The organism is Enterobacter cloacae complex sp. ECL414 (assembly GCF_021869685.1).
In the GTDB taxonomy this organism is placed as follows: Bacteria; Pseudomonadota; Gammaproteobacteria; order Enterobacterales; family Enterobacteriaceae; genus Enterobacter; species Enterobacter kobei.
Window position 1 is genome coordinate 1 of the sequence record NZ_CP091482.1, and the last position, 57,671, is coordinate 57,671.

Sequence of the window (57,671 nt, forward strand, 5' to 3'; positions counted from 1 at the left end):
ATGATTAAAAACAACGAGTTAATCCATCCTTTTGACGTAACCAGTAATGAATCAGGTAAGACTTATCAACTGACGCCTAACTCGTCCAAGTCGGTTCAGCCCGTGGCCCTGCTGAGATTGAGTGTATTTACCCCTGTCGGCACAAAAGAAAACCGCGACCGAAACTTTGAAGTTGATGCCTCTGATGAGCTTTCGTGTATGGAAATTGCAAGATCGGAGGGTTATGACGACATCAAGATAACTGGTGTCAAACTATCTATGTCTACCGACTTTAAGTGCTGGCTCGGGATCATCATGGCTTTCAGTAAATATGGTTTTACTTCCGAGAAGATTAGCCTGACTTTTAACGAGTTTGCGAAGATGTGTGGTATCAGTTCAACAAACATCAACAAACGAACTCGTGCGCGCTTTAAAGAGTCATTAATGAACCTTGCATCGGTAGTGCTTGCCTTCTCAGACTCTCGTAGTGGTCGGTTCACAGTAACGCATCTGGTGCAGAAGGCTATGATTGATCCAAAAAGCGATACTGTTGAGCTGGTTGGGGATCCTTCTATGTGGGAACTGTATCGTTACGACCATAAGACATTGTTAAGCCTTCAGGTTCTATACATTTTGGCTAAAAAAGAAGCTGCGCAATCTCTCTATATTTATTTTGAAGCAATGCCAGCTGGTACGTTGTTCGTTAATATGAAACGGTTGAGGGAAAGGTTGCTTCTTACAACCCCTATTCGTACGCAAAACCAGATAATTCGTAAAGCAATGCGGGAACTTGAATCTATCGGATATCTCGATTATCAAGAAGTTAAGAAAGGTCGCGACATACAATTTCAGATCTTCAAAAGAAGCCCTAAGCTGGCCCTTGCCAAACAAGGTTGAAAGCTATCTGGTATGCACTGGTTATAACCTGCTGAAAAATAAGTTATTTATCAGTGCTATGCTTAGTGCTTCTTTTACTACTGGTCTTACATCTCGGCTTAATGTGCAAAAAAGTAACTTTTCAAACGAACTCCTGACTATTCATCTGTATGCCTTTCTGACTCAAGCGTACATGCTAGCCCATTCATTAAATGCCGTTGAGCAAGATGGTTTCGTGCGCACTCTATTCACGTGAATGCCTTTTGTGGATTACGCCTCTTACATTCATACAAATGCTTTTGATGTCGGTATCCCAAAAATTCATTCATTGAAATGCTTTTGTTTGCCACTGTATCCCGAGCATAGCTATGCAGTGGTATAAAAAGGCATTTTGGTGAATGGCATTAGGTCGAATGACACACAGTTCAGCTTTGTTAAGAGCGAGAATGGTCCAAGACATCTATGACATTGGGCATCAGAAGGACTATGTGCTTGATATGAGATCAAAAAAATATCAGAAGCATCACAACTCCAATGGCATTCAAAGAAATGCCTTTGTTTTGTTAGTACACCAAACAACCCAAAATTCATGCAGTTATATCAAAGACTCATTCGCAAAAGGACTCAGCCAGAAAGCATTTGCTTAAATAGCATTGGCCAAAAGCATTCGAATGAATGATGTTCGTATGGACAAGACAAAGTCCCACTCACGCCCAGAGGTGTAAAAGGCATTTAGATGAATGACGCACCGGCCCGAGGATTGTATGTAGTTTCTCCAACTGATAGTTGCCGAACCAGGGAGCACAGTGATATGCGGCCTTCTCAGAATCAAGAGATAGATAATAAGGGAACAAAAAAGATTAGATATGAAGCTTAGTTACCTGCCCGATATCTAGTTAGAGCTTTTCAAACCATCAAAAGTGACTTTTATGCTTGAGGAGTCTCATCAGCTTCAGGATTGAGCTTAACGTAATCTTACCCCCTCCCCTCTTTCAAACTTTTACTAAGCGTTCACTGGTACCTTTCAAAGATTATGCTTTAGGCCCTTTGCTTAAAAATTCACCAATCGCTAAACGTTAAAAAAAGGGGGTTTATGCGAACGGAAGGATCGGAATAAAAAAGTATTATTCATTCGCGTTTACGTGAACTCAAATCTACACGGAGTAATTATGGAACTTTCTTTAAATATTGGCCTTAGTGAAAAGAAATCTAACACGGCTGCACTTTTTAAAACAAAAAGCGCAAAAGTGATTTTGTTTGTTCTGCTGACCGTGCTTTTTTGCGGTCTGGCATATGCGGGTTCAGATGATGGGGCACTGGGAGATATTTGGTCATACATGAGTGAAAGTATGACTGGAGCTCCGGGCAAAATTCTGGCAGCCGCGATGTTGATCTCAAGCGTATATTTCTCTGTCCTTAAGCCTAACCCGGGCCTGGCACTGGTTTCATTATTCATGATGCTGGTAATGGCCAACGGCGAGAAAATTATCAGCACCTTTATGGATGCTGGCGTACCGCTGTAATTTATTGTTAATCATGCATGAGGGGGTTCATCCCCCTCTCTGGATTTTTAATGAGTAAGCAGAACGACGTTCCTCAGCATACCTATAGATTCCCTTTCAGGATCAACATGCCTCTACTGATTTTGTTTTGGGATGCCAAAAAATTAGGGCTTGCATTCATTCTGGTTGCATTTGGGAATATCTTCGAATGCTTCGGGTTTTCTGTTGTAGCAGCGGTTGTGTATTGGATTGCGTATAACAAAGCAGCTGAGTCAGGAATAAGAGGATTGCTAAAACACAAACTCTGGTGGCTCGGTTTTTTGCCAGGTAAAGCAGTTTTTAGTAGCCGTTATTTCAACGATCCATTTATCAGAGATTTGTATTCTTGATGGAGCTATGAATGAAAATGCTAAGTGGCATTAACATCCCTTTTTTCAAAAAATCTAAAAAGGATGAAAACGGTGATCTTGAACAGTCATACGTAAAGAAAGATGAAAGTGCTAAGGGACGTTTTTTGGACATTAAAAAACGATTTAGCCCACAAGCTGAAGCGTCAGGTGCTGGAATTACATACAGCGCCCTGATTAATCGTGATACAAAACTTATCCGCATTAATACTGTTTCAATAGCCGTCATTGGGTTATTGGTTGCAAAGATTCTTTTTTTCACTGACCCAGTGACGATTGTTACCCCTCCAAACATGAATGAAGAGATCACGGTTGTTGGTAACAAAGCATCGGAATCTTATAAAACACAATGGGCTCTCTTTTTTAGTACCCTTTTAGGGAATATTAATCCAACTAATATTTCCTTTGTGACGGCCTATGTCCTCGATGCCCTTTCACCTGAACTACAGGCTAAAACGAGTGAGTCTTTACAGGAGCAGATAAATATCATGCAGGCTCGTGGTGTTGAGCAGACCTTTAAGCCTAATGATATTTACTTTGATCCAAAAAATGACATGGTCTATGTCTGGGGTACCAAAACGACTCGACTTGTAAATGTTCCGGACAAAACTGAATCATCGAAATGGACTTATGAATGGGTTCTCGGGATGAAAAATGGTCGCCCAAGAATTGCATATGTAAATCAATATTCCGGAACACCGAATATTAAAAAAATTACGATAAACGGCAAAGAGCAACTGGCAACGCTGGATAATCCGCCACCGTCTACAGGTAACAAGTGATGATTAAAAAAAAGGGCTTAGGCTTCAACGCAATTACAGCATTGATCATGCTCACGACTTCGAACTGCGTAATCGCTGAAGAATACCAATTGCCAGCAACAATTAATAACCCGGTTGTAATGCCAGTTGGTGCTGACGGATTTCAGAATGGAGCTGCAAAAGCCATTATTCCGGGTCAAGCTGGTTCTGAACAGTCAGGTGCACAAACAAACCTTAGTGAAGCCGGTAATGCGCAGGGACAAAAACCTACAACTGATCTCCCTACCGTGCAACTTTCCCCAGCCAGCAATGCTTCGCCTGCGGTAAGCGCTATTACTGGAGCATTATCAAATAATCCTAGTCTCCCCGGATTTGACGCACAGACCCGATCTGGTGCAATTGATAGCTATGGGAGACCAACAGGTACCTCTTCCCAGCAGAATGCAACCAATGCGACCGCCACGTCAAAAGCCGATGAACTTTATGTCGAAGCTCGTAACCGATATAAAGAAGTTCAGCGTGTAAATGTGCCGCCTGGTGGGAATGTGGTACTGCCAGTTTCACGAGGACTTCAAAACAGAATATCGACCAGCTTCAAGAATGCTTCTGTCAGTACTTCTACCCCTGCTGAAGAGGCAAGCATATTTGTTAATGGTGGCGATGTCTTTATTTCAACTAATACCGATAAACCAATCGGGATTATGTTGTCTGAAGATCAGGTACCTGAATCGACCTATAACCTGACCCTGGTACCGCTTGATGTTCCCGGTGCGATGATTTCAGTTACTACATCTTTAAGCCCATCTATGCAAGCCAAACGTGAAACCTCATTGGATAAGCAAAACTATGAGGAAATGTTGGCCCGCTCCCAGTCAGAAGAACTGGCTCCAACGGATCCAAAACAAGACGATCATAAACAAAGAATCATTGATTTATTGACTCCTGTGGCTCTTGGTGAGGTCCCTTCAGGATTCAGTTTACAACAGGACCGACTTTCTCGTATTCCTGCGCCAGAGCAGTCACCATGTAACTTTAATATGTATGCAAAGCTCGGTCAGAGACTGGTTGGCTCACGTGAACTTATTGATGTAATTCTTGTGAAAAACGATAAACCATACGGTCAAATCGTTGCTGATCAGCAGTGTATGGCAGAAGGCGTTATTGCAAGTGCTTTATTTGATAAAGCATACCTGCAACCGGGAGAAGAAACAGAGCTTTACATAGTCCGGGATAAATTGTTCAAGGAACGCGAGGCCCGGGTTACAACCAGACCAAGTCTAATCAGAAAATAATATGGGAAAAGTTACTTTGCCTGCTCTGCTTGGGGCCACCGTGATTGGTTTTGTCGTATTTGCTTTAACCAGCTTTTACTACAGGTCAGAATATATACCAAAAAGGAGTGTATTAATCGTTCCGGACGCACCCATTAGTATCGAAGATGGCAGTAACGCTTTTCCCGTTCAGACAGTAATAATGAACGATCCAACTCTTATTGATAAATTTGTAGGAGAGGGCAATATTAATGAGGAGAATGCTTTTGACTATCACAAAAGTAACGTTTTGGAACCTAATTACAAACATGAAATATCTAGAACGAGCCAGATAGATAAAGCTGAAATGAATCATCCATCTGTTCGTGAAAACTGGGCCAGAGCAGGTGAACCCTATATCGTTCCTCAGATGTCTGACAGCGAACGAAATCTAAAAATTAAACGATTCCAGAAACCTACAAGTGGAGCTAATCATGGACATTAAAAAGGCCTGGGAAAATAAGACCGTCAGACTTTCTGTTATTGGCGCTCTGCTGGTAGTGATTGTTTATATTATTAGCCAGTCTATTTTTTCCACACCAGTTAAGAAAGAAAAGAAAACACAGAAAAAAGACATGCAGACCAATTTGTTGTTAGATGATTCGCAAATGAACAAATTGAGTAATGAAGAAAGCCAGAAAGTATATAAAGAAATGGTTAAGCAAAACCGACTTGACCAAAATGCGGCGAAAGAGGACCGCGAAAAAGCAGAAAAAGCCCAACAGGAAACTAAAGCCCAAGTTGCAAGTTTAACTTCTCAACTTCAGCAGCTGTCTCAGCAAATTAATGATATGCAGACAAATCGAAACGGCAATCGTAACTTGGATGCTGGTAGTTCGCGTAAAACGATTAATGAGCAGGCACCGGCAGCTCCTTATCAGCTTAATGCTAATGCGCCGATTAATGGCGTAAACCCTAATTACGCTTCTATCACACCTACGCGTAATAGCCCAATGAGAACAATCACACAAAGTTCCATTAAGACTAATGGTACCGATGGTGTCATTCAGGTTATGCCCGTGTCTGAAAACAGAATCAAGGAAGGCAGAGAGGTCATTGCAGGAGATAAAGCGCCAACTCGGACTGTACGAGGTGATGGTACTGCGCCAGTTGATAGCAAAGCGCGGCATGCTGCCCGAAAAGATGAAATGTTTCTTCCGGCAACATCTATTATCACTGGTGTTCTGATTACCGGGCTTGAAGCGCCTACAAGCCTTTCTTCCAAATCAGAACCAATGCCAGTAACGATGCGTATTAAAAAAGATGTCATCATGCCCAATAATTTCACCATGGATTTGCGTGACTGTAACCTTCTGGGTTCAGCTGTTGGTGATCTGGCGTCACAGCGTGCTTACATACGTGCCACTTCTATCTCTTGTGTTAATTCAAAAGGGAAAGCTTTTGACGTAAAACTGGAAGCATATGCTGTAAGTGAAAATGACGGAAAAAATGGGATCCGAGGCACGCTTATCAGCCGAAATGGTAACGCAATTGCAGGAGCTGCATTTGCCGGTGGACTTTCTTCACTTGCCGGTAGCTTAAGTCCCAGTAAGGTATCTTCACTTAACATCGACCCTAATTCACAGGCTCAGTATCAGTCCCCTAATTTTGGTGCACTTGGGGCATTAGCCGGGGCTGGTGCAGCTCAAGGTGGTCTTAATCGACTCGTCGATTACTACACCGCAATTGCAGAACAACAGTGGCCAATCGTAGAAATTAGCCCTGGCCGAGCTATTACATTTGTCGTTCAGACCGGAACTACAATTCCAACGAATCTGACCAGTCGCTGAGGTTTAAATGGATAGTTTAGAAAAAAAAGAATCGCCTGAATCAGCTGGACCTGAAATCACTAAAAAAATGGTGCGAGAAAGGACAACAAAAAAAATTACCTTCGAAATTGATATTGAAAAAATATTGAAGTATTTATTTTTCTTCGCCTTTGCCGTATTGGTCATTATTTATGGTTATAAAGGCTTTATGAATGTTTACGATTACTTCAATAAACAATCCCAGCCTTCGTACAAGATTGCAGTGCTTGACATGCCTGAATTACGTAAGGAATTTTTCAAGCATCACGGAGGCCGTACTGCTGACAATGATAGATCTCAATTCGAAGAATATTTCAGAACATTAATGAAGATCTACCGTGACCGTGGCTATTTAATTATTGATGCAACGCTTGCCGTTACTGTACCGGATAGTGTTGAAATCGTCACTTATATGGAACTTGAAGATAGCTCTGAAGCGGTACAATCAAGTTCTTATAATGCAAAGAAGTAGAGGGCACCCAATAGTGAAAAAGTTACTTTTCCCTTTAATGGCGGCTTTCGCCATTATGGCGAATACGGTCACTTATGCTTCAGAGCAGGTCCTAACTAATAGTGATGCTGCTGCGTTAATGGCAAAGGCAAAGGAAGGTGGCGTTTCACCCAGTCAGATCTCGGGTGTGTTATCAAAAATGAAAGGATATAAACCTAAGGATGCCATATACATTCCTTCTGGTGGGCTATACCTCTTTCAGGACGAACGTTCGCAGCTAATGGCAGTAACGACCGATGGCCGATACTCCCTTACTGGGGGAAGCCTTGTTGATGTAATTAAACGTAAACCTGTTCTGACTGTAGAAGAAATCAGGAATTCCTATTTTATTAGTCTTGATGAGGCCCCCTTCCCTCTGGAAACTGTAGCGTCCATTCCTCTGGGAAATTCAAAGCTTAAAAGACAAGCAGCCATTTTCATAACACTTGATTGTGACGGTTGCATGGAACTTGTTAAGAAATTCTATGCAGATCGGGACAAGTATCGGATAGATATTGTTTTAGTTCCCTCACCCGGTGAGCCAAAAGAAGAGCTTAGAAGGCTCTGGTGTAGTAAAGAAAAAGGAAAAATAAACAACCTCGATATTCTTCGTTGGCTAATGGGAAGCAAATCCGACATTGAAAAAAGATTGCTCTCTCAAAAAGAAGCAGAAGAATGTCCGGCGGAACCTTTGGTAGCGTCATTGATGCTCGCAGGAATTTATAAATTGCAGGGTGTACCTTCAGTTGTCAGACAGGATGGTTTGGCTGGTAATGGCATTCCAAAAGATTTCGACTACTGGTTGAACCAAAGCGTTGAACCTCTCTTAAAAAATCCATTTGAGACAAATTAAGGCTAGTTTATGAACATCAAAAGATTGGTACTCAGTGCTCTGGTTGTAGGTACATCCTCATATCTTACGGGGTGCTCCATCGGTAGTTCCGAATCCGAATGTCCAGGCATTGAAAAGGGCGTTATCTGTAAAGGTCCTCGCGAAGTTATGGAGTTAACTAATAATCGAGATGATCTGTCTGCACTGGCGGGGGAAGAGTCGGAATCGGGAAAGGAGAAATCGGCTGTCAATGACAGCCGTTATCCAACTGAAATTAGCCCTCCAGGGGAAGTCAAATATCCACAGTCTACTACCCTTAAAAATCAGCCTGTGGCTTATTCAAAAACCGAAATTAAGCCAGTTGGTCAGTTACCTGTCATGTACGATAAAACTTTAAAAATGGGTGCCCCTACTTCATCCATTGGACCACGGCCTATTTCTGGTGTACCGGTTAATTCAAACGTAAGGATGACTAGCAGTTATAGCACTGCCTCTTCAACTGGTAACCCTTTCGTTCATCCGGCTGCGGAAGTCGTTAAACAAACAAGCTATCCGGTTTCTGCTGGAAATGCCCCACGCTACGTTGCACCTAATTCTGATATCAGCCCTGGTAAGGATATGTACTCTCTTTACAATGGCCAGCCCGTTAACCCGACTCTCAACCCTGGGCAGATCCAGCAATACCGTTCGCAAGGTTATAAACAAGCTGTAGTGGCTCCTGAACCACTTGCTGTTCTGCAACAGGGGAAAGTAATGAGAATTACTTTTGCACCTTATACCGATGATAACGATGCGCTTAATCTTCCCGGCTACGTTTATGTCAACGTAAAACCGCAAACATGGATTGCTGGCAAGAATTCGACCTCAAACCCAGCTCGCATAGTTCCTTTAGAAGTACAGGATGCGGCCCGGGAAAATATGCAGCAGCAACAAAAAGCAACTAAAGCTGTCTCTTCGAACGGCATTGTTAGACAACTGTAAGGTCAAATATGGAAGCTATCAATAATTACAATAGCGGTTTAAATCGCCATCAATTAGGTGGGTTTATCCCTGTTTACGATCAATTAGCAGGGACTCACTATTTTTTGATTGATGGCAACAGATTAGGGTTTATGTTTATCTGTAATCCATCCCCTGGAGTTTTTGATAATCAGCAAGATGTTCTTGCTGAAATGTTCAAAATGGATTTCCCTACAGATACTGTCTGTCAAATATCTCTGACTGCATTGCCAGACCTGACTTTACAGCTTAGTGCTTGGTCAGCTGTGCGAGGTGGGCGTATGACTGGGAACGATAAGCTTAAAGCAGATCTGCTTAATGGTTATCAGTTGGACTACTACGACAGAAGTATGCATAAGCCTTTAAAACCTGATCATGATAACCTTATGTTGAGGGATTTTCAGGTATGGATCTCGCTATCGATTCCTTTACAGTCTGCCCTTCCTACCGAGCTGGAACATTCGCGTATCGATTCACTTTACTCTGAACTTGTAAGTAAGTTAATTACGATTGGATTGCATCCGTTTAAGGTCGATGCAGAAAACTGGCTCTATTGTATAGATAAGGTCGTAAACCCCGGAAAGAACTCCCGGTGGGCTGAAGGTTTCATAGACGTTAACACTATGAAAAGGCTTAATGAACAAGTTAACGTTCCCGGCCGTAAGTATACAGTCACAGAAAATCATTTCTCATCAGTCACACAAAGTGACGACGAATCTGAGCATCGTTACTTCAAACAACTTTCCGTTGTAAAGTTTCCTGAATACGTCAATTTCGGTTGTATGTATGAGTTAGTAGTTAACTGGATGCATGGACGTAAGACAATTTTCAGCCCATTTATGATCACTCAGACTGTTCAGTTTGCCGATCCGCTCAAGTTGTCAAAAGAAAACGTCCGCTACAAAGCAATCACTAATAAACAGGCAAGTATACCTTCAGTTGTCACATTCTGCCCTCGCCTGCGGGATATGGATAATGACTACATGGCCGTAACTCGCGAGCTTGAGGATGGCGCAAAGCTTTTAAGAGGGTATCTTACTTTCACTGTTATGGGTAGTAATGCCAATTCTGTGCAGACAGCAGCTAACGATCTCAAATCCTTTTACCTCGAAAGCCGGGTCAAAGTAGCAGATGATTCCTTTATCGTTTTCCCGTCATTTATGTCATGTCTGCCAATGTGCAATGACCCAAAGACAATTTTCGACCTTGACCGTTCCGAAGTAGTGAGCAACACCGGAGCGGCTCATATGACACCGATCTTTGGGCCCTGGAAAGGTAATACAGATAGACCAGTACTGAGTTTAGTTTCTCGTGAAGGTCAACTCATGGGACTTGATATTTTCAAGACTTCTGCAAGCTATAACATGGTTATTGGTGCAACGTCAGGTGCAGGGAAGTCATTCTGGACAGCATATCTAATCAATAACTATCTTGGAGCTGGACCGCGATCTAATAACCTCGTTCATTATCGCTCAACATTTAAGCATTTTTTAGAAAACGAATACCCAGATGATGATCCTGACGGTGCTCAAGTATTTGTTGTGGACGTGGGCCGTTCTTACCAGGGGATTGCGGAACAATATACAAACAGTCAATTTATTGATTTCGGTAAAACCCCTGACTTCACCCTAAATCCCTTTGCCTTCCTAACTGACATCACTGTTAACGACGATGTATTTAACGAAGCACCTGAATTTACCGGTGAATCAACTTCAAACGATGCAGAAAAAGACAAAGTTGCTCAGACCATAATGGTTTTGAATCAGCTAAAAATTATGGCTTCAGAGAAAGGCCTTATCGATGATTATCAACAATCAGTGATGCTTCAGCTTATTGCAGAAGAGTACCAAGAATCCAGAAAATCAGGTCGGACCGGTTCAATAACCGGCTTTGCTCTGCGTTGCAAGAAGCATGAAGACAAACGTATAAAGGATATTGGGGAGCAACTCGGAGCATGGTGCGAAGGTGGAATTTATGGGCACCGGTTTACCGATACGTTGCCTCCAATCAACTTCGACAGCAGATTTATTGTTTTGGAACTGGAGGAGCTAAAAGGCACCCCCCACCTTCAGACAGTTGTATTAATGTCTATCATTCAGGCTGCTCAGCATGCAATGTTCATCAAAAAAGATGGGCGTCGTCGCTTGTTCATCCTTGATGAAGCATGGGAGTACATTCGTCCTGATAATTCATCAGGTGCCGGAAATCAATCAAACCAATTCTTCTCTTCCTTCCTCGAAGCGGCATGGCGTAGGTTCAGGAAAACAAACTGCGCTGGCATCTGTATCACACAGTCGTTTGAAGATTATTTTACTTCTTCTGTTGGCCGGGCCCTGACTGCTAACTCGCCTTGGAAGATAATCATGAAACAAGAAAAAGAAAGCATTGAAGCAATGAAGGCTAATAAATATTTTTCTACTTCAGATGCAGAATATGAACGTATGAAAAATATTCGTACAGTCAAAAAGGTGTTTTCAGAGATGTTAGTCAGGTTCGAAAACTTCCAAGAGATCTGTCGGTTATACGTAGACCGGAAAATGGAGCTTTGTTTTACTACGGATAGTGCTGACAGGAGTAAATTATGGGAAATTCAAAGCCGCGAGAATTGTAGCTATGGCGAGGCAATAGAAATTCTCTATGCTCAAGAAGTAGCAGCGGGTTTGGCCGCGTAGAGTAAATATCTTCAAGCAAAAATAATTAAACCAGATGTCTCATAAGAATCTGGTTTTTTATTGTATGCCTTAAGTAAACAAATGAGGTTGTGACTTAATGAGTTCATCACTGTGCTGCAAATTTTGGTTTTATAATTAATGTGGTGTAAAAACAGTGACATAAATACAAATCGCAGTTAGGTTGTGTACGCATTAAGTAAACAAAATTTATAACTTCAATACTGACATTATAAGATGAAAATCACGTAAATTACATTTTTGTTTACCAAAGGTAATCAAAGTAGCGCGGCATTATTAGTGAAAACAGATCACTGGTGTCATTTTGCATACAAAACTTAATATCCTTTAATCATTCTTCTAAAAGTTTATTATTAACGGTTTGGTTTCTGAAAATTTATCCAATTTGCTCACCGAAGACTTTTAACTTATTTAACCCCCTTTATCGCCAAACTGTGATTTTCTAATGTTAGTCTACAGTTCTAGGGCCCTTGCTCCCATGATGCGAATCCTGCCACCTAATAAAGATTAACGCCTCATTCCTGTATGCCGGTCTTACGACGCCAGTGCACGGACTATTTTTGGTCATCACAAGGACAGGCGGGAGATTTAATCAGGGCGTGGTGTTGCTGAGCAGCAGCTGCGGCACTGTAAGCCGAAGGCGGAATTAACTCCTTTATCACCATCTGGGGACGTCATTATGGGTAGCCCTTTTAACTTACTCAGGACCATTAAGCTAAAATTCCGGATAGCGATTGACGTAAGATTTAGGCTAAGCAGGTAAAGTGATCCCCGCTCCCGGGGTGACAACTTTATACAAAAGGCCGAGCGGAAGATTGTCCTTAGGGAATATTTCTTTAACACAGCACGGGCACTTACTCACGCTGCCGGATTTAACCCCCTTAATCGCCAAACTGGGGTTCTGTCCTCATGCTGGCCTTCAGTTCTGGGCGGGGTTGCTATCACTTGCTCCCTAATGCGAGATGTACCTGCTGATACAGATTAACGTCATATTCCTGCGTGCCGGTCTGCCGACACCAGTGCACGGGCTTTTTTCGGTCATCACATTACCGGGCAGGAGATTTTATCAGGACGTGGTGTGACTGAGCAGCAGCTGGGGCACTGTCATCCGCTTGCAGATTTAACCCCCTTAATCGCCAAACTGGCGTTCAGTCCTGATAGTGTCCTTCCGTCCTGGGTAGGGTTGCTAACACTGGCTCCCTTAATACGAAATGCGCCTGCTGATAAAGATTAAAGTCACATCACTGCATACCGGTTTGCCGACTCCGGTGCATGGCCTTTTCCGATAATCACAAGGACGGACGGGTGATTATATCTGTGCATAGTATGTCTGAGCAGCATCAGAAGGCACTGTCAGCCACTGGCAGATTTAACCCCCTTAATCGCCAAACTGGCGTTCAGTCCTGATAGTGTCCTTCCGTCCTGGGCAGGGTTGCTAACACTTGCTCCCTTAATACGAAATGCGCCTGCTGATAAAGATTAAAGTCACATCACTGCATACCGGTCTGCCGACTCCGGTGCATGGCCTTTTCCGATAATCACAAGGACGGACGGGTGATTATATCTGTGCATAGTATGTCTGAGCAGCATCAGAAGGCACTGTCAGCCGCTGGCAGATTTAACCCCCTTAATCGCCAAACTGGGATCAGTCCTGATAGTGTCCTTCCGTCCTGGAGAGGGTTGCTAACACTTGTTCCCATGATACGAAATGCGCCAGCTGATACAGATTAACGTCTCATTGCCCATGCCGGTCTGCCGACACCGGTGCATGGCCTTTTCCGATATTCGCAAGCACAGATGCTTGATTTTTTCAGGGTGTAATATACCTGAGCAGCATCTGAAGGCACTTTCAGTCGCTGTCAGATTTAACACCCTTAATCGCCAATCTGGGATTTTATGATGTTAACCTCCAGTTCAAGACCCTTGCTCCCATGATGCGAACCTTGCCACCTGATAAAGATTTACGCCTCATTCCTGTATGCAGGTCTTACGACTCTAGTGCACGGACAATTTTCGGTCATAACAAGACCTGGCGGAAGATTTAATCAGGCGTGGTGTGACTGAGCAGAAGCTGGGGCAATGTCAGCCGCTGGCAGAAAAAAACCTTATTCGCCATCTCAAACCGTCATTATGGGTAGTCCTTTTAACTTTCTCAGGACCATTAAGCTTAAACTCCGTTTAGAGAATGACGTAAGATTTAGGCTAAGCAGGTTAAGTGATCCCTCTCCCGGGTTGAACACTATATTCATCGTACGAGCGGAAGATTGTCCTTCGGGAAATATTTCTTAAACACCGCTCGGGATCTTATTGCCACTGGCGGATTTAACCCCCTTAATCGCCATACTGGGGTTCTGTCCTGATGCTGGCCTTCAGTTCTGGGCTTGGGTTGCTATCGCTTGCTCCCATAATGCGAAATGTGCCTCCTGATACAGATTAACGTCATATTCCTGCGTGCCGGTCTGCCGACACCAGTGCACGGGCTTTTTTCGGTCATCACATTTCCGGGCAGGAGATTCTATCAGGGCGTGGTGTGACTGAGCAGCAACTGGGGCACTGTCAGCAGCTTGCAGATTTAACACCCTTAATCGCCAAACTGGGATTCTGTTCTGATGTTGACCTTCCGTTCTGGGCGGGCTTTGGTTTACTAACACTTACTTCCATAATACGAAATGTGCTTGATGATGCAGATTAAATTCACATTACTGCATACCGGTCTGCCGACACCGGTGCATGGGCGATTTCCGACGATCTCAAGAACATATGGGAGATTATATCAGGGAGAGTAGTATGCCTGAGCAGCATCTGAAGGCACTGTCAGCCGCTGTGAGATTTAACCCCCTTAATCGCCAAACTGGGGTTCTGTCCTCATGCTGGCCTTCAGTTCCGGGCTGGGTTGCTATCACTTGCTCACATAATGCGAAATGTACCTGCTGATACAGATTAACGTCATATTCCTATATGCCAGTCTGCCGACATCAGTGCTTGGGCTATTTTCGGTCAAAACAAGACCTGGCGAGAGATTTAATCAAGCGTGGTGTGACTGAGCAGCAGCTGGGGGCACTGTCATCCGCTTGCAAATTTAACCCCCTTAATCGCCAAACTTGGGTTCAGTCCTGATGTTGGCATTCCGTTCTGGGCGGCGTTGCTATCACTTGCTCCCATTATGCGAAAAGTGCCTGCTGATACAGATTAACGTCATATTCATGCATGCCGGTCTGCCGACACCAGTGCACGGGTTTTTTTCGGTCATTACAATACCGGGCAGGGGATTAAATCAGGGCGTGGTGTGACTGAGCAGCAGCTGGGACACTGTCAGCCGCTGGCAGATTTAACCCCCTTAATCTCCACACTGGGGTTGCCTCCTTAAGTTGGGTTTCATTTCGGGGTGAGGTTGCTAACTCTGCTCCCATAATTCGTAGTGTGCCTCCTCAAGAGATTAACACCTCATATCTTTAGACTGGACTGACGACAACGGTTCACAGTTAGGAAACGTATATCAGCACACCGGTGAGATAGATTTTAGGGTCTAAGCAAGAAATAGGGTAGGCGTGAAGATTCATTAATGGAGCTCTTAACTTCAAAGCGTAGAGAAGGAGACAAGAATCGTGGTTTAAACAGGTTGTGCATTAGGTATGGACTAGAGAGTCTGAGCTCACATCTGCAAGTTAAGCTCACAAAAAATCATAAAAAAGTAAACAAACATTAGCTTAAGATTGAAACTAAGGATAGAATTGTACGCATAACAAGGAAATGGACGCATTATACGTAAAGTTTACATATATGCGTAAAAGTCGGTTTTCAGTGCAAAAAGGTCATAACCATGAATTTACTTGAAAAGATCGCCCTCGTTGGTCAGCGCATGAAAAGCGAGCAGATTTCTCTAAAGGAATCTCTGATGGCTTCATCAAGAGTATCTGTTTCTGATGATAGTGTTGATGGTGTTGATAGACTGATCTATAACCACTGTTTGAATAAAAAAAATCTCTCTGATTTTTTTGGGAAGTCACGAGTAACGTTCAATAAAATACTTTCGGACTTAGAAGAAAAAGAACTTGTTGGTGCACCTATTTATCAAAACAAAAATCATCTTTACACCCGCTGGGATGTTCAAAAAATAATGGATGCCCTGGGTTATCCCAAGTACCGCGATCATTACTTTAGCAGAGCTATTGTTACTCAGAATCATAAAGGCGGTACAGGGAAAAGCACTACATCTGTAGCTTTAGCAGTAGCAGCTGCTTTAGATCTACAACTCAATGCACGTGTATTAATGATCGAATGGGACCCACAAGGTTCGATTGGAAGCAGCATGATTCAAAGTGTCTCAGAAGATGATGTCTTCCTTACAGCAATTGATGCAATCCTTGGAATTTATGAAGAAAATTCTGAGTATAAAAAATATTTAGATTCAGGATTCTCTGAAGAAGAAATCATCACTAATATGCCTTTTTCAACGCATCTGCCAAACTTGGACGTAATAACGGCTTTTCCGACAGATGCTCGTTTTAAAGATAAATACTGGCAATGTTCTAGAGAAGAACGTACGTCTTTGTTACTACGTTTCAAGGAAGTTATCTTACCGGTACTGAAGCAGAACTATGATTTGATTATTATAGACACTCCACCTGAAGATTCACCTTTGATCTGGGCTGCTGACGAAGCGGCCGATGGGATTCTTGTCGCAGTGTCACCACGTGAATATGATTACGCCTCTACTACAGACTTCATGCTTACAATAAGTGAAAGGTTTAAACAATCACCAAGTAAGGGCGACAATTTAAAATGGTTCAAAGTTCTTGCTGTCAATGTAGATGACAAAAGTCCATATGAAAGAATAGTTTTGGATAAATTAATCAGAACTGTTCAGGACCTTTTGATGTCCGCTAACATAAAAAATTCTGAAGCATTTAAGGCAGCTGCTTCCAAAGGGCGTACAGTGCTTGATATCAAAAAATCAGAGGAACTTTGTTCCGCAAAGCAGCTTGATGTCGCAGAAGAATCTGTATTACAGGTATATCAGCAATTTATAAATGAAATAAAAAGTTTTTCAGCTAAGCAAGGAGTTAACGCATGAGCGATGAGCAACATATCGGGAATGATAAATCTCGATATTTAAACGCACCAAAGCGGACAGAAGTCGGTCACCGTTCAGGTCTTGCGGGTTTGAAAACAGCACCTCGCATAAAAAAGTTATTCACTCTTCATAAGGGCCGGAGACTTGAAGCGGAACATGTGATTGTTCCAGCCCAGAGAGTGGAGAAGGAGACCTTAGTCCATCCAGCGAACCCACGAAATCAAGAAGCCCTTACAGATTATTCTGTTAGAGATATTCTTAAGCAGATTGAAGAAAGAGGGGTCGATACCGAAGGGATCGCTGTAAAAAGAGATGGGGTTTATTTATTAATAGAAGGAAGTCGCAGACGTTTCTGCTGTATAAAGGCAGAAAAGGATCTCCCCCTGTGGGTTCTTCCGGATGAACTAACCGAAGATGATATAAATTCAATTATATCCGCAGCACAAACATCTCGAAAATTTTCATATAGAGAAGTTGGGTTTCAATTTATCAAAAAAATGGAAGAAAAAGGATTTTCTACTAATGAAGAACTCGCAGCATATCTTGGGATTAGTCATGTATCGGTAGCCAAAAGAATCCAGGCGGCCCGTATTGACGAAACATTGATCTCTTTATTCCCGGATTATGAAGGAATCCCGAACTCCTATTATAGTCGCTTGTCTCGTTTACAGAAATATGTGCAAAAAAATCTATTTCCTTTAGATGAAGTAATAGATAATGTTAAAGAGGAAACAAAAGATTTAGACATTGGAGATCTCCAGGTTGCTCAAAAAGTTGTAATGGAAAAAATCACACAATCTGTGGAAAGTGTTTGTGAAAAAACTTATTCCACAAAATGGGAAACAAGTGATCTTATTACTTTTGATAACAAAGATAAGTATGCAAGAATCAGTAAAAACAATACTGGTAGAAAAATTCGCTTTGAATTCAATAGGATAAATGCGGGTTTTATTAAGGAACTAGAGGAGTTCATAAAAGAAAAATTAAAAGTATCAGAATAAATATTGAACTGCATCTTTATGATGCAGTTCATATGATTTATATTTTTAATTTCTTGTTATATTAATATGGGGTGTGCGCAGGTTCAGACATATAAGGTCTTAGTTCTATATGAACAGAAGCGCCATTCCCATCATTTACTACGTTTAAAGGTGCTTTTCCCGGCAATGACATAGTTGCAACGTCAGGTCCAGAAACAGCAAAATTATTTTCTGCTGAAGGCATTACTGTAAAAATCTTTATAGCAACATTTTCATGTCTAAATAATGAAATCCCAAAAGTAGAACCAGCTTCGGTATTGCTCACGTCCACAACCACAGGGGTTTTTCCTAGATATTCATTAGTTAGTATGTTTTTTACTAATGCCCCTTCCGGGACAGTATAGATACGGTATGGATATGCTAAAGCCGTGTGACAAAAACATATTAAAATAACAATTAATGTTTGTTTCATAGATTATCCTCATTCAAAAATAAAAGATATAACTCTTGAAAATCGTGGTTAGTAATTAGGTCCGCTTTTCCGGGAAAATCGTAACTAACAGAAAATAAAAGCGAAAGCGAATCTTTTCCTTTTGCTTTGGGAGAGATTCTGCTAAAAGCACGGTTAATAAACATAAGTTGATCTTCATTGTTGAAGCAAAGTCCAAGCATTCCAACCGTAGGAACTACGAATGTGCTTACGCTGCCTGGGGGCAAAAGTTGCTTACTACGGGCATTGTAAGCACAACGACTACCACCTAGCGTTAGGCCTGAAAGCTCAATAAAACTTCTGGTTCCATTCTTGGCGACAAGCCAAACATCAGTTCCTGAACTTTCGACACGTAAAGTAACTTTTCCGTCAGTAAAGGCCTCACTTTTATTGTATAGAATAGGGTCAAAACCAACTGTCGGGAGTTCTTCGATTTTACTTTCTACTGACTGACAACCAGTCAGTAATGCAAACAATAAAAGTGTGATAACTTTAATCATCCCGCTTCCTTAGATTGTTTTTGGCGCTCGTTATAAAAGATAATGATTCACCGGGGTAGAGAATTGTTTCTTTCGTCCAATAACCATAACCACCGAGGATATTTTTTCTTTTCTCAATATAAACGGGTTCAGAAAATACTAAATGTTGATATTTAGGAAGAGATAAGATTTCATATTTTCCTTGTCCAACTAAGAGGTAATTCTTCTCTTTAGGATTGATGGTTACTGGATTACCAACACTTTGAGGTATGTTAAGTTTTTTTATATTTAGGTCAGAATAGTCAGGAACGGACACTTGATCATTAGACGTATTTCCGGGAAGAGTAAACCCTTTACCCTGATCCGGTCCAAAGATGGCAATTATATCTTTGTTGTTTCTTGTGATCGAAACGATAGCCTGAAGGGGCGTATTAGCAAGGTCATTTATAAACGATATAGTTAGACTTGATTTTGGCTCGACCCAAACAATGCTTTTTCCGGATGTGCCTTCGCTTAATGCAATTTTTTCATTTAGTAAGATTTTATTTTTGGCAATGATATTATACTCAAGTTTTGGTATCACAATAAAAAGTGATTCTTTATTTGAAACATTCATGATTTCTAAGAAATTGGTTTTGGTCATGCTGGTCTTTAGAACAGGCCTATATTTACCATTTATAAACCACCTTCCGTTTATAAGCTCCGCTTTAGCAGATATAAGTGAATCACTTTTCTGTGCGGCAGAAGAAAAAGCATCTTTTCTATGCTCTTTCTCTTGATGTGGTGCAGCTGCTGCGTGAAGATGCAAAAGTAATGTTGAAATTGAGATAATCTTCCAATTTATCTTCATCTTGTTACCTCAATGTTGTTTTCAATCGAATCGAGTTCTAAAGGATAGGTTTTAAGTGAATAAAACTTGTTTGTTGTTTGTATTAGCTGATGACACAATAAAACTGGATTGTTCTTCATGATTATTTCTACTAATGTAAGTGCTGGTGAGTCAGTTTGCGGTATACCCGGAGCAACTATTACCTGGTCTTCTAATTTTGACATATAGAGTGATCCAGTATTTATATGCAAACAATTACCGATCAGTACTGGAAGATTGTTTTGAGTACGACCATGGGCTTTTCGAATGCTGTTTACAGGATTCCTACCTAGGACCATAAGGTTGACGTCATTTATCATCATTGGTATTACGGCATGGTCCATACCGAATAGAAACTGGCTCTGAAAAATATTCACATTGGCATAGTTGAATGCTTGAAGCGCATTATAAGTATCAGTGAATGATGTGCGGATAGGGGCGTAATCAGAAGGGCAAACCCCAATTTTTATATCGCCTTTTAGTAAAATCTGCATCATCGTACCAAGCTGGGTATTAAGAAGTTTTTTTACCTCTTCCTCTAAATAGTAACGATTCACAGCTTTATGCCACTTTCCGCCCATTACACACCATCTCTCATTGAGGTATGTGCTGGGGTAAAATGTTCTCCGGTCTTTGTTTAATGGTAACAATTTTTTTAACATTTCTTCTCCGGCTCCGGCAGCTGAGAAATGCCTCACAAAACGTCCATCGAAAAAGCCACTGTTTATCGCCTTCATCAATTCTATGGGTTCCGGCCCATAGTCAAACAAATTTCCAGTAGAGAAAATTACTATCTCTTCTTCTGGCTTTGTAACTGATTGGATCAAGTTGCACAGCGCAGAGTAATGTCCATGAGGATCTGCCAGAAAGAAAATCCTTCCGGAGAAGTTTGTAAGGTCTATAGTTTGGACGTGCTCAGCTGCCATAAATTCCTCTACGTATGTTTACATCGATGATACGGTATTTCGAACTATGATTTTTTTACAAAAAGGCGTCATTTTGGATTCTAAGCCTAAGGACCTTTGTTACTTACAGGTAAAGGCCCCAGTCCTGGCTCTCAAACAGTTCATACTTAGGATGCAAAGTAACTTTCTGATTATAATTGGCTCCTTTATAAACATGGTTAATACATGAATACAGGAAATTTAACGGTAAGGTATTTAAAATGGAAGGATGCTGAAATAACATAGACTTACGTATTTTTTTAATAGTGTTAATGTTGATAATAGGTCACCATTAATGTATAAAGTTAATATCTAATATGGTCCTATTAATAAAAGAGAGTTTTTATGGCTGAACTATTAAAATCTGAAAGTCCTGTTTCACCATCAGTGCAGGATATCACTGAAGCTTTAAAAATCGTTGTCGATGATGGAAGTAAAGCTGCAAAACTGGTTTGTCTTAATGAAAGAAACGAATTAGTTCCCTTGCTTACACAAAATAGTTTTGTTCCAGATTTCCGTGTTCGCCATGAGGGTCTCAATCCTTTTAACTATCTTATTGATGGGCTGGAAAGGTTTTCGCATCACAGCGAATCTAGTAACTCACTGGAATCGACTGATGTATCTCACCAATACGATGAAATTAGCCGGTTAAATGTTCACCATGCACTTCATGCTTCTGGTTTAGTTCCTCAGGATGTTCACCTCTTTGTTACTTTACCACTTAGCCAGTTCTATACTGCTTTAGGGGAAACGAATATTGAAAATATTCAGAGAAAAAAAGATAATCTGATGAAACCAGTAGAGCGTTATCTTGACGGTAAACGCTATTCTTTTAACGTTTTGTCTGTGACTGTTTTCCCTGAATCTTTACCAGCTGTGACCCGGGCAGATGAAATTGAGGATATTGCTTCATTTGAATCAAGTTTGGTAATTGATCTTGGTGGTACTACTCTTGATGTTGCAAGTATTACTGGGCAATTAGAACAGATTTCGAAAGTAAAAGGTTTTGACCGTATTGGTTGTTCTATTGTTTACGATGAGATCAGCAGGTATCTTGAATCTGAGAAACTGAATACGAGTAATGCTTACATTCATCATCTTGTTGATAATCGTCATGATAAATCAGCTTTGAAGGTTGCAGAGGACAAGCGTGACGGTGTTTTTGATGCGGTAAACTCTGCGGTACAGAAGTTGCAAAGTAAAGTAATCAGAGCGGTTACACAAGTCGAAGAGAGGCCTCATAATGTTTTCCTTGTTGGGGGAGGTTCATATCTCATCGAAACAGCTATTCGTAAACATTTTGAAACGGCTAAAGTTATCATGGTAGACAATCCGCAGTTCGCATTATCTTTGGCAATTGCTGATACTATTTATTCAGAATAATGAGCTAGAACATGGCTAAATACCCTATCTCAAATAAGGCAGATAACGACCGGATTCAGATCCGGTCTTTCTGGATATCCGAAAGAAAAGCACCCTATGTTTATAGTTTCTTGAAAAAAACAGAACTTTGTCATAGGGGTGACCAACTGGATTTAATTAGGTCGGCTATTAGTACCGGGTTGGTATTAAATAATTTATTTCCTGACTTGGCAAATTTTATAAATGGTTTAAACGAAAGATTAACACTTGCAGATCTTAATAGGTTTCTGAATGATGGAAATACTATAGATACTGAACCTAAGCCTCCTATTAATGTATTGCTAGAGAATGTCTTAGATCAAAAGTTTAAGGAGTATTTAACACCTCTACAATTAGATAATTCAAAGCAGGATTCTGTTTCTGTAAAAGAAACCTTCCTTGTACAAAAGGAACATGCCTGCTTTGGTGTGAAGATTGAAAATGAGGGAAGCGATACCTCTATACCATCTGAAAGCCCACTTTCTTCAGGTGCATCCAAAATTTCAAAAGAAAAGTCCATTTCCTCTGTGGTGCCAGTGCTAGAAAAAGTATCGGATGAAAATCAAACCGCCTCCATAAGCATAAAATCTAAAGCTAAGGCAAACAAGCGACTAGCGACTTTGGCAAGATAGGGCTTTGTTGAATAAATCAGATTTCGGGTAAGTCTCCCCCGTAGCGGGTTGTGTTTTCAGGCAATACGCACGCTTTCAGGCATACCTGCTTTCGTCATTTTGTTCAGCGCTCGTACCAGGGCCATAGCCTCCGCAACCTGACCATCGTAGTCACGCAGCGTCAGTGAACCCCCGAACAGCTGTTTTACCCGGTACATCGCCGTTTCCGCTATCGAGCGACGATTGTAATCTGTTGTCCATTTCCACCGCGCATTACTCCCGGTCATTCGCTGATTAGCCACTGCACGGTTACGGTCTGCATATTCACCGGGCCAGTAACCCGCACCTTTTCGGGGAGGGATAAGCGCGCTGATTTTCTTACGCCGCAGTTCATCGTGACATAGCCGGGTATCGTAAGCGCCATCGGCGGCGGCTGACCTGATTTTCCGGTGGGTTTGCCGGATTAACCCGGGGAAGGCCTCTGAGTCCGTAACGTTGTTCAGCGACAGGTCTGCACAGATGATTTCATGTGTGTTGCTGTCAACTGCCAGATGCAACTTTCGCCATATACGACGGCGTTCCTGGCCATGCTTTTTGACTTTCCACTCGCCTTCACCGAAGACCTTCAGCCCGGTGGAATCAATTACCAGGTGTGCGATTTCACCCCGGGTGGGCGTTTTGAAACTGACATTAACCGACTTTGCCCGCCTGCTGACACAGCTGTAATCCGGGCAGCGTAGCGGAACGTTCATCAGAGAAAAAATGGAATCAATAAAGCCCTGCGCAGCGCGCAGGGTCAGCCTGAATACGCGTTTAATGACCAGCACAGTCGTGATGGCAAGGTCAGAATAGCGCTGAGGTCTGCCTCGTGAAGAAGGTGTTGCTGACTCATACCAGGCCTGAATAGCTTCATCATCCAGCCAGAAAGTTATGGAGCCACGGTTGATGAGGGCTTTATTGTAGGTGGGCCAGTTGGTGATTTTGAACTTTTGCTTTGCCACGGAACGGTCTGCGTTGTCGGGAAGATGCGTGATCTGATCCTTCAACTCAGCAAAAGTTCGATTTATTCAACAAAGCCGCAAGATAGGTGAGAGACAGTACAATCGACTTCTGAGTTCAACTTGTCTTACCAGGAAAGCCAGCATACTTGCTGGCCTTTTTTTTGTTATAATAAACTCAGGCTTCAGCTGAATCTGTAAAATTACTGTTAATGAAACGGTATTTTAGGTTAATTTGGATGCTGTTACAGGAAGTGCGGATTTTTCCTAAATTTGTAAAAAACCTAAGAATTATCTTAATAAATCTGGTACTTAATTATTATTTTACGTAAAAAGTCTTTGTGGTTTAATGGTTATGTAAGGATTTTTTGATACCCTTATACCCGATGGACCTAAGGTCACTGACAACGATGTTCATGTAGAATCTTCGTTTCTGTAATCCCTTTTGTCCTTGTCCCAAATGATTGATTATTATAATAAAGGCTGATCGAATGCTATCTCGCAACTCACTAATACATGGTTTACGCCGAGACCAGTTAATCGGAGTTCTGACTATTTCAGAGTTTCCGGTAGTTATGGTAGAAAGCCACTTCATTCAGTCTGAGGTTATGGGAATAAAACCCGTAATTTTTAATATTGATGAGCTTCTTGTTTCTATATCCCCAATTTCCTCTCTTAAGTTCGATTGGGAGTGGGCCCCAGTTGATACAATACTCATTGAAGTTATCATTCCACCTGTAGAGTCAGACCTTGTAAGTGCAGAAAATGACTTCCTCCGTGATTCTGGTATTGGCCATATCCAGTGCGAGCCTGGCGGAGCATCAATACGACGTACAGTTACCTTCGTTGGTGGAATAACCGCTGATAACTTACTGTATCAGTTGAGGCTTATGTGCGTAAGCGCGTTAAAACTTTTAGGAGAGGAACTGGGGGATGAAGTCTAAGATTAGATATGTTTTATCTGGTTTTGTTGTGTTATGTGCATTTGCTGGAGTTTATAAAATCCTAAACAATGTTCCGGTTAAACCTGACCTTTTGGACTTCACTGGAAACACATTTAAAAAGACATCACTCTTCCTGCCATGTGATAAAAGCTCGCCTTCTTTAAACATTAAAATTGCTGATAACGAGAAAATCGTGATCAACGGCATCGCTTCAAAAGTAACTTTTGTTGAAAAGGCTGACCCCGTCAAAAGCCCTGGTTTTTGTGATGATCTTGATCTAAACAATTCTCGCCTTGTACATACGGCATCTTACAGCCTGGTGATTTCTGAAACCAAAACAGGATTTACACTATCAAATTTCAAGCATCTTGCCGATGATGAATCATTAGGCGGTATGTGGTTTTATCAAAAGTGACTTTTTATATGGCAACTTCAGACTTCGCTCTTAAAAACCATAATGTTAAAGCATTTGGTCAGGATGCAGCCCTTGTCATTGAGATGAACAATGAAGATGTTAGCTCATCAAAACCTTCACCTTTTTCAAATGAGATTGATAATTATTATCTTACATTGCACGTCGCTCCAAGGAACGCAAAAAAAGATTATGACTGGGGCTCAAACCGTTCTGTACTTCTAAAATTGTCGACGAATGAAGTTATGCAGATGGCATCTGTATTTCTTAGAATCATGCATACTTTAAAGATTGATAAGAGGAAAACCTCACATCATGGCCACGTCGTATACAAAAATATAAGCGTTACCCCAAACGAGAGGGGCGGTTTGTTGTTATCCGCAGGGATAGTTCCAGTCGATAAAGATGGCTTAAAACCCTTCATGCACATGGTCCCCGTCTCACAAATGGATTGCGTTAAAATTGGCCTCTACATACTTGGATATCTTGCTCAAAAAACGCCCTGGGTAAGCTCCGAGTCTATAATTACCGCGCTTCGCTTATCTGAAGCCAAGAATTCAAAATAGCGCATTAACATACGGAATATACGGAAAAATACAGGTTTTTTTAAATGTTATACGAACGGATATTTCTGTTTTTCATCGTAAAGTGAGTTTAATTTTGCTCAGAAAAACAGGTATTCGTCATGAGAAAATCAGGTTTAGGTTTAGCCCTGTTGTTTTCTTTAATTGCTCCGATTAAAGCGGTCTATGCTGAAGCGATTATGATTTCAGGAAAGCTACAGGCTGATTTGCCAGCCGTATCCTTTGACCCGGGGCCGGGCGACTTTGTTGCATACGTTAATTCTAACACTATCACTGCCTCAGGTGCAGGCACAGCCTGTAATGTAACGGTTGATGATCGAGCGACTTCCTCTGTTGATAACCTCGTTTGTTTTTTTGAGTGGTTACCCAATACCTTGGGATTAACTTCTAACGGCTTCACTCTTTCAGGCGTTCCCAACACCACCGGTGATTTAAAACTACCTTACAAGATTTCTTACTTCTCTGGTTCTGAACGGAAAAAAGTTGAAATAGTAAAAGGTGAATATTCAATCAAAAGTGTGGCACCGGTAAAACCAACTATCACCGGTCTTAAATCATCCCTGAACGGATTAGTCTATGACGGCTTTTCTTTCAAATCGTATTTAAAGGATGAAGCGATCAAAGATATCGCTGTTTCTGTTGAACCCCGCAATTATATTCAATACATCTCAATAGGTTCAGGCTCCGCCTGTGAAGTACCTATTGGCGGAACTTCCTGTACCATTGAAGTTGGAAGCATTAAGGCCAGTGATACAGATGAACTTTTGGGTTCACGTGATATCACAATTACAGCAAACTCTAAGAATAATTATTTCGCACCTCCTGAATCCAAAAAGCTTGTTGTTAACTGGGATTATCGGCCTCCTGTAGTAGACCATACACTTTGGAATTTTACCGATGAGGCTAAAACAATCAAAGTAGGTGGCCAGGACATCTATACCGGAGCCAAAACCGTTGCTGTGGCCGTTAAGGTACCCCAGCAAGAAACAGAAGGTGAATGGTGGCTCCCAACAGCTATGTCGCTCACTATGACTCCGGATGGCGTGTTTAAGCCGACGACTAAAGTGACTTTAGATGATGGCACTGAGATTGATTTCAAACAGTCCTGGGCAACCCCTTTACGTAGAACTTTACAGCCGGTAAGTGGACCTCAAAAAGTCGGTGATGAGTACCTCTATATCTTTGACTTAACGGATCTTATAAACGGGTCCTACGCAGCGACTTTTACAGTAGAAAATACGAGCAAAAACTCTTCTACGTACACTGAGCCTGAAAGCAAACTGATGCTGTCTGATAACCCAACGCTTATGGTTCTCAAAGATGGGCAGGTATTAACTAAACGAGCACCCGTATACTTCCTGAACGAGATTATCGTTGCAGCTTTCCAGGGGCAGGCTGGGGTTGCTGACATAAAATCAGTAACAATAGACAACAAAGTAGTTTCGTTAACACCTACAAATTATAAAGGTATTTACTACCTGCCGGTTGGAGACGATTTAGCAGTTAATTCGGATCACGAGATTACTGTGGTGGCTGAAAACCTTTATGGAAAAAACGTAAATTTCAGTACCGTGTTCACTTATCAACCTACTGGATTCACTCTTAAGAATCTGGAAAAAAACGTAACTCTTTACTCGCGCGTACGTCAGTATACGGACCTGCTTAGTCAAACAGCTGGTGATAAATGCACTCTGTTTACCACAGAGGAAAATGCGAATGCTTACCTCGCCTGGTATGGGGAAAAATCAGATGTTACAGCATGCTACCCTCAGTGGAACAATGTCCCTGATGGGTTGGAGTTCTATTTTAAAGGACGTACCCCGGGTCTAACTGGATTCTTTAATAAAACAGGTGAGAATCTGCTCGACTATCAAGTCTATATGATTAACGGGAAGGGCTCTAAAGCGGTTTCCGCAAGGAATCGCCGTACTCTGACCACACAATTACCATACAACCCGATCATCTCTTACAAAAAGAATAAAGTCATAGCAGGCATCAATCCGAACACTGCTCTGGCTTATACGACCGGGGGGGAGGCCGCTCGAATATTAGCGAAGGTGGTACCAGCTGACGTTACGATGATCGTCTCTCAAAACGGCTCTGAGGCTGTCAAAACGTCATTTAAAAATCGTTCCTCAAACAACGATGCAACGACCTTTGTACAAAGGGTCAAGGTTGCTGCTGCACCATTGTGGACAAAGAACGTCTTTGACATAGCTGTAGAATACTCAAAGGATCCAGAATTAAGAACTACAGACACCCTCAACGTATATACGGTGCCTGATTTCAATATTCGAGCATCGATGGAAGTGGATGACAAAAAAACAGCCACATCTCTTGAAGTGCCCTTAAAGGTAACAGTGGGGCGTTATAACAACTCCACACGTAAAAGTGCATTTGACCGTAAAACAATGGGAGAATGGGACGTCACGATATACTCTCAAAAAAGTGTATACGGCAAAGATCCAGAAACAGGCCGTTATAAAACTACATACGAAAGAACTGCGCTGACTGAAGCATTGCCGGTCAATGATGCGGGCATTGTCGAAACCAAGATTAAAATTGAAAATATGGATCTGGGTAATATGCGTCTGGTTGGTGTGGCTAAGGTCAGATCGCCATTCTCTGATTTTGAAATGAAACGTGAGACCAGTGCTGTAGGCATTCGAATCTATAAAGGTGAGGAACTGGAGGGTAACCTGTCGAAAAGCCTTATTATCGGAAGGATCCCACTTAGTACTCTGGTAAGCTTCAAATCTGCCAGTACGGCTAACTCTGATGCACTCGCCCCCACCGAATGGCAGCAGTCCTCTGATAATGGTCAAACCTGGACCATGCTTTCCGACATGACCGGAAAGAGAAGTGTAAGTATCAAAAAGACAGAAGTAGGAAAGTGGCTTTATAGGGCAAAAATGACTAATAAATTCACATCCAAGATTTCCTACACAGATGCCTTAACGGTAGTTACCTACAAGCAGCCTAAGCTCAGTATAGATGTTACAGACATTCTTCAGGGCTCAGATATACCTGTAACCCTGCTTGATAACGATGAACCTATACCAGCAGGCACCGCTGAGGTTCTCTGGTCAGAGGATAAAGTCAACTGGGTGCAGGGAGATACAACTTACACTGTGGCTTCAGCTGATACCCTACCGTCTACGATTTATGCCCGGATGCGTTACCTTGATTCCGATGAACTGGCAGAGGAGTCTTCATGGAAGGAAACGTCTGCTCGGTTGGCAGCCGCAAAACCCAAGCGCCTTTCTGTCTCGGTAACGGGGGTTTCAAAGGTAGAGGTTGGTCAAAAAGTTACTTTGGAAGGTAAGTTCACGAACCCTAACAGTAAGTACCAGAATGGTAATAACGTAGTTGAAGAATGGAAAACACCGGATGGCCAGACATTTAAGGGCTCTTCACTGTCTGTTACCCTTACTGAGCAAATGTTGGATAAACAGGGATATGCTGCTTTTGAATACAGTGCATGGTTAGCGGACAATAAGGAGAATACGGTTTCTACCCGTAGAGTTTCTGTCAAATCGTGGGTTTATAAATTTCCCGAGATGAAAATAAGCTCCAAACTTAAATACGACATGGCACCGACCACCCTACGCGTTGCGTTGAGCGGTATTAAGGATGGAGACTATCCTGGTGTTACTTATTCCCGTGAATGGATCTACGACAAAGAGAATCTGGTAATCACTAAAGATGAAGGTGACACCAAAGAATTTACAATTGAAAATCCTGGCAAATATACATTGATGGTTGTTTTCAAAGATAACCGAAACAATGAACAGCGTATCGAAAATACCTTTGTTGTCGATGAACAAACGCCAATGAACGTTGAGATGACACCCAAGTTCTCTAAAAAATATATGAGAGCTCCACTCGATGTAACCTTAAGGTCAAACATCAAGCTATCTCATTCGGCGGACTCGATAGATACGGTCACATACAAGGTGAACGGTGAAGTAATACCCAGCGGCAAAAATTATTGGGCTCAACTGATCTCGGGTTTAAAAGAAAAGAAATACGAGATTACAATTGATGTTGTTAGTAAACTTGGACAGAGAGGTTCAGCATCTGTTGAGTTTGATGTCGTTAAAAACGCAGTGCCTAATTGTACATTGAGCTACACGGAAACCAACCTAAGCTGGAGCTTTACCAATAAATGTGATGATACTGATGGAAAAATGGTTAGATATGAATGGTTCATCAACGGCGAATTAAGGAACGTTTTCGGTAGTACGGCTACACTTTCTAAAAACCTTAACCGTGGTAAGCAGGACATAAAAGTAATTGCTTATGATGATAGTGGAGACTTTGCAACACAGCACGTGACAGTTTTCGGACCGGCTGAAGAGGCAAGTAAGTCTGAAAACACTGTATCAATACCAAGCAGTGAGTAGTTAATTTTTAAATATAAAGCCGGGACATTATGTCCCGGCTTTTTTATACCCAATAATTGGACCTTTGAAAAATTAATGTCGGAAAGTAACTTTGCTCCAAAGGCATCTTTCATGGCCGCTAACAAAGCTGCGTATACATGCTGAGGAATTAACATTCTTATAGGTGAATATTAGGTTGGTTTGCAGACTTCCGAGCGTTGAAAAACATGGATAATAATTACTTGGATAGAGGTGCATCTGCCTAGTAAAAATATTCTTCAGTGCCAGTGAGAAAAATATGAGCGACTACATACCTAAAAAGAGAGGGCTGCTTATACTGGATTGGTATGTCCCCCTTAATATTTTATTGCTGATTCTCGTTATGTGTGTCTTTTTCACCCGTTATACATTTGGATACGGTTTATTGAATGGGTGCCTGCCTGCTGATTTTTATATGATTGATCATTCGGATAAAAGTATTAAAACTGGTGAACTCATAGCATTTAACATGCCGAAATCGGTACGTTTTATCCCAGAAAATGAACGAGTCATAAAAATTGTTGCCGGTGTGGGCGGTGACAAACTTAAAGTAACAATGGATGGGGTTTATAACGGGGACAAATTTTTTGAAGCTAATGCACGTCGTATTTCGAAGAAATACAATATTCCGTCCATTTTGATTGAAAAAGAATTGATAATTCCTGAAGGCGAAGTTTTCCTAATTGGGCAAACCGATCACTCATGGGATTCCCGTTTTTGGGGAACAGTAAAGCTGAATTCAGTAATTGGGAAAACATATGCGATCTTTTAATGTAAATAAAAAATATTTACCAATACTTCCTGGACTTGCGTTATGTGCAGTTTTAAGTAATACAAATGCAAGCACTGAGTATCAACATGATGCTGACCTAATCGCTCAGCAAGCAAAAGGGCTTGGGGCACAGGCTAAAGGTGCACAGCAGCCAGATGGGGCTCTTAGCCTTGATGCTACGCTAAAATCACCAGATGTGCAGAAGTACATAGCGCAAGCTGAAGCACTCCAAAAAAACCAGGACCTGAGCAAGCAAATAAACCGTGGTTACGTCCCCGGTATGAATGCGGATAGTGTTCAAGCAGTTATAGACCATACCCAGGCTATCAGGGCCCAAAGTAATAACTCTGAAGCTGTCAACGATATAATTAGAAGACGTGATGAAATTCAAGAAAACGCCAGCCTTAATGAAGCGGCTCTGAAAGCTGTGGAAAATAAGCCGGAAGTCATGCGAGGACAATCTAAAAATATCGAAAAATTGTTTGGTTCCTCGGGCATCACAGCTGCTGACTTCGAAAGAAAAATGGATAGCACACGTGAAGAAGCACTATCAACTGAAAATGGAATAACGATCTTTGCTTCATTTAGCTTGCCGGATTATGTACTGGAAGACCTTCTACGTACGGCCTCAGAGCATAAAGCTCGTGTAGTTTTCAATGGTCTAAAGAAAGGAACTACTCGGCTACCAGAGACACAGGCAGCAATAAACCAAATGATTGTCAAAGGAAAATTTGAATCTCCTTTGATTACAATTGATCCTGATAGCTTCAGTCAGTATCAAGTAACTCAAGTACCGACAATTATTTCTAGGGAGCAAGCTCGTTTTGCAAAAATGGTAGGCTCCTTCAACGTTGAGTTTTTTCAGCGAGAACTTGCTAAAAAACCCGATCAGGATATTTTCCCGGTTGCTGGTACCACTTATCCCGTTGAAGAAAAGAGCATCATTAAAGAACTGGAAGAACGTGCACAAAAATATGACTGGGAAGGTGCAAAAAAAAGGGCCGTTTCTGACACATGGAAAAATCAATGGATGGTCGACCTCCCTCCTGCCCAGGAACACAAAGAATTTTTAATTGACCCTACAGTGAGGGTCACTCAGGACGTAAAAGATAAGCAGGGCCGTGTAATAGCTTCCGCCGGTGAGTTGATTAATCCACTTTCGAGATTTCCTCAAAACCTGACGATGATAATTTTCGATCCACTCAATCCGGGCCAGCTGGTATGGGCTGAGCAGCAGTATCGACAACGTCTGGGTAGTGGAAAAGTAATGCCAATGTTTACCCGTATCCAAAAAGATAATGGATGGGATCACCTAAATGATTTACGTGAAAAATTTAACGGTAAGGTGTTTAAAGTTAACGAACAGATCATCTCACGCTTTCAGATTAAAAACACACCTGCGCTTATAACTACTGACCAAGATAAATTCCGGATCACCCTGTTTAGCGAGGCAGAAGTCCGTGGTATCGGAGCCCCAAATCTTTCAGAGGAAAAATAAGATGAAACTCGGATTTATTATAGGCGCTCTCTTTGCAACATGGCTGACGCTAAATTATCCGGACCAGATGAGAAGTTATTTTACCAAAGCCGTCGACTATATCGAAAGTGTTGCAACATTTATTACATCCAAGTGAGCATGATGGTGAAAAAATTCAAAAAGTTACTTTTAGAGTTCATTGTAGCAGTTATGCTTTCGCTTTCTATACCGGGTATGGCTATGGCAGCAGATGCTGGAGTCCCTGGGGCTATGTGTCAGTCAGCTGGAGTGTGGCAGGGCTTGATTAAGAATATCTGTTGGAGCTGCATTTTTCCCATGAGGATAATGGGCATAGGGGCAGCTCCAGAAGGCGCTGCTCCTTCACGTCCGGGTTGCTACTGCACAGATCAGAACGGCGTACCGGAAATAGGTTGGCAATTGAGCTTCTTTCAGCCGGTGAAGATTGTAGAAGTTGTAAAGAGCCCCTGGTGCAGCCCCTTTCTTGAAGGCACGATGCTTCAAAAATCGCAGTTTGATATTGGTAAAAGCAACACAAATCAGCCAATGACAGCAACTGAAGCCGGATTTTACGATGTTCATCTTTGGGAGTTCCCAATCATGACAATGCTCAAATTACTGATTATTGGCGAGTGCACTGCTGAACCCTATATAGATGCCAGCCTGACCTATATAAGCGAAGTGGACCCTATGTGGGAAAGTGATCTGCTTACACTCGTCCTGAATCCAGAGGCAGTAGTTTTTGCAAACCCAATTGCCTCAATGGTGTGCGCTGCTGACTGTGTAGCAGTAACAGCAGGAAAGGATAATCTCGCTGCATACTTTTGTGCCGGATGCGATGGCAACCTTTATCCATTAACCGGCCACATTTACGCAAATGATGACGCTGTAAGGACGAGTTCACTGATAACCCAGCGTCTTCTGACTAAACTACATCGCCAGGGAATGCTGATGCGAACGATGGGAGCAGACGCAATGTGTGAGAAAACGTGGGAATACTTTACACCTCGTTCCCAGTATCGGCTTTCAATGCTTTTCCCAACTCCTGAGGCGAAAGGGCCGGATTGCTGTCATCGTCTTGGTGATTCGGTACATGACTGGTCAACCCTTAAAGGTGGGCGCAAAAAAATAGGCAATGATAATTATGTCTATATGTTGTGGCGTTACAATGACTGTTGCGTCAGATATATACCAGGCGCTTGATTTCTAAGGGTAAAAATAATGAAACTTAGAAAAACGATAGCTTCAACTATTATTGCATCAATGATTGCCAATACTATGAGTTGGGCTTTTTATATCTCTCTCATAAATATGGTAATGACTCCTCGTATTTATGCGGCAGACGCTATATTTGACCAGCTCGAAAGTAACTTTAATCTTGCTAATCCTAACGCAAATCGCAATGCGACAACCAGTGCTCAGGACATTGTTGAGAAGTACAAGAATGCGGATTCAGGCGAGAATGTCAGTGGGAAGATCACCGAGAAATACGTGGGTAAAGCCGAATCCGCTAATCTTAATCTCGGAAAGTATGGGGCAGGGAACTCAAATGAAAGTGTCATGAAAAATGCCGCATCCGATGGAAAGTCCATTGGTAGCGCCGTACAACTGCCGAGTATGTCTGGAGGGACAATCAATTCAAACTATACCAAGGAAGGGGCAAAGCTGCTCTCTCGGGATGCTAATGGCAACATTGGTATAAGCAGTAATCCCAATACTACTCCTGGAACCAAAACAAATACCGGAGAGATTTTCAGCTCAGAGCAAAAGCACAGCGATATTAAGTTCAATGCCGCAGATCGTTATGGGGATGAGGATGGCTTTGTAAACGATATAAAGAATCGGAAAAGCCAGTTATTTGATGCTCAAAGTTATGATGGCGTTGCCTACCGCACCCTCGTAAATGCTAACAAGGACAACCCGGCATCATCTATAAAGCCTAACGATCCCATGTTTACTGCGGGGAGAAATGAGATAACAAATGCTGTTGCTGGTACTGGAAACTGGCTTCAGAACTGTAATGTTGAGACCTCTAAAAAAACAGTAACCACACACTATCCTGATTACAAAGAGTTCTACTGTAACTCGCCTAAGCAAGATAACTTCAGCAGCTGCACGATAACCCGTGATTTTTCAGTCCCTGTTTACATTTCAGGCGGAAACGGAGACATGTCGATGTGCGGCGATAATTGTGTGCGTATATGGTTTGGTCGCCGTGATGACAACTACTGGAGTGACGGGGTATATGATAACGAACTGACATTAAAATTCCATCCGGATGCAAAATTGGCCTCAGCAAAGATTGTTAACGCGGAGTGGGATGACCACATGCGGGTAACACTTGATGGCACGCAGATTTTTGCTCACATAGATGGTGCATATCGAGAAAGTGACTATCCGGCTCCTAAGGGATCTTGGGAGTTAAAAAAATCGTGGAAACTCGACAAGGTTTACGATGTGACTGATAAGGTCAGAAAATCGGTGTATGAGGAGCCTGATCGAGAAGTGACAATGGCATCCAGAGTATGGGTTGGTGGGAAGGGTGAAGGGTATTTTGAGGTTGAGCTGACTTTTGAAAATATGAAGCTCGAAGATAAGCACGTCCAGGAACCAGCTGGTTGTTACGATGCTGTACAAGCTCCGAATACATTCTGCCGTTTCGATCGGTTTAAAGATATGGATGTTGGCACAAAACGGCTTCCGGAAAGCGTGCTTTCATTGGCAAAGCCTCTGTATGAAGGTGATAAAGGATTTCTTACCTGGAAGACAAACCTTGAAGGCTACTTTTGTGATCCATTGGCCAAAGACAAAATTTGCTCTTATGACGCTAGTGGAAAAATTATGAAAGACGCTAATGGAAAGGACCTCTGTTACAACTATGAAGAAATAAAGAGTATGCCTGATGCATGTAGTGCTTATAAAAATGATGCAGCATGTGTACTCGATAAACAAACATGTGCAGAGGGTTGGTTCGATGAGGGCACTAACAGTTGCTACATGTATGAACAGAAATACACCTGTGACAGAGGGAAGGATGTAGTTCGGGAGGTTGAATCTTCTACAAATGCCTGTGTTGGCATGATCCCATGTTCAGGTGGAACATGCGAAACTGGGCCAAAGGAAGAGAACAACGATTTTGGAAAAGTTGCGGCTTATTCAAACATGGTTCAGTACATGCAGGGCGAAGCCAAATGCGAAGACCCTAACGATGCCAATTCATGTTCCGTCTTTGAAGGAAAACCTGAATGGTGTGGTCGTTCAGTAGGCTTTGTAAATGGCCTGGCAAAGACGGACTGCTGCGAAGCACCACAGGGAACCGCAGGAGCACTTGAAGGTATCATGCTTGCCGGATCTATGATCAGAAACACAAACTGGACCAGAGTTAATGCTCAGCTAATAAAATGGACCGGCGGTGATACAGGTACATGGGCTTCTATGTCTAATGCGGTCGGAGAGTGGACTGCATCAGCTGGTAAAACAGTAGGGCAAATGTGGAACAACGTCACGAGCTCCTTAACGAGCGTATATGAAAACGTCGCTGGTAATCTAAGCAGGGCAGTTGGGTCTTCCGCAACTTCTGGAGGGGCAGGAGGTGCTGGCCAGTTGGCACAGGAAACAATGTCCAGCTTCGGTATAGGTCAGCTTAAGCAGATGGCAATGAAGAAAGCCTACGAATTGCTACCAGATACAGTTCGTGACTTTGTCTTTAAGAACGTTGCTACTACCGGAGGAGAGGTTGTCTTCTCGGCTGCGGTTCAAAACTTTATGCTTGCATTAAACGTGATCGGTTGGATTTATACAGCCTATCAGGTCACTAAAATGCTTTTAGAAATGTTGGTAGCATGCGACCAGAAAGAGATGGAAGCTTCTATTCATAAGAATCAAAAATCCTGTTTTACATTAGATACGGAACGATGCGTCAAATATCTGAATGTTGGTTTCACAAAGAAATGCGTTAAAAAAGCAACAGACATGTGCTGTTATAATTCCATGTTGTCACGCGTTATTATGCAACAAGCTTATCCGCAATTAGGAATAGACCCTGTCGCCTCTAATTGCGTGGGGCTATCAATAAAGCAAATACAGCAACTGGATTTCGATAAAATTGATCTGACGGAGTGGATTAATGATGCAGTTCAGGTAGGAGAAGTTCCTGATCAATATTCAAAATTCTCCGAAGAATCAATTGTGGAAAACTTACCATTCCAGAATGAGAACTATCAACTTCCATCAGAACGTACCAAGGAAGCAATGGGCGGTGAAGAAAATATGATAAAGGCCAGACAAGAAAATGCTCAGGCTATAAAAGAGGAAAATGTAGATTGTAGCTATTTACCTCGACCGGCCATATGTGAGGTAGGTTCAACTACGCTGGATCCGGTTACGGGCAAGCAGTTGCCGAAATATTGAAGAAGGGGCCGTTAGGCCCCTTTTTTAATTACTTGGCTTTCAATGTTTTTTCTGGGAAGCCTTTTTTACCGTATTCACCGGTAAAGAGGTAATAATCTTTTCCGTTGATGGAGGCTGCAACACCCCCTGGAGTTGTTGTATTTGGGCTATCAGAACGGAAAATGATACCCGAAAAATCAGCGCTTGTTTCGTTTCCTTTAAATGGGATGAACACATAACGAATTACAGCGTAATCACCAGCGGGAAGGTTTAGCTCAGGAATTTCGGTTCCTGTTGCGGGGCGAATCGCCTGAAAGCTGTACATTGAATCTGTAGGGAAAACATCAGCATCAGGCTTAGAGGGCAGATCACAGGTACTCCATTTATTGACGACTGCCATATCAATTTTACATGTGGCCAGAGCTGCTTTCTGTTTTTCAGGGTTGTATCCAAATGAGGCCTGAGTTGCTTTTGTATGCTCAAAAACATACTTAGCTCCCTCACGTACCAAACTTTCATCATTGTAAGGCAATTTTTTTGGATTGGGGACGAACACTAGGTATTGATTGACCTGGATGTATTCGGCGTCAGAAGAACTGTACAAAGAGCTGAGGCTCATGATCCCAAAACCTTTTAGACCGCCTGTTACGTAGCCCATCGAACTATTGATGAGATACTTAGAAAGAAAGTTGTCGGCATCCCCTCCAGGAGTAACCTCTTGCTCCTTAAAATTAACGTCGAAACCAGCAAACGAATAGGCATTCTTGGCGACAGAATCATTTGCATTAGCATGCCAGTACTGGCCGTGACTGTACGCATTCAGAGCGGTGCCTGGCGTAGTGCCGGTGTCACCGGCACAACCCGATAGGGAAAAACCAATGACGACAGAAGAGACCAGAGATACTAAACGTAAAAGTTTCATTTAAAGCCCTTTTTGTAATGTCTTTTGGAGATGGAACCATTATTCCATAGTCACGCGTTTCACAAACAACCTGATTGCATAAAAAAGGAAAAAAAGTGATTTCCAGTAGAACCAGCAGTACACAAGAAAAGCGCTTTTATAAAAATGTATAATTATTAAAACGAAGTAATGAGGTTGAAATGGGTAAGCCAACAGAAGAGCAAAGACCTGTTATCGAGAATGCTAGCGCAAACAATATGGTGATAGCAGCGCCTGGATCAGGCAAATCGTTCACCATGATAGAAGCGGTTATATCGATTCTCAAAAAGTATCCATATGCAAGAATCGGGATGGTGACCTTTACTCGCGCTGCAACAAACGCACTTGCAGCAAAGTTACAAAAGCGATTGAGCAAGAAGGATCTTGACCGGGTGCTGGTGGATACTTTTCACGGACTCGTTAAGAAGCAACTGGACATGATTCGCTGGCCGGGAAAGATGTTGATAGGGCCAGCACAGAGATCTGTCATTCACCGGGCTTTGAAAGAATCCGGTGTAACGATGAAGTTTGCTGAAGCTGAATTCGTTATTGATGCTATCGGCAGAGAAATGGATACGGATGTGATTTCAGTTCGGCATAACAGACAACAGATCCATTTGTTTAATACCTATCAGGCGTTATGCCAGAAAGACCATGTGGCGGACCTCAATGCTCTTTCAAAATTTGTTGTCGGTCAAATGCATTCGGGAAAAATGCGCACGTTAGATTTGACACATTTGATAGTAGACGAAGTTCAGGATACTGACTCTATACAATTCTCATGGATAGCATTGCATACAAGAGCTGGAGTCTATACGAGTATAGTTGGAGACGATGATCAGGCCATCTACTCCTTCAGATCCTCAGGAGGAGTCAAAATATTTCAACAGTTTGAAAAACACTTCAGACCTAACATATTTTACTTAAACACATGCTTTAGGTGTGAACCTGAAATTTTAGAGGTGGCCGGAGCACTGATAGGAAAGAATGTTTACCGTTATGCCAAAGAGTTACGCTCGGCAAAAAAGGGAGGGGGAAAGGTCACTTTTCGTTCATATGTAGATATGGAGGAACAGATACAGGGTATTTTAAGCCTTATAAATCAGGATCCACATGGATGGGCAATTCTAAGCCGCAATAATGCTCACTTGGATGAGCTAGAAAGTTTGATCGAACAGCCAGTAATTCGTTACGGAGGTAAATCATTCTGGGATGAAAAAGAAACAAGCGATGTGTTAAGCCTTATGGCCTTTTTCCGACAATCAAATGATCCTCGCTTAATGAAGAGAGTATTGGCATTGTTTGGAGAACAGGAATCAGTTTTGGATGAAGTGGCATTGAGTATGAGAGGAAGAAAAGTTACTTTTGGCGACCTTGCCATCCCGGAGGACAGTTCTCTCGAAACAAAAACATTACATTCAAACTTCGTGCGCTTTACCCAGGAAAGTTCTGATAAAGTTGAGATAGCAAAACGTTTCGCCAACCTTACGAAATGGATGGAATCGTCGTCAATCAAGATGAGGAGTAATAAAGGTACAGCAACCTTAACAAAAATTGCTTTAGACACTTGTAAACAGTGGGCAGAAAAGACTGGTTGGATGAATATGATAAATCGTGCTGCTGCAATGTCATTAGGCCCTAGGAAGAAGGACGAGGAATACAGCCCAGAGAAAGTAGTCCTATCAACCTTGCATGGTTCAAAGGGTCTTGAGTGGAATAAAGTAATAATAATGAGTTGTAATGCGGATCAGATACCAAGTAAAAGATCAGTTGGGGAGGAGGCAATAGAAGAAGAAAGACGTTTGCTTTATGTTGGATTTACGCGTGCAGAAAAGCAACTTTTTGTAATGTGGTATGGTGATCCTTCTTTCTTTTTAAGAGAATGCAGTGAAGAAAAGATGAAAGAAGCAGCTAATATTCGAATTTCTCCACTTTATACAGAATAATTCGATATGGGCATTTACTTATGCTTAAAGCTATAGTATAAAAACAATGAGCTTAAATATCAGCTCCCAAATTTGAGTAACTTTGCTTAAAGTTACTTTCGCGTTAAGCGTTGATTTAGCCGTGAAAAGCGGCCAGCTTAAACAAGCTGTAAGACACCACCGGCAAAATGTCACCTTTGTCGCTGGTGCACTTCCCATGCCTGCAAAAGGCAATCTGAATTTACCAAACCGTAACTAATTTAGCTCCTCCTGGGGCTATTTTTGTTGCGTACTTCTAATGCCAGATAGTATAAATCAGGCGGTTCATAGCTTACGGGAGATGAATGACAGGCTTTGCCTTCGTGTTGAAACAAAAATTTGTTTCTTCCTTCTTACTATATATAGGTGACCCCAAATGTCTAAAAATAAAGCTCGCAGTAAAGCCCTTCATCAAACCTTTAGTGAAATTATTCCAGAGATGGATAAGGCGCTAAACAAACAGCTCTTAGAAGTTCTGATGAAATATACAGAACGTGATAATGAACTGATTGTTATTTTGAATGAGGACGGCCCAAATATCATTGAACTTAAGTCTCTTAAGCCTGTGTCTTTGTTGGCCGAAAAGCTTTCTGCTTATTCAAGCTATTATCATGTGGATGTTGTGGAGCTCGTGGTCAAGAAAATTGATTTCGAAGGAGCTTATAAGCTTCTTAAAGCTTCCCCAGATGTACCACTTTTTAAAAGCTTAACTGAACTGGATAAATATCTTGTTGAGGAGTTTGAAAAATACGGATTAAATTCATTTCTTGACGTGGATAATCTGGATTACTCACTTGAAAAAGCCAGTGAACTCAAAAATGAGCAGTTAATAAATTGGGTTTCGGACATCATTTGCAAACGTGAAAAATTAACTTTACGTAAGCGTTTTGATGTCGCAGTAAAGGCCCACTACGAAAATGTAGAAAAAATGTATGATACCATTCGTCCGTTAATGAAAAAACTGGGTTTCCCAGAAGATCTCATGACGCACACCTTTAGTGAGTTAAGCGTTTTTGAAACTAAAGGATGGGACCATGCAATAAAATCGAAAATTGAGACTCTCGCTAAGCGTGAAACTCAATATTTAGATGATGCGGCTAAAGCAGAGAATCGACGTCTTGTAACAGAGAAGTTGGAGAACTCTTTAGCGATTGCACCAACTAAACCAACAAGAAATTGGTTACATATTGCCGGAATTGCCTGTTTGGTAGTCTGCACGTTCATGTATGTAACTAATAAATTTATTTAATCCTGTTAAGGGGGAACCCTAACGGGGCTTCTCTTTGAACAAATCGAGGAGCGGAAAATGTCATATCTTGAATATATCAATGAAGTAAAAGTGTCCGGGATAGTTATCAGTGCTGTGGAGAAAAAAATGACTGACCAGAGTATAGGTTTGTTAATAAAGCTCAAAAATAGGATGAAGACAGAAGTTGATGGTGAAATCACTGAGAGAGAATTTTCAGTTCAAATCAAGGTGTCGCCTGAAATGTATTCAACCTGTTTCACTGGTATAAATCAGGGTGATGAGTTGATGGTCTCCGGTTATATTGTTGTCGATACTATTATGATTGAAGGGAGAGAACATCCTCTTGACTACATGAGAGTGGTAGCAACAAGTAAGTTGGCTCACATACCTAAACCTCTAAAAGGTTTTGGACAAAGTAGCTTTAATCAGATCTGACATTAAACCCACCCTAAAGGGGAGAAATCCCTTCATGGGATTTCTCCTTTTGGAGTCCCCATGAAACAAAAATTTAGGGCTACTGCAATAAGTAGTAATCAACTTAGTTTTTTTTCTATATTCGATATAGATGAAGATGAAATAACGCAAATAGTTGATTCACCCAAAGAGCATTTAAATGATGCATACACGTCCGGATTAAACTTTAAATCAGATGAAAGTAACATTTCTGAGATAAATTATGATTCTGAAAGGCGTGAAAATCACCTTTATGAAAAATCCAAATTACTTAAAAATCAGATTTTGCATACAATTAATTTTGCAGCAGAAACAGATTATCTATATTCGGTTGAAGAATATAACCCAGATTTGGGTGGTCTGGTAATAGAATGGACCCCTGAGGATGTGTATGTTGTTTTTCTATCCGCTATGGAAGAGTCTTTGGAAATCATTAAAGAACTAGTGTTGAGGAGAAAGTTATTCTTCAAAGATGACAATGGTAATATCACAGTGAATCCACTTTTAGAAGCTGAAACACGGTGGTATATGTCAAAATCATTTGAATACACTTGTTTATCTCATGGACTTGATGCATGTGAATTTAGAGCGGAATTAAAATCATGGCTCTATTATCATTCGCATCGTTCGATTAGTGAAAACACGAAATTAGCTGAATGCAGGAATGATGATGAAATCATTTTGCATGATTGCAATGACGATATGGGCTGGGACATCTTCTTTGATCAGGATTATTTAATGTCAGAAAAAAAACTGGCTGTTAAATGGACTGACAGGGAAATTATGGATGTTTACATAAAAGCTTTTAAATCCACATTAGAGTTGTTTGACGAGCTTGTTTCATGTGATCTGTTAACTAAACGAAACGCTTTTGGCAAGTTAGAAATAAATCCAATATTCGAAAATCATTTTGAATGGATCATGTCTGAAGCTTTTGAAATAGTGGGAAATCATCTTGGTTATAATGTGCCTCAAATCAGGAAACTGATGGCAACTATTTGCCAAATGAATCTCAAATAAAATGCCACTGGCAAACATCTGCCAGAGGGCGGTGTTTGCATTTTACCGGAGTTAAAAATGTCTAATGCCGCTATGAAGTTAAATGAAACATCTTCTGATGCTTATGAAAAATTAGAAGCTCTTCTTTCCCCGGATGTTATAAAGTTAAAACATTATGTGGATAAAGGTGAGTATCTTTTAGTTCTAGCAAAGGACCTTTTTGGTATTCCAGAAATGGATCCAAAGATGGCTGTGCCTGTTTTCAAAACTAAAACCTCGTATCGAGCTCCGCTGAACAAAGACTACATACCAAATCCCCGAATACTTGAACAAGTGGTTAAACTGCTTATCAGTCCGGATATAGATTTAAGTGTGTGTCTTAAAGGTGAGTCCGGTTCTGGCAAGACTGAAATGGTAATGTACATTAGCCACATGATGAATTGGCCGCTGACAATTAAGCAGATCAACAGCAATATTCGAGTTGATGAGCTTGAAGGTGAGCGCAGTCTTAATGGTGGTAATACAGGTTTTGTACACAGCGATTTGGTAACGGGATTTCGTAATGGTCACCTCATTCTTCTGGATGAAGTGGACAAAATCGATCCTGATACGGCAGCAAAACTTCACATGCCCATTGAACGTAAGCCCTGGTCACTCAGTGCTAATGGTGGTGAGGTTATAACTGCTAATGGCTACACGCGATTTATTGGTACTGCAAACACAAACATGAGTGGAGGCGCTCGCCGGTTCGTTTCTTCTCAACGTCAAGATGCAGCTTTTATAAAGCGGTTCTTGATAGTTGAAATGGAGAAGCCCGACAAAGTTGCTTTAACCAATGTGCTTACTAAACGATATAGCTCTTTGCCTTTTCAGGTCATTGAGAAGTTCGTAAGAGTAGCGATTGCAGTAAATGACTCTGGTACAGAAGACAGTGTGATGGATATTCGTCAATTAGTAGCTTGGGTTGGCACGTCGATGACGTTAAAAACCTTTAGTCTTCTTGACACTTTCAAAATAGCTTTTGCTTCTGCTTTACCTTTACATGTGGTCGATCTTGTTCTTCAAGCTATAGATCTTTCTCTTGGCGAAGACAAGGATAAATCGCTGGAGTATTTCACAGCAAAAAAGTCGAGTTAGATGGGATTTGTTATGAAACCTCTGATATTTGTATCTCAGAGTTATCCCATCTTGAATTTAGTGCGTTTTTAAGTACGGATGGTGCTGCTACCATTGCTATAGCAAAAAACGGAACTAATTTTACTGGACTTATGCAACTGAATAACGACTATTCTTTATTGTTTTATCATGATGGTAAAATAAATATGGAAGGTCTAATTAAAGAAATGGAATTAAAAGGTTATATGTATCAGGGAGCAATGGGCAATGATGATGTTGCCGCTGAGTTTCCCGGTATTCTTTTAATTGCACCAGAGAAGCTTTAATATCAACCCTATCGGGAAATCTTTCCCGTTGGGGAGGGTTTCCCCTTTTTTTTGGAGAAACCCATGACTTTAAATACTTCAATGCTTAACAAAGTATCTGCAAAACAAATCTCTGAGAATTTTGCAAAATCATATCCAGATTTACTGGAAGGTGCAGTTATAACAAAAATTGAAATAAGTGGCTGTCAAGGATCGCGTCGAACCGATAAAATCGATTTGTCTTATGATGGAGATGATATTACGGATCAAAAAAGCGTATCTAAAAGCGAAGTACGTTGGATTGACATAAAAGCCCTTAGCTTCAAAAGTACGATTACCAGCAGAATATCAACCCTTTGCTCACGCTTGTGCATCCGCTATAGCAATATGTGGATTTTACCAGTTTCCAGTATGGAAGAGTTTCTGGAAGGGGCCCAAGAGATTGAACGAGAGTTTCAGGCAGGTATTCAAAACGTTGTAGACAATTATGAGATGCATATTGAGGCTGAAAAAAATAGAAGCCCAAGAATGTCTTCTTTGATTGATCAGTTGAAATTAACTAAAGATGATTTCATAAAATCCTTTAGATTTAATATTGCTCACTTTATTCCTTTTACGCCTATTAGCGTTGAAGGTGATGAAACCCAGGACTACTATCAGGAACAATTGATAACAGATCTGGCAGAAGAAGCAATGAGGGTTTATGAAAAAATTAGTAAAAATAATAATTTGCGCTCAAGTACTATTGACCGACTGAAGCAAATGCAAAATAAGATCATTAGCTTCATGTTTATACATAAAGAGGCGGCAGTACTTGCAGAAGCTATAAAACACATAATGAATAATTTACCTAAAGGTGCCATTTCTGAACCTCGCGACGTTGCGGTGTTACAGCAGTGGTTTTATTTCATGAGTGATGCTTCAATGTTAAAGCGTATTATTTCAGGAGAGCAAAAGGTTACTGACTGGTTGGAATCTATTACCAGATCATTTAATCAAAGCTCACAAACAGAACCGAACGCGCTACAGAACACAGGTATTGAAGCTATTTTAGATTCAACAAATGTGTTTCAGGTTGAACCTGTCGTAGAGAACGATATAAAAAACAGCACGTTTTCAAACACTGATTCTGTAGCTGAACCTGAGAAATCAGTTTCGCAACAGGAAGACAATGCTGAAAATGGTTTTGATATCGAGCTCAAAGGCTGGTAACTGTTTGCTTTATTAAAAACCCCAGATGGGTACTTCACCATCTGGGTGAGTACCCCTTTTTATAAAGAGGTATTCTATGAAATTAGATCTTAAATCATCGCCGCGCCATATTAAGCGTTTACAGAATATAGCAAAAGTCATTAGCGGCTTAGGCGATGTAAGAGTTGTAATAGACGACAATACCAAAGGACCGTATTTTGATCCTGTCAATAAAGTTTGTGTTTTACCAAACGGCGATTATAGCGATGATGACTTTGTCAGTCTGATTGAAGGTTTTACCTGTCATGAAGCTGGTCATGGTCGCTATACCGTCAGTGAGGTTTACAGTGACGCCTTTAATAGTGTTCTCATGTCATCTGAAGGGTTTACACGCTTCGATGACGGAATGAATGCAGAGTTTGAGAGCCTCGCTGAGAAACGTAAAGCTTATAGCAGGGCAAAACGTCTTACCGGGCTTATAAATCTGTTCGATGATGTACAGATGGAAGAGAAGGTTGGTAACGATTATCCGGATGCAAAGCGGCGGCTTGCAGCCACTTACGCACTGATGGTTAAAGCCGGAAGGATGACTCCTGATATATCTTCTCGTCCGGAAAATCCTGTCCTATTTATTGAGTGGTATCTGCTTAACTCATTGCGAGTAAAAGTCCTTCAGCAGGTAGGTCACAAAGAAACCCTCGATCCGTTTTTTGACTATGCCCAAAAGATACTTTCTCCAGTAATTTCTGATGTTGAGGAAATTTTTCATGATGCTCTTGGTTGTGAAAATACTCAGGGCTGTGAATCCCTTGCTCGTAAGACCCTGGCTCTTTTAGAGAGACTGCGGGATGAGGCAAAGGAACAACAGCAGCAGACAGAGCAGGAGGAGCAGGAGGCATATGATGAATCCGAGACCGATACCGATACCGAATCAGAAGATAAATCGCTTACGTCGACTGATAGTCGTGAGGATGATTCTGAGGACGATAGTGAAGGTCAGGCAGATACTTCCGATAACGCTGATCTTGCTCAAGAGGGATGTTCTGAGCCTTCAGAACTTGCTGAAGATAACGAGGGAAATAATGAACCCACCGGTGGCAATCCCACGGGTGATAACATTATTGAAGACGATACTGATGCGATTAACCCTTCCGAGAGTGAATCAGATGAAGCCAGTTCGACTAACGTTGAAGATGAAAGTAACTTTTCATCGGCTCAATGGGAGATACTGGCAGATTTGTTGGATGCCTTTCTTAGCAGTGATGAGGATAGCGAAGATTATCACGATGCTTTGGCTAAAGAGATTGAAGGTATTGCATCAAAAGTATCCGATGACGTGAAAGCCGAATTCGGTGCTTCTGAATGGGATATCCCTGATCTCCTTATCGATTTGAATGTTTACAATGAGGCTTTGTCTCTGAGTCATTCAATCGGTAGCGACTTGTCTGTTTTACAGCAGGTTAAAATGCGTGGCCGAAACAAAACTCATGAGCGTGGAATTACCTTCGATGGAAATCGATTAATTCTGTCACAAATGGGAGTTCGTGATGTCTTCAGAGCTCAAAGCGAATCTAAAAATAGAGGGCATGTTGGCCTCGTATTAGTTCGTGATATTTCAGCGTCAATGGCTAATGATGAAAGATATATTCATGCCATTAAGTCAGATCTTGCTTTATCGATGGCCGCTGAAAGTTTGTCAAAAATGCATGTCTCCAATATAGTTTTTCCCTTCAAGGAAAGTGAATTTGAGATTATCAAAACGTTTGATCAAAGCGTTGAGGAATCTCTATCGAAATTCACTCTTGGATGTAAGGGTTATTATACCCCTACGGGATCTGCTTTAATGGCAGCTGTTGATCTGTTACTTGACAGCCAATTCGATAGGAAAATAATTTTTCTTATAACTGATGGTTATCCGAATAAATCGGAATTTACTATCGTCGAAGTTATGGAAAAGGCTAAATGTAATGGAATAGAAATCGTTGGTGTTGGTATTAAGACTGATGAAATAATTGGTTTTGAAACGGACACTTTCGTAACAGTTGATGATACTTCTTTATTGTCTATTGAAGTCAGTAAGCTAGTTCATCAAATACTTTCTTAATAAACTCTACCCAATCGGGGCAAAAAGGCCCCGGTGGGTCTTTTTGCTCCATGAAGGAATAAGGAGCAAAATATGACTCAGATAAAAACTTACCGTGTAGAACATGAAAAAGTCGGTGCGATGCATAAAGTCCGTATTTTCGGACGTGTTGGTGAAGTTATAAGCAATGATAGCCCTCAGGAAAGAATCTTCCGCGAAGTCACTATAGCGGAGGGTAATAGCCAGCAGGCTGCGTTACTTGTAGATAACTACATACAGCGTCTTGAGAATAATGGCTTCACGACTGAAGCATAAATGTTGAGGGCCCCCGGGCCCTCTTTCTTAAATTCTGCGTTGTGGGTTTCTCCCTGTCTTCTGCACCGCAGAAGGCATTGAGAAACTCACAATGCCAGATAAGAGAGATCATCATGACTTATGCATCCCCGGCTCTTCGTCGTAAACCACAGGAAGTATCTGAACACTTTATTAAACTCGTTCATGCTCGAATTGCTGAAGTGTCTGGCTGGAAGTATATATTCGAAAGAATACCTGCTTTCAAAGACGCTTGTGCAAAAGCCCCGAGCCAGGTTCCTTGCCCGTTTACTGGCGCAGGGAAATCGAAGTTTCGTTTCCGACAAAAAGACCTTTATACCGGATGTGCGATCCATAATGACTTTCCGGTAAATGAGTTTTGCGACGGAATTGATGTTCTGGCGAAATATTATGAATTAAGTAAAACGCAGACTTGCAAAAAGATTCTCTCAGATTTTTTCGGGATGGATCTGCATGCTCCGTTAACTGACGCCGACATTGAAAATGAACGACGCTATAAATCAGCAGTTCGTGCCACAGAAACTCTTGACCGAGAGGAAGTGGCAAAGCGAATGCGAAAACTTGATGTGATGTATCACTATACCGGTGAAATAAAGCCTAATACTCCTGTTGCTTTGTACCTCCGTAATCGTGGGATCTCCCGCTTACTGAGTCACTTACCAAAGGATTTAGGCTTTAATAACCGGATCTACTATTGGGATAAAGATAAGCAGAAATCGATTATCTATCCGGGAATGATTGCAATCTATCGTGACACCCGAGGTCGGCCTCTGACTATCCATAGAACATACGTAGACAAAAACGGTGATAAGGCACCTGTAGAAAATCCAAAGCTGATGATGAAGCCTCCTGCCGATATGACAGGTGGCTCAATTCAGTTGTTTGACCCTCACTATGATTCAGGTAGTTCGACCTGGACACTGGGAGTGGCTGAAGGGATCGAGAATGCGCTTTCTGTTGTAGAAGCGACTTCAACACCATGCTGGGCAGCCAGCTCCGCATGGTGCCTTGAAAACGTTACTGTTCCTGATTTTTTACTGCCTCCGCCGGATGTAAAATATATAAACTTTTATATCTGGGCGGATAAGGATATTGCTAACTCACAAGGCACTCGTGCCGGTATCGAAGCTGCTCAGCGACTTCAAAGCCGCATGGTTGAGTTTTTGGCTAAACGATATCCCGCATCAAAGCTGACAATTGAAGTCTTCGAACCAGCACAAGATATTCCTGATGGGAAAAAGGGTATCGACTGGAACGATGTTCTCCAGTTAACAGGGCAGGATGGATTCCCGATTCACTGGGCTCCTGAATGTCTTAATCAGCTGTAACAACGATAACTCCCCCGCATTTTGCGGGGGGGGTTATCTTATCAATATTATTTTTTAAATTGTATTGATAAGATAACCGCTTTCCTTCGTGATAATTACCTGCCTTTAAGGTCTTTTCACGGCTGAGATGCTTGCTCAGTTAAATAAATGTGCGGTACTACTGGCTATGGTCGGTTGTATGACATGGTTATTCCATAAACTATTAAAACCCATAACGGGAGTATTACCGTTATGGTGATGCTCGTCGTTTTACATCGGAGAGCATTTTAATGAATTTTCAAACTAACGAAGTTTTTAATAAATTTGCTGCTGTTATAAAATCGCGCATCGTCAATGAACCATCGTCATGCTATTTGCTGCATGATAATGAGATAGATATAACGATTTTGAAACATGGCATATTAGAAAATGACAGAAACCTGTTGTACGTAGTTCGTCCTTCAGGAACGTGTTTGTTGCGTTGTGACAAATATTTCTATCCGAAATATTATCTTCGTTGCCGTGGAGATTATAAGTCATTCATATATGTCCATCTTGATCTACATAGTGGTGAAGCTAAAGAAATCACATGGGAGCAAGCAGACGATATGCTGTCTAGTCCAGGAAAACCCCCATTAAAAGGAAATCTTGGACGATTTGAGTATATAAAAGTTGTGGTTGAGGACCTTCGTATTCGAGGTTACGCTGATTATCTTCCTGCGTATAATCTTGATGACCTTCGCCGTTTTGCCTTACAGGACGACCGCCCATCCCTTGTCAGATACATTGACAATGTAATGGCAACGGTCTGATTGGTTGCTAATTGATTTACATATTTTCCCTGATGGCCAACCTGCATCAGGGAGGCCTCAATAACGACTGGAGGCTGTATGAAGTTAGCTACGGACCTGGTAAAAGCTATTTTGATTAGAAATGGTGTTGAACCAGTAAATATAAGCGAATCATCTAAATTATCTTTGAAACAACCACTGACAGAACTTAAATTCAGTTTATATTTGCGAACTGAGCATTTATCTCACTTCCTACCCGGTTATGTTTATTCTATAAAAGAATGTCCACTGTCATATGACATCGGGATCGAAATTCAGAAAATCTTCGAAAGTTTACATTTGTTAAACGAAGAATTTGAATCCCTCGGTTTTGTTTCTGTATGGATAGAAATGCATCAAAGCATTTTTGAACAAAGTCGGTTTAAGAAAAGTAACTTTACTTTTCGGGAGGAAGAGGTCGAGCTTGCTAAAGGGCTTGTTTGTTCTCACAATTCACAAATAAGTAATGCGGCTTATTTCTGGCTTCAGCACTTTGAGGAGTTTATGATTTATGTTCGTAATAAGCTTATCGACCTCTTTCGAGAGGCCTATGACCTGATCCTTGGAATGCAGCAAGTATTTTTCATTCGGGAAAAGGAAGAGCTGTTGAAAACTATAAGTTATGGGGATGACCTGTATGAGGTGAAATTAATGGCGGCTGAGCTTTACTCTATCGAACAGAACTTAAAGTGTTCTGAATCGATAAGTACAAAATCTCAAGCTTCGGCATATATTAACCGCATCCGTGAGTTTGTGCGTTCGGGGTGGAGGCAGGGCTATATAGTCTGCCATCATAAGCGAAGTAATCAAATCTCATCATTGTCATTACCGATGTACTTGAAAGATACGTCAGGCCGAAGTGCTCGAAAGCGAGTAAAACGTCTTATATCTTCTACAGTTTGTGGTAGAAATAAAGATTTAGGTCTTACAGATTTTTAATTAAATTATACCCATGTGGGGATCACACCCCATATGGGAGTGATCCCTTTTTTATTGAGAGAGGATCACATGAAAATTATCGAAAAAATCATTAATGCCTTTTTGGTTGTTCAACATAAAAAAATACAGGTTAAAAACATTACATTTTTAGACAATGGGCAGGGCATGTTCTCTGGTATGTCTTTTGATGCTGATGTTTCACTGGAGTTTATGTATGAATCAGCAAAAGCATATAGTTCTTGTTTCTGTGATATTCCCTTTCCAGGTTTTGAAGATGCAAATCTGGAGGAAATTACGAAATTTCAATTAGATGCTTTGAAGCAAAGAAAGAATCATTCTTTCATTGTTAACCATTTGAGGTTTCCTATAGTTTTAAGGGAAGGGTGCAAAATCGAAAGAGGAGAAGTCTATTCAATTTCGAATTGCACTTATAATAAAGAAAGATTGCAGTATCTTTTTTCTCAGGATATTTACGGTAAGTTGTATAATTCCTTAGAGAAAGAATTAAGCTCGTTTTTCTCATTTATCAATGTTGAGGTGCACGAGTTGTTAAAAGATGCTGTATGCTTTGCATTAAAAATCCTGAATAAGATATCTTTGGATACACCTGAAAGACTTATTAAAGCTTTTAATTATCGTGACTGGTATTGTAGTTACGATGTTGAGCTTTTTAGGAAAGGCTTACCTGGTCATATTCTGGAAGAGCTCATTGCTCCAGATATCTTACTTTCAGACCTTAACGGTTGTAGAAAAATACTTAGAAATGCAAAACGATTTCTAAATGGACATACAAAAACCAATTGTGTTTATATTAAATATGAATGGTGGTTGGGGCCTGTGGATACCTCACACTCAGCTAAGTTGATGTCTGACAAAGAAATTAACAACCGAAGTGACTTGAAGAATTTTTCAAAGGTCTTTTTCAAAGAGTGTTTAAGTTCTGGTAAGTCGGAATATGAAAACCATCTTAGTGAAAAAGAACATGCGCTTCGCTACAATTATTAATTAAAATTATTTTCTCCCATAGGGATTTCTCCCTTTGGGAGAAATCCCTCTATTAAGAGGGTATTTAAATGAATGCGATACAAAAGTTAGTTGAATCTATTCTTGTTAAAATGGGTTTTGTTGGCGCTGTAGTGGAAAATATATATTTGGATTCAAAACCATTTCGGCATATTCGATTTGTGGCTGATATTCCAGTAATATCTTTTCTACCTCATTTGGTGAAATATCTTAAGGGCGCAGACCATCTTTACTGTGGTAACGATGATTTGCATCCTCTTTTCATTTATTTTTCCGAAGCGGCTACATTAAAAGCAGGCCCTGTAAATCTCGCGAACTTTCGTTTTGAAGTTTCTATAGCTTCAACTCATTTACGACTGGTCTCAGAGCAGCCTGATTTGCTTATCAAAGGATTTAACCGGGATAATCTAGAATACGTTTATTACCGCTCAGATTTGGCCTCTAAGGATCTTATACTAGGCCTTGTTGAACACGGTTCTCCTTTCATAAAACATCTACATGGACTTATACAAAAGCGAATTTTAAACGAGTTCTCTCTGATTTTTTCTGTTCTTGAAAAGATTTTAGAAAGCGCGAAGCCACAAATTCTTGCTTGCTTCCATAGTGTTGATTATGAAATGAACGTAAAAATAATAGCCGAAGCTATACCTGAAACTGTATCTAATCAGATAGTCACATCTGATTATATAGTTAATTCTATATCAGATGCGGACAAGTTTATAAATCATGTTCGTCGCTATTTAGCAGGCAGGGTAATGAAGAGGCGGATATACGCTGAATTAGATGTTTGTGAAGAAACATCAAATATTTCACTAGTGAACTTAGGATGCTTTACGTCTCCTCTGCTCGTTACGGAATATCAAATGTTTAAGCCACACTCTTCAGGGTTATATCGAAAAGCTATAAACAACTCCTTAAAACAGTTCAAACCAGAAATGCATTTACCTTCTGAAGAACTCTTTTATAATTAATCTAACCCATCCGGGAACTTGCTTCCCGGTGGGAAGCACTTCCTTTTTAGTCATGAGGTAGTGTAAATGTTTAAAGAATCTGACCACGTGGAATTTGTTAGTGCCTTTCTTTATCAAAATTTAGGCCTTAATGTTCCCGCTGACGATATAACCGTTCAATTATCTGATACTTCGTTCGACAAAGTAACCTTTGATTACGATGTAGATATCGATAATTTAAATTGTATGTTGGATCTCTACATATCTGAACTAATAAAGCACAACGCATCTTACTCCGATTCTATTCTTTTGAAACAAAAAATAATTTATTTTCTTGGAGTATTTAAGAATTTCGGATTTTTTACGTTTGATATTCGCGGATATAGTAATACTTTAAGCCCAGTTAAAGTTATTGATATTGTTTCAATGATTATTAATGACTGTGAAGAGTTATCTAAAGCTAATTCTTCTACTGATGCTATAAGAAATCTTTATCTCGATAAAATGAAGGTGGATGGGAAAGTGTTAGTTGCGAAATTTGCACTTAAACAGTTTTTTCATTCCGACTTTGGTGACTTTATCTCATTTGTCGAGAAAAGAATTACAGATTGTCTTAATGAAACTTTAAGGATTATCAAAGCTGTTGAACATGGCTTTGTACGTGTTGGGCAGCATAAGATTAATCGCCGTATTAATGATGACTTAAAGTTATGCATTGATTTCAATACTGATGATTATCCGGCAAATATGCCAGATATATATATTAAGTTTAACGATACATTTGATGGGAACGGGGCGTTATATTGTGACAATGATGCCCTCATATCCCTCTATACCGATGTTGCTTCAATTATCAATGTGCCGGTGATGATGGAAGTAAGATTGATCAATAAAAGAGGGCGTGTTGTCTGTGATTCTTCGCATTCAACTTACGTATCTCTCGAAAGTAATGACCGATACAGAGTAACTGATCGCACATTACTAATAACTGAAGCTTTTGACGATTTTCGTAACGCGTCTCAATGATCCTTTTGCTTCAGTCCAAAAAAGTAACTTTGGTTGGCTGAAGACACTTGTCTATGACAATGTAAAATCTGTCGCTGGCATCTTCTTTTAGCTTAACCAAACTTTTATCTAACCCAGTGGGGAAGTCGCTTCCCTTCTGGGGCACTTCCTCTCAAATTTGAGGTAGTGTATATGACACATTCATCTGATGATAAAAACTATGTCCGAGCAGTTCTGAGCTATCTTGGCATAGATTTTGATGAGGCGGATATAGTATTAAGTGTTTGCCATTGTCAAAGTGACGAGCTTTCTTTTACCTGTAATATCAAAGCTATTGAACTCAAGAATGCTGTTGATTTATATGTCGATAGTATCTCTGAGAATGAAATAGAAGCTTTAAACAGAGAATCTTTAAAATCTCGACTCTGTTACTTTCTTGAGGTGTTTGACGCAGTCTCTGGTCAGTACCTTGAGATTTCAGGAAAACACTTTGCAACTAGCCGTTTTGAATATGATGATGTTTGTAGTGAAGTTCTTAGCATGTCTAATGATGTTTCTCAGTCGAAAGGTTATGACCGGGATGAATATAACAGACTGATGCAGGTTGATGGTCAGGTTATGATTGCCCGTTTTGCTTTGCAACAGTTCTGGGATACTCATTTTATTGGACTAATAACATTTGTATCTGAGTCTATAACATCGAGCCTCTATAAAGCTTATGAAACTTTTAGTGATATAAGTTTGGCTTGCTATAAACTGAGTGAATATTCTTATTCACGCTCTATCAACAGTGAATTGACCCTTAATATTTCACTTAAAGAAAATGACTTCTGTGAGGACCTATCTGATTGCTATATGGAAGATGAGGCTTTACCTTCTGGTAGGGTAATTTCTCGACGCAACAATGACTCCATAATAAGTATTTATGAGAGCTATGCTGCGGCTTCTTATATTCCGATGATTGCATCTTTGGAAGTCGTTGATGAATACGGCGAAGTGGTTACTGACCTCTGCCATACCGTTTATGTTTCAGAGTTAACCGGTGGGCGGATTAAAATCCACGACCGTAATGACTTAGTATCTGAAGTTTTCGATAACCTAAGAAATTTAAATCTTGCAGTTGGAGATTCAGTTTCACAAGCTGCTTGATTCTTTCCCTGATTTTGATTTTTTCTCACATACTCTTATGGCACGGTTTCCGTGCCTTTTTTTTGCCTCGCTTACAAGCGTCTACTCCTCTTCTACCTATCCCACCTTACATCACCACTTAAAATCTATCTTTCTAATTCCATTATCCTTTTCGTAGCCTCTAATGCTCTGGTATGAACATACTCTTTAAACTCAAAAAAGTGCTATTAACGAAAAAAAATCCCTAAAGAGATTTGTATACTGTTCTCAACCAAGGAGAGCTCATGAATGAACTAAAATCCAAAAACGAGAACAGTACCAAAAGCAACTTTCCCCCGGTTGATAATCAGTTTTGCTTTTACCATGTTGATTTCAGCATAGAACGACTACTTTCAACGGCCGAGGATCTCCAGTTTGAGTACATCTTCCAGAAACCTGGAAGTGAAGTAAGAAAGGATTTGGTTGAGCGATTCGAACGTGGAGAGCGCTTTGTTACAGCTTCACACTGTGACAATTTCTGTGAAATCCTTGGTTGTCAAGGCCATCAGGAAAATGCATAAACCCATAAACCTACATTTCCACTTTTAAGGATGTTCACTAAAGAATGATTGGAGAAAGTATTTTTGACTGGGTAATTTACGGAATATCCATTTTGATATTTGCCTCAGCACTAATTGAAGGAAAGACAACTCGCTACCCAGCACTTTTTTTCTATGGGAGTTTAATTTTAATGTTAATCCTGATAGTTGCTGGAGGCCTTAACTGGTGGTTCTACAGGTCAAAATATGGCGCAGTAATCGTTATCTTCACAGTGGTCTCTTTACTGATGACTCGATTCCGCCTGGTCATATATAAATTAAGATTAAGAAAGTTAGTTTCAGAAATCAGATTTCGTATAAAAACGGGTTTTCGTATAATTCTTGTTTTGTCGGATAATGAGGATGAGCGTAATGTTCTGCTGTCTATGCTTAGCAACGTATTGCCAGAGCAAACGCTTATTCACACGCGTGATGCTCTCGGACCTCATTCAGAGCCTATCCTAAAAGCTCTTGAGCTACATCATCAACAGGGAACAGGTTACATACTCGTCTGTGAACAACAAATCTCAGCGCGTACGTGGTTGAGTATCGTAGAAAATGGGAAACCTGATACATCTATAGCTGTTAATTTTCATTCGATCCCAGAAATGGAGTGATTTTTCAATGAGTAGAACCGTTTCACAAAGTGTCACAGAAGATTGTCTTTTTGATACCCGCACACAAGTCAGATTACAACTAAGTCGAAGCGTTCATAAAACGCTGGCATCTGCTAAAGAAATTTTACAGGGAAGGGGGGTTGATTCGGTCTCTATTGAAGATCTTGTGCGAGCCTGTCTTGAAGAGAACCAGCCAATTGATCTAGCCTCACTTTACCTTGAAAATCTCTTAAAACAGAAAGGTACCAGCATTTGCGATTTTTAGTGTTTTCAAACCTATTAGATAAAATGCCGGTTGTGTTTATATAACATCAATAATTTCATGCAACAGGTAAAACATGAGTACTCAAAAGCAACTTTCCAGAACTACCGGCACTGAACGTATGTTTAAGGAAGAGCTGGCGTTATCCTTAATTTGTTGGGTTTTCACCAGTCCTTTTACCAACTGGACCGATAAAGTCTTCAGTGGTATTGAAGTTCCGTCTGAAGGACCGTCATCATTACGGGGTGAGACAGAAAAATTCTTTCGTTTTGTCGTTAATGAAGAAGGCTACGACGCAGGAAGGGCTGCTATTGGTCTTGACCTATGTTGTTTTTCACTTCCGTTGTGTTTGTTCCCGGACGCTGCCCTGTCTGAGGAAGAGGTTATGAGTAAGTTAACCGGAGAAGTTATCCATGGAATTCTTCTTTCCTTACCTGAGTTTATTGATATGCCAGAAGTGCTCGCTTACCAGGTCAGGGATGAAATTCTTGCTTTTAACACTCGCTGTGGAGACGGGATCTTTCATGGTTGGAACACGGCTTCAGAATTGTGGAAGTTTGAAATCTTTCCCCGCACCACCATCATGATGCAGCATACTTCGGCAATACATTAAAATTAGGCGGGGCAGAATGCATAAAAAACTTTTTCTTCTCGAATGGAAACCCTGTCAGAGCCGCGTATGGGCCGGTTGGATGGCCCTGTGGTTGACTATCAGTTTTCTGATGTTATCTGCCTTGCTTATGACAGATCATCTCCTGAACAAAGTCATCCTGCCGCCAACATGGTTGTTGATCTGGTTTTCGCCAATGCTGGGGTTTTTGATAAAAGTTCGCGTCGTCGAAACTCAACATTTCCTGGAGCATGACCTCTGTGTTGCAGGTTTCTCTTTTTACCGCTGGAAGAGGTTAGTTTCTCCCGGGCTTTGGTCAGTTGACTGTATAAATGGTCGTTTTCGCCTCAATCGGATCACCCAGGTGGGTAAGACTATCCACTATCCATGGCGTCTCCATTATCATCCTTTGTTCATGAGCCCTATCGAACATAAATCGCATGCTGTGAAAGCTGTTTCAAAATGACTTCTTTAGAGGTTTACATGACATTTATGTTCTGCAAGGTCAGCCTGGGCAGCAAAATTGATTGGAAATAACATGAGCCTGGAGAAACGTATGAGTTATGACGATTTGCCCTATTTTCGTGACCAGATTCTGGAACGCATCGACTCGCTCAAGTGTTTTCTTTCGAACCCCCCCCCGATGATGGCAAACCTGATGACTGTCTCCACCGTATCTAGAACAGAAGAGCGCTTGAAGCAGGTTAAACCCATCAGGGTTAGTATTAAAGACGATGCTTCGGTTGAGGAAATTATTCAGGCACTTACTGACATCTGTGTGGATGACATAGAGTCATTAAGTCATGATTCCACCAAAGTAACCACTAAATACCCGGGTCTAATCATTGTCCCCGAAAGAGCAGATCTTCTCGAAAGCTTGATCACTTCTATAAACGAAGCAAAAAATGATTTTGCTGCGGCAATGAGGCGTATCGATAATAAAAAGAATGTCCGTTTTGATAAAGTGCACAAGAAGCTCCCGGGCCTTGTCGCTATGCACTCAACAAGAAATATCCTTTTCATCAAGTCCCAGCTTAAAAAAGTTACTTTTTCATGGCGGCTAAACCGAAACCAGGAAGTTAAAACAGCAGAGCAACTTGTGAGTTTGTTGGAGCGCAGGAGAGCCTCAGAAGTAAAAAATGTAGCAACTACCAATTTGAATGTCGTGTCTAATATCGATAAGGCTTTACACCGTCTTGAATTTCACCCACTGAAGCAGGGCGAATCTTATCGCCTTTGTCGAACTAACTCTTTCCCTGTTCCGATTGCT

General features: G+C 41.1%; 52 protein-coding genes (1 of these 52 running past the window's edge). 46 read left to right on the top strand and 6 right to left on the bottom strand.

The features are described from left to right. From L3068_RS23300 to L3068_RS23365, 14 genes are all read left to right on the top strand, one after another. Nucleotides 1-876, top strand: coding sequence for a RepB family plasmid replication initiator protein (locus tag L3068_RS23300; RefSeq protein WP_000594611.1), 876 nt, complete (start codon nt 1-3; stop codon nt 874-876). Nucleotides 877-2,024: 1,148 nt separating this feature from the next. Then, complete coding sequence (locus L3068_RS23305; protein ID WP_000423602.1) at nt 2,025-2,378, top strand: hypothetical protein; 354 nt, start codon at nt 2,025-2,027, stop codon at nt 2,376-2,378. A gap of 17 nt (nt 2,379-2,395) precedes the next feature. After that, nucleotides 2,396-2,746: a type IV conjugative transfer system protein TraL gene (locus L3068_RS23310; protein ID WP_001447770.1), complete on the top strand. Its 351-nt coding sequence runs from the start codon at nt 2,396-2,398 to the stop codon at nt 2,744-2,746. Nucleotides 2,747-2,757: 11 nt separating this feature from the next. After that, on the top strand, nt 2,758-3,546 hold the full coding sequence (locus L3068_RS23315) for a TraE/TraK family type IV conjugative transfer system protein (RefSeq protein ID WP_000783153.1): 789 nt from the start codon (nt 2,758-2,760) through the stop codon (nt 3,544-3,546). Further along, nucleotides 3,546-4,817, top strand: a complete 1,272-nt coding sequence (locus L3068_RS23320; protein WP_000592092.1) for a TraK domain-containing protein — start codon at nt 3,546-3,548, stop codon at nt 4,815-4,817. Before L3068_RS23315 ends, L3068_RS23320 begins: the two co-directional genes overlap by 1 nt. A gap of 1 nt (nt 4,818) precedes the next feature. Next, nucleotides 4,819-5,280 carry a plasmid transfer protein HtdO gene (gene htdO / locus L3068_RS23325; RefSeq protein WP_000521242.1) on the top strand — a complete coding sequence of 154 codons (462 nt, stop codon included), beginning with the start codon at nt 4,819-4,821 and terminating at the stop codon, nt 5,278-5,280. Next, nucleotides 5,270-6,625, top strand: coding sequence for an IncHI-type conjugal transfer protein TrhB (gene trhB, locus L3068_RS23330; protein WP_000351841.1), 1,356 nt, complete (start codon nt 5,270-5,272; stop codon nt 6,623-6,625). Before htdO ends, trhB begins: the two co-directional genes overlap by 11 nt. Before the next feature lie 7 nt (nt 6,626-6,632). After that, the gene (locus tag L3068_RS23335) at nt 6,633-7,115 is read left to right on the top strand and encodes a hypothetical protein (protein ID WP_000377632.1); all 483 of its coding nucleotides are present in this window, start codon (nt 6,633-6,635) and stop codon (nt 7,113-7,115) included. Between the two features lie 118 nt (nt 7,116-7,233). Further along, the gene (gene htdT / locus L3068_RS23340; RefSeq protein WP_182911723.1) at nt 7,234-7,986 is read left to right on the top strand and encodes a protein-disulfide isomerase HtdT; all 753 of its coding nucleotides are present in this window, start codon (nt 7,234-7,236) and stop codon (nt 7,984-7,986) included. A gap of 9 nt (nt 7,987-7,995) precedes the next feature. Continuing rightward, entirely contained in the window at nt 7,996-8,946 is a 951-nt protein-coding gene (gene trhV, locus L3068_RS23345; protein ID WP_001022588.1) for an IncHI-type conjugal transfer lipoprotein TrhV, read from the top strand. Between the two features lie 8 nt (nt 8,947-8,954). Then, nucleotides 8,955-11,636, top strand: a complete 2,682-nt coding sequence (locus L3068_RS23350) for a TraC family protein (protein WP_000387412.1) — start codon at nt 8,955-8,957, stop codon at nt 11,634-11,636. A 2,548-nt stretch (nt 11,637-14,184) separates the two neighbouring features. Next, on the top strand, nt 14,185-14,346 hold the full coding sequence (locus L3068_RS23355; protein ID WP_001371949.1) for a hypothetical protein: 162 nt from the start codon (nt 14,185-14,187) through the stop codon (nt 14,344-14,346). Between the two features lie 1,128 nt (nt 14,347-15,474). Then, nucleotides 15,475-16,728, top strand: a complete 1,254-nt coding sequence (locus L3068_RS23360; protein WP_001050364.1) for a ParA family protein — start codon at nt 15,475-15,477, stop codon at nt 16,726-16,728. Then, a complete protein-coding gene (locus tag L3068_RS23365) occupies nt 16,725-17,729 on the top strand; it encodes a ParB family protein (RefSeq protein WP_001278838.1) in 1,005 nt (334 codons plus the stop codon). Before L3068_RS23360 ends, L3068_RS23365 begins: the two co-directional genes overlap by 4 nt. Before the next feature lie 61 nt (nt 17,730-17,790). Here L3068_RS23365 and L3068_RS23370 read toward each other — a convergent pair whose 3' ends face one another. The 4 genes from L3068_RS23370 to L3068_RS23385 are packed head-to-tail and all read right to left on the bottom strand — an operon-like array spanning nt 17,791 to nt 20,471. After that, the gene (locus tag L3068_RS23370) at nt 17,791-18,180 is read right to left on the bottom strand and encodes a hypothetical protein (RefSeq protein ID WP_000815011.1); all 390 of its coding nucleotides are present in this window, start codon (nt 18,178-18,180) and stop codon (nt 17,791-17,793) included. Next, nucleotides 18,177-18,698 (bottom strand): hypothetical protein, encoded by a 522-nt coding sequence (locus tag L3068_RS23375; RefSeq protein ID WP_000598517.1) that lies wholly within the window; start codon nt 18,696-18,698, stop codon nt 18,177-18,179. The genes L3068_RS23370 and L3068_RS23375 overlap by 4 nt, the downstream gene beginning before the upstream one ends. Continuing rightward, nucleotides 18,691-19,527 carry a hypothetical protein gene (locus L3068_RS23380; protein WP_000700976.1) on the bottom strand — a complete coding sequence of 279 codons (837 nt, stop codon included), beginning with the start codon at nt 19,525-19,527 and terminating at the stop codon, nt 18,691-18,693. Before L3068_RS23380 ends, L3068_RS23375 begins: the two co-directional genes overlap by 8 nt. Then, nucleotides 19,524-20,471: a metallophosphoesterase gene (locus tag L3068_RS23385; protein WP_000718595.1), complete on the bottom strand. Its 948-nt coding sequence runs from the start codon at nt 20,469-20,471 to the stop codon at nt 19,524-19,526. The genes L3068_RS23380 and L3068_RS23385 overlap by 4 nt, the downstream gene beginning before the upstream one ends. A 363-nt stretch (nt 20,472-20,834) precedes the next feature. Here L3068_RS23385 and parM point away from each other — a divergent pair, with 363 nt between their 5' ends. Both parM and L3068_RS23395 read left to right on the top strand, forming a co-directional pair. Beyond that, entirely contained in the window at nt 20,835-21,872 is a 1,038-nt protein-coding gene (gene parM, locus L3068_RS23390; RefSeq protein WP_000818954.1) for a plasmid segregation protein ParM domain-containing protein, read from the top strand. A gap of 11 nt (nt 21,873-21,883) precedes the next feature. Continuing rightward, nucleotides 21,884-22,522: a hypothetical protein gene (locus L3068_RS23395; protein WP_012695436.1), complete on the top strand. Its 639-nt coding sequence runs from the start codon at nt 21,884-21,886 to the stop codon at nt 22,520-22,522. Nucleotides 22,523-22,578: 56 nt separating this feature from the next. Here L3068_RS23395 and L3068_RS23400 read toward each other — a convergent pair whose 3' ends face one another. After that, entirely contained in the window at nt 22,579-23,547 is a 969-nt protein-coding gene (locus tag L3068_RS23400) for an IS5-like element IS903B family transposase (protein WP_072201439.1), read from the bottom strand. A 443-nt stretch (nt 23,548-23,990) separates the two neighbouring features. Between L3068_RS23400 and hdtA the strand changes: the two genes are divergently transcribed. From hdtA to trhN, 8 genes are all read left to right on the top strand, one after another. Next, nucleotides 23,991-24,443 carry a H transfer determinant A gene (hdtA, locus tag L3068_RS23405; protein WP_000952689.1) on the top strand — a complete coding sequence of 151 codons (453 nt, stop codon included), beginning with the start codon at nt 23,991-23,993 and terminating at the stop codon, nt 24,441-24,443. Further along, nucleotides 24,433-24,858, top strand: coding sequence for a hypothetical protein (locus L3068_RS23410; RefSeq protein WP_000836981.1), 426 nt, complete (start codon nt 24,433-24,435; stop codon nt 24,856-24,858). The genes hdtA and L3068_RS23410 overlap by 11 nt, the downstream gene beginning before the upstream one ends. 8 nt (nt 24,859-24,866) lie before the next feature. Beyond that, a complete protein-coding gene (locus tag L3068_RS23415; protein WP_000235773.1) occupies nt 24,867-25,421 on the top strand; it encodes a plasmid transfer protein in 555 nt (184 codons plus the stop codon). Between the two features lie 119 nt (nt 25,422-25,540). Next, entirely contained in the window at nt 25,541-29,845 is a 4,305-nt protein-coding gene (gene rsp / locus L3068_RS23420; RefSeq protein WP_214471018.1) for an IncHI-type conjugal transfer protein RSP, read from the top strand. A gap of 277 nt (nt 29,846-30,122) precedes the next feature. Beyond that, nucleotides 30,123-30,635, top strand: a complete 513-nt coding sequence (gene trhF, locus L3068_RS23425) for an IncHI-type conjugal transfer protein TrhF (protein WP_001286760.1) — start codon at nt 30,123-30,125, stop codon at nt 30,633-30,635. Beyond that, nucleotides 30,622-32,133 carry a TrbC family F-type conjugative pilus assembly protein gene (locus L3068_RS23430; protein ID WP_001256132.1) on the top strand — a complete coding sequence of 504 codons (1,512 nt, stop codon included), beginning with the start codon at nt 30,622-30,624 and terminating at the stop codon, nt 32,131-32,133. Before trhF ends, L3068_RS23430 begins: the two co-directional genes overlap by 14 nt. 144 nt (nt 32,134-32,277) lie before the next feature. Further along, nucleotides 32,278-33,333 (top strand): IncHI-type conjugal transfer protein TrhU, encoded by a 1,056-nt coding sequence (trhU, locus tag L3068_RS23435; RefSeq protein ID WP_181231580.1) that lies wholly within the window; start codon nt 32,278-32,280, stop codon nt 33,331-33,333. Nucleotides 33,334-33,351: 18 nt separating this feature from the next. Then, nucleotides 33,352-36,540 (top strand): IncHI-type conjugal transfer protein TrhN, encoded by a 3,189-nt coding sequence (gene trhN / locus L3068_RS23440; RefSeq protein ID WP_000776701.1) that lies wholly within the window; start codon nt 33,352-33,354, stop codon nt 36,538-36,540. A gap of 28 nt (nt 36,541-36,568) precedes the next feature. Here the strand turns inward: trhN and L3068_RS23445 are convergent, their stop codons facing one another. Next, on the bottom strand, nt 36,569-37,441 hold the full coding sequence (locus L3068_RS23445; RefSeq protein WP_000771834.1) for a hypothetical protein: 873 nt from the start codon (nt 37,439-37,441) through the stop codon (nt 36,569-36,571). A 179-nt stretch (nt 37,442-37,620) separates the two neighbouring features. Between L3068_RS23445 and trhI the strand changes: the two genes are divergently transcribed. The 22 genes from trhI to L3068_RS23555 form a co-directional block, all read left to right on the top strand. Next, nucleotides 37,621-39,405 carry an IncHI-type conjugal transfer helicase TrhI gene (gene trhI / locus L3068_RS23450; RefSeq protein ID WP_044704554.1) on the top strand — a complete coding sequence of 595 codons (1,785 nt, stop codon included), beginning with the start codon at nt 37,621-37,623 and terminating at the stop codon, nt 39,403-39,405. A 394-nt stretch (nt 39,406-39,799) separates the two neighbouring features. Beyond that, nucleotides 39,800-40,672, top strand: coding sequence for a hypothetical protein (locus tag L3068_RS23455; protein ID WP_000041927.1), 873 nt, complete (start codon nt 39,800-39,802; stop codon nt 40,670-40,672). 57 nt (nt 40,673-40,729) lie between these two features. Next, entirely contained in the window at nt 40,730-41,107 is a 378-nt protein-coding gene (locus tag L3068_RS23460) for a hypothetical protein (protein WP_000120822.1), read from the top strand. 60 nt (nt 41,108-41,167) lie between these two features. Then, nucleotides 41,168-42,145, top strand: coding sequence for a hypothetical protein (locus L3068_RS23465; RefSeq protein WP_000810361.1), 978 nt, complete (start codon nt 41,168-41,170; stop codon nt 42,143-42,145). A gap of 57 nt (nt 42,146-42,202) precedes the next feature. After that, nucleotides 42,203-43,261, top strand: a complete 1,059-nt coding sequence (locus tag L3068_RS23470; RefSeq protein WP_000063335.1) for an ATP-binding protein — start codon at nt 42,203-42,205, stop codon at nt 43,259-43,261. 131 nt (nt 43,262-43,392) lie between these two features. Then, nucleotides 43,393-43,566, top strand: coding sequence for a hypothetical protein (locus tag L3068_RS23475; RefSeq protein WP_001176645.1), 174 nt, complete (start codon nt 43,393-43,395; stop codon nt 43,564-43,566). A 63-nt stretch (nt 43,567-43,629) separates the two neighbouring features. Further along, complete coding sequence (locus L3068_RS23480; protein ID WP_000174396.1) at nt 43,630-44,757, top strand: DUF3150 domain-containing protein; 1,128 nt, start codon at nt 43,630-43,632, stop codon at nt 44,755-44,757. 76 nt (nt 44,758-44,833) lie between these two features. Next, a complete protein-coding gene (locus L3068_RS23485) occupies nt 44,834-46,840 on the top strand; it encodes a VWA domain-containing protein (RefSeq protein ID WP_000762700.1) in 2,007 nt (668 codons plus the stop codon). A gap of 72 nt (nt 46,841-46,912) precedes the next feature. Next, nucleotides 46,913-47,134 (top strand): hypothetical protein, encoded by a 222-nt coding sequence (locus L3068_RS23490; RefSeq protein ID WP_000192120.1) that lies wholly within the window; start codon nt 46,913-46,915, stop codon nt 47,132-47,134. 113 nt (nt 47,135-47,247) lie between these two features. Continuing rightward, entirely contained in the window at nt 47,248-48,480 is a 1,233-nt protein-coding gene (locus tag L3068_RS23495; RefSeq protein ID WP_000220379.1) for a DUF7146 domain-containing protein, read from the top strand. Between the two features lie 269 nt (nt 48,481-48,749). Continuing rightward, nucleotides 48,750-49,271 carry a hypothetical protein gene (locus tag L3068_RS23500; RefSeq protein WP_001011130.1) on the top strand — a complete coding sequence of 174 codons (522 nt, stop codon included), beginning with the start codon at nt 48,750-48,752 and terminating at the stop codon, nt 49,269-49,271. Nucleotides 49,272-49,349: 78 nt separating this feature from the next. Further along, nucleotides 49,350-50,228, top strand: coding sequence for a hypothetical protein (locus tag L3068_RS23505; RefSeq protein WP_000762003.1), 879 nt, complete (start codon nt 49,350-49,352; stop codon nt 50,226-50,228). Nucleotides 50,229-50,297: 69 nt separating this feature from the next. Continuing rightward, nucleotides 50,298-51,233 carry a hypothetical protein gene (locus tag L3068_RS23510; protein ID WP_000691119.1) on the top strand — a complete coding sequence of 312 codons (936 nt, stop codon included), beginning with the start codon at nt 50,298-50,300 and terminating at the stop codon, nt 51,231-51,233. Between the two features lie 68 nt (nt 51,234-51,301). Next, nucleotides 51,302-52,222 carry a hypothetical protein gene (locus L3068_RS23515; protein WP_044704555.1) on the top strand — a complete coding sequence of 307 codons (921 nt, stop codon included), beginning with the start codon at nt 51,302-51,304 and terminating at the stop codon, nt 52,220-52,222. A 66-nt stretch (nt 52,223-52,288) separates the two neighbouring features. Next, complete coding sequence (locus tag L3068_RS23520; RefSeq protein ID WP_000472041.1) at nt 52,289-53,227, top strand: hypothetical protein; 939 nt, start codon at nt 52,289-52,291, stop codon at nt 53,225-53,227. Nucleotides 53,228-53,398: 171 nt separating this feature from the next. Continuing rightward, on the top strand, nt 53,399-54,355 hold the full coding sequence (locus L3068_RS23525; protein ID WP_000149830.1) for a hypothetical protein: 957 nt from the start codon (nt 53,399-53,401) through the stop codon (nt 54,353-54,355). A 263-nt stretch (nt 54,356-54,618) separates the two neighbouring features. After that, nucleotides 54,619-54,894: a hypothetical protein gene (locus tag L3068_RS23530; protein ID WP_001004200.1), complete on the top strand. Its 276-nt coding sequence runs from the start codon at nt 54,619-54,621 to the stop codon at nt 54,892-54,894. A 44-nt stretch (nt 54,895-54,938) separates the two neighbouring features. Continuing rightward, entirely contained in the window at nt 54,939-55,529 is a 591-nt protein-coding gene (locus tag L3068_RS23535) for a hypothetical protein (protein WP_000578891.1), read from the top strand. A gap of 7 nt (nt 55,530-55,536) precedes the next feature. Continuing rightward, entirely contained in the window at nt 55,537-55,794 is a 258-nt protein-coding gene (locus L3068_RS23540; RefSeq protein WP_001371933.1) for a hypothetical protein, read from the top strand. Nucleotides 55,795-55,867: 73 nt separating this feature from the next. Then, on the top strand, nt 55,868-56,404 hold the full coding sequence (locus L3068_RS23545; protein WP_000107167.1) for a hypothetical protein: 537 nt from the start codon (nt 55,868-55,870) through the stop codon (nt 56,402-56,404). Nucleotides 56,405-56,420: 16 nt separating this feature from the next. Next, nucleotides 56,421-56,867: a hypothetical protein gene (locus tag L3068_RS23550; RefSeq protein ID WP_000549069.1), complete on the top strand. Its 447-nt coding sequence runs from the start codon at nt 56,421-56,423 to the stop codon at nt 56,865-56,867. A gap of 90 nt (nt 56,868-56,957) precedes the next feature. Next, a protein-coding gene (locus tag L3068_RS23555; RefSeq protein WP_236904884.1) for a DNA replication terminus site-binding protein crosses the window boundary here: on the top strand, nt 56,958-57,671 show its 5' portion. Its footprint extends 249 nt past the window's final position; the window shows 714 of its 963 coding nt (coding positions 1-714); its start codon is at nt 56,958-56,960; its stop codon lies beyond the right edge, outside the window.

What these genes read in the sequence shown, in the direction of transcription:
- L3068_RS23535 (WP_000578891.1), top strand. Translation starts at nt 54,939, where the DNA reads ATGATTGGAGAAAGTATTTTTGACTGGGTAATTTACGGAATATCCATT.
- L3068_RS23300 (WP_000594611.1), top strand. Translation starts at nt 1, where the DNA reads ATGATTAAAAACAACGAGTTAATCCATCCTTTTGACGTAACCAGTAAT.
- L3068_RS23315 (WP_000783153.1), top strand. Translation starts at nt 2,758, where the DNA reads ATGAAAATGCTAAGTGGCATTAACATCCCTTTTTTCAAAAAATCTAAA.
- L3068_RS23380 (WP_000700976.1), bottom strand. Translation starts at nt 19,527, where the DNA reads ATGAAGATAAATTGGAAGATTATCTCAATTTCAACATTACTTTTGCAT.
- L3068_RS23460 (WP_000120822.1), top strand. Translation starts at nt 40,730, where the DNA reads ATGTCATATCTTGAATATATCAATGAAGTAAAAGTGTCCGGGATAGTT.
- L3068_RS23305 (WP_000423602.1), top strand. Translation starts at nt 2,025, where the DNA reads ATGGAACTTTCTTTAAATATTGGCCTTAGTGAAAAGAAATCTAACACG.
- L3068_RS23465 (WP_000810361.1), top strand. Translation starts at nt 41,168, where the DNA reads ATGAAACAAAAATTTAGGGCTACTGCAATAAGTAGTAATCAACTTAGT.
- trhI (WP_044704554.1), top strand. Translation starts at nt 37,621, where the DNA reads ATGGGTAAGCCAACAGAAGAGCAAAGACCTGTTATCGAGAATGCTAGC.
- L3068_RS23490 (WP_000192120.1), top strand. Translation starts at nt 46,913, where the DNA reads ATGACTCAGATAAAAACTTACCGTGTAGAACATGAAAAAGTCGGTGCG.
- L3068_RS23365 (WP_001278838.1), top strand. Translation starts at nt 16,725, where the DNA reads ATGAGCGATGAGCAACATATCGGGAATGATAAATCTCGATATTTAAAC.
- trhN (WP_000776701.1), top strand. Translation starts at nt 33,352, where the DNA reads ATGAAACTTAGAAAAACGATAGCTTCAACTATTATTGCATCAATGATT.
- L3068_RS23385 (WP_000718595.1), bottom strand. Translation starts at nt 20,471, where the DNA reads ATGGCAGCTGAGCACGTCCAAACTATAGACCTTACAAACTTCTCCGGA.
- hdtA (WP_000952689.1), top strand. Translation starts at nt 23,991, where the DNA reads ATGCTATCTCGCAACTCACTAATACATGGTTTACGCCGAGACCAGTTA.
- L3068_RS23505 (WP_000762003.1), top strand. Translation starts at nt 49,350, where the DNA reads ATGAAGTTAGCTACGGACCTGGTAAAAGCTATTTTGATTAGAAATGGT.
- L3068_RS23520 (WP_000472041.1), top strand. Translation starts at nt 52,289, where the DNA reads ATGTTTAAAGAATCTGACCACGTGGAATTTGTTAGTGCCTTTCTTTAT.
- L3068_RS23310 (WP_001447770.1), top strand. Translation starts at nt 2,396, where the DNA reads ATGAGGGGGTTCATCCCCCTCTCTGGATTTTTAATGAGTAAGCAGAAC.
- trhF (WP_001286760.1), top strand. Translation starts at nt 30,123, where the DNA reads ATGAGCGACTACATACCTAAAAAGAGAGGGCTGCTTATACTGGATTGG.
- L3068_RS23510 (WP_000691119.1), top strand. Translation starts at nt 50,298, where the DNA reads ATGAAAATTATCGAAAAAATCATTAATGCCTTTTTGGTTGTTCAACAT.
- htdO (WP_000521242.1), top strand. Translation starts at nt 4,819, where the DNA reads ATGGGAAAAGTTACTTTGCCTGCTCTGCTTGGGGCCACCGTGATTGGT.
- L3068_RS23470 (WP_000063335.1), top strand. Translation starts at nt 42,203, where the DNA reads ATGTCTAATGCCGCTATGAAGTTAAATGAAACATCTTCTGATGCTTAT.
- L3068_RS23410 (WP_000836981.1), top strand. Translation starts at nt 24,433, where the DNA reads ATGAAGTCTAAGATTAGATATGTTTTATCTGGTTTTGTTGTGTTATGT.
- L3068_RS23335 (WP_000377632.1), top strand. Translation starts at nt 6,633, where the DNA reads ATGGATAGTTTAGAAAAAAAAGAATCGCCTGAATCAGCTGGACCTGAA.
- L3068_RS23500 (WP_001011130.1), top strand. Translation starts at nt 48,750, where the DNA reads ATGAATTTTCAAACTAACGAAGTTTTTAATAAATTTGCTGCTGTTATA.
- trhB (WP_000351841.1), top strand. Translation starts at nt 5,270, where the DNA reads ATGGACATTAAAAAGGCCTGGGAAAATAAGACCGTCAGACTTTCTGTT.
- L3068_RS23360 (WP_001050364.1), top strand. Translation starts at nt 15,475, where the DNA reads ATGAATTTACTTGAAAAGATCGCCCTCGTTGGTCAGCGCATGAAAAGC.
- L3068_RS23480 (WP_000174396.1), top strand. Translation starts at nt 43,630, where the DNA reads ATGACTTTAAATACTTCAATGCTTAACAAAGTATCTGCAAAACAAATC.
- rsp (WP_214471018.1), top strand. Translation starts at nt 25,541, where the DNA reads ATGAGAAAATCAGGTTTAGGTTTAGCCCTGTTGTTTTCTTTAATTGCT.
- L3068_RS23475 (WP_001176645.1), top strand. Translation starts at nt 43,393, where the DNA reads ATGCAACTGAATAACGACTATTCTTTATTGTTTTATCATGATGGTAAA.
- htdT (WP_182911723.1), top strand. Translation starts at nt 7,234, where the DNA reads ATGGCAAAGGCAAAGGAAGGTGGCGTTTCACCCAGTCAGATCTCGGGT.
- L3068_RS23430 (WP_001256132.1), top strand. Translation starts at nt 30,622, where the DNA reads ATGCGATCTTTTAATGTAAATAAAAAATATTTACCAATACTTCCTGGA.
- L3068_RS23455 (WP_000041927.1), top strand. Translation starts at nt 39,800, where the DNA reads ATGTCTAAAAATAAAGCTCGCAGTAAAGCCCTTCATCAAACCTTTAGT.
- L3068_RS23550 (WP_000549069.1), top strand. Translation starts at nt 56,421, where the DNA reads ATGCATAAAAAACTTTTTCTTCTCGAATGGAAACCCTGTCAGAGCCGC.
- L3068_RS23495 (WP_000220379.1), top strand. Translation starts at nt 47,248, where the DNA reads ATGACTTATGCATCCCCGGCTCTTCGTCGTAAACCACAGGAAGTATCT.
- L3068_RS23320 (WP_000592092.1), top strand. Translation starts at nt 3,546, where the DNA reads ATGATTAAAAAAAAGGGCTTAGGCTTCAACGCAATTACAGCATTGATC.
- L3068_RS23515 (WP_044704555.1), top strand. Translation starts at nt 51,302, where the DNA reads ATGAATGCGATACAAAAGTTAGTTGAATCTATTCTTGTTAAAATGGGT.
- L3068_RS23530 (WP_001004200.1), top strand. Translation starts at nt 54,619, where the DNA reads ATGAATGAACTAAAATCCAAAAACGAGAACAGTACCAAAAGCAACTTT.
- L3068_RS23525 (WP_000149830.1), top strand. Translation starts at nt 53,399, where the DNA reads ATGACACATTCATCTGATGATAAAAACTATGTCCGAGCAGTTCTGAGC.
- L3068_RS23415 (WP_000235773.1), top strand. Translation starts at nt 24,867, where the DNA reads ATGGCAACTTCAGACTTCGCTCTTAAAAACCATAATGTTAAAGCATTT.
- L3068_RS23540 (WP_001371933.1), top strand. Translation starts at nt 55,537, where the DNA reads ATGAGTAGAACCGTTTCACAAAGTGTCACAGAAGATTGTCTTTTTGAT.
- parM (WP_000818954.1), top strand. Translation starts at nt 20,835, where the DNA reads ATGGCTGAACTATTAAAATCTGAAAGTCCTGTTTCACCATCAGTGCAG.
- L3068_RS23485 (WP_000762700.1), top strand. Translation starts at nt 44,834, where the DNA reads ATGAAATTAGATCTTAAATCATCGCCGCGCCATATTAAGCGTTTACAG.
- L3068_RS23395 (WP_012695436.1), top strand. Translation starts at nt 21,884, where the DNA reads ATGGCTAAATACCCTATCTCAAATAAGGCAGATAACGACCGGATTCAG.
- L3068_RS23375 (WP_000598517.1), bottom strand. Translation starts at nt 18,698, where the DNA reads ATGATTAAAGTTATCACACTTTTATTGTTTGCATTACTGACTGGTTGT.
- L3068_RS23370 (WP_000815011.1), bottom strand. Translation starts at nt 18,180, where the DNA reads ATGAAACAAACATTAATTGTTATTTTAATATGTTTTTGTCACACGGCT.
- L3068_RS23445 (WP_000771834.1), bottom strand. Translation starts at nt 37,441, where the DNA reads ATGAAACTTTTACGTTTAGTATCTCTGGTCTCTTCTGTCGTCATTGGT.
- L3068_RS23350 (WP_000387412.1), top strand. Translation starts at nt 8,955, where the DNA reads ATGGAAGCTATCAATAATTACAATAGCGGTTTAAATCGCCATCAATTA.
- trhV (WP_001022588.1), top strand. Translation starts at nt 7,996, where the DNA reads ATGAACATCAAAAGATTGGTACTCAGTGCTCTGGTTGTAGGTACATCC.
- L3068_RS23545 (WP_000107167.1), top strand. Translation starts at nt 55,868, where the DNA reads ATGAGTACTCAAAAGCAACTTTCCAGAACTACCGGCACTGAACGTATG.